Origin of the sequence: Streptomyces sp. NPDC060205, from assembly GCF_042728395.1 — a bacterium.
In the GTDB taxonomy this organism is placed as follows: domain Bacteria; phylum Actinomycetota; class Actinomycetes; order Streptomycetales; family Streptomycetaceae; genus Streptomyces.
Window position 1 is genome coordinate 1 of sequence record NZ_JBHWZP010000020.1, and the last position, 46,381, is coordinate 46,381.

The following is a 46,381-nucleotide window of genomic DNA, read 5'->3' on the forward strand; positions in this document are numbered from 1 at the left end:
CCCCCATCAGGGGCGCGGGGAACTGCGCAATCTTTTCGCTTTGAGCGGCACAGGGCAGCGGCGGCCGGCCCGGTCTTTCAGGGGCGCGGGGAACTGCGCGGCCGGCCCCCACCGGGCCGCAGCCGACGAGCGACGTCAGACGCCCCCCGTCGGCTACCGGGCCAGCCAAGTCCTCCACGTGCGTTCATGGCCCCGTACCCACTTCTTCGCCGCCTCCTCCGGAGAGAGTTTCTGCTCCGCGATCAGGAGGGAGACCTCGTTCTGGTCCTCGGTCGTCCACTTGAACTTCTTCAGGAACGCGGCGGCCCCGCCACCCGACCGCGCGAAGTCCGCGTTGAGGTACTTGCGCAGCGGCGTGTGCGGATACGCGCAGGCGACGGCGTCCGGATCCGCGTCGCAGCCCTCCTTGTACGCGGGCAGCTTCACCTCCGTCATCGGCACCTTCTCGAAGAGCCACTGCGGCGAGTACCAGTACGTGAGAAACGGCTTCCTCTCCTTGGCGAACTGCCGCATCTGCGTGATCTGCGCCGCCTCCGAACCGGCGAACACCACCTGGAAGTCGAGGTCCAGGTTCTTCACCAGCGCCTTGTCGTTCGTGACGTAGGAGGGCGAGCCGTCGAGCAGCTGCCCCTTGCCGCCGCTCTCGGCGGTGCGCAGCTGGTCGGCGTACTTGTTCAGGTTCTTCCAGTCCGTCACGTCGGGGTGCTGCTTCGCGAAGTACGTCGGGACGAACCAGCCGATGTGCCCGGTGACGCCGAGGCCGCCGCCGTCCACGATCGTCTTCTTGTCCTCGACGTAGCGCTGTTCCTGCTCGGGGTGGCCCCAGTCCTCCAGGATCGCGTCGACGCGGCCCTGGCTGAGCGCGTCCCACGCGGGCACCTCGTCGACCTGGACGGTGTCGACGCGATAGCCCAGTTCGTGCTCCAGCAGGTACTGGGCGACGGCCACGTTGGCCTGCGCCCCGACCCAGGACTGTGTGGAGAGGGTCACGGTTTTCGCGCCCTGCGCGTTGGCGAAGGGCGAGGCCTGCTTGGTCATGTCGGCGGCTCCGCAGCCGGTCGCCAGCACCAGCAGGGAGCAGCCGGCCGCGAGCGCGCCTGACCTCCTGCGTGTCGTACGCGTACGCATCTCAGGCTCCCTTCTTCGTACGGCCCCGCGTCGGTTGCGTGACCCGGTCGAGCATCAGGCCGAGGCAGACGATCGCCGCGCCGGCCACCAGACCCGTGGCCAGGTCGCCCTGGGCGAGCCCGAACACGACGTCGTAACCGAGCGCGCCGCCGCCGACCAGGCCGCCGATGATGACGACGGCGAGGACGAGGACGACGCCCTGGTTCACGGCGAGCAGCAGGGCGGGGCGGGCCAGCGGCAGCTGCACCTGGCGCAGTTGCTGCCAGCCGGTCGCGCCCATGGAGCGCGAGGACTCCATGGCCGCCGGGTCCACGCTGCGCAGGCCCTGTGTGGTGATGCGGACGACGGCGGGCAGCGCGTAGACGACCGCGGCGGCGACCGCGGGGGCCCGGCCGACGCCGAAGAGCGCCACGACGGGTATGAGGTAGACGAACTGCGGCATCGTCTGGAAGACGTCCAGGACGGGGCGCAGGAGGCGTTCGCAGCGCTCGCTGCGGGCCGCCGCGACGGCCGTGCCGAAGCCGAGGACCAGCGTGACCGCGACCGCCGCGAGGACCTGCGAGAGCGTATCGAGGGACGGCTGCCACACACCGAGCACCCCGATCGCGGCCATCGCGAGGACGGCGGTCAGGGCGGTGCGCCAGGTGCCGATCAGCCAGGCGAGCGCGGCGACGGTCAGCAGGACCGCCCACCAGGGCAGCCACTGCAGGCCGTCGCGCACCGGGTTCAGGACACCGGTGGTGAAGTGGGCCGCCCAGTCGGCGGTGCCGCCCACATAGGGGACGCCGGAGTAGAGGTGGTCGGTCATCCAGTCGACGGCGCGGTTCACCGGCTCGGCGATGTTCACGATCCAGGCCTCGGGCCAGTCGAGCCGGCCGGCCAGCCGCCCGGCGACCGCGACGGCCACCGCGGCGACTGCGGCCGGCGCCCAGCCGCGCCCACCGGCCCAACCGGTCCAGCGGAAGCCGGCCCCTTCGGACCCCTCCCCCGCCGAAGCCGCCGATCCCTCCGATCCCGCCGATCCCGCCGCTCCCGTCACCCGGTCCAGGACGACCGCGAGCAGCACGATCGGGATGCCGGCGGCGAGCGCGGCGCCCACGTCGACCGAGGCGAGCGCCTGGTAGACGCGGTCGCCGAGGCCGCCCGCGCCGATGACGGACGCGATGACGGCCATCGACAGGGCCATCATGATGGTCTGGTTGAGGCCGAGCAGGAGTTCCTTGCGGGCGAGCGGCAGCCGGGCCGTGAACAGCCGCTGCCGCGCGGTGGTGCCCAGGGACTCGACGGCCTCCATCACCCCGGCGTCCGCGCCGCGCAGCCCGAGCGCGGTCAGGCGGGCCATGGGCGGGGCCGCGTACACGACGGTGGCGAGCACCGCGGCCGGGACGCCGATGCCGAAGACGAGGACGACCGGCAGGAGGTACGCGAAGGCCGGGAGCACCTGCATGGTGTCGAGGACGGGCCGCAGGGCGCGGTACGTGCGGTCGGAGAGTCCGGCGGCGAGGCCCAGCAGCGCGCCCAGGGCGACGGACGCGAGGACCGCGACCACCATGAGCGCGAGGGTCTGCATGGTGGGCACCCACATACCGAGCAGCCCGCAGGTGAGGACCGCGGCGCCCGTGCCGAGCGCGAGCCGTACTCCGGCGACCCGCCAGGCGATCAGTGCCGCCGCGGCCGTGACGCCCGCCCAGCCCGCGGCGAGCAGGACGAGGTAGACGGCGCGCACGGCGAGGACGACCGCGTTCGACACGTGCCCGAAGAAGTAGAGGAACAGCGGGTGGCTGTCGCGGTTGTCGATGATCCAGGTGCTGGCCCTGCCGAGGGGTTCGCTGAGGTCGACGGTGAGGGCCCCCGGCCAACTGCCGCTCGCCCAGCGGGAGTCGGCCAGCGGCACGAGGACGGCCGCGGCGACGGCGAGCAGGACGAGCTTGCCGACGGCCGGGCGCCGCAGGAAGCCGAGGAGGCCGGGCAGGGCCGTACGGGGAGCGGACGCGGTGGCGGTGGCCATCAGGCCACCCCTTCGCGAGCCGACCCGGCCGAGCCGACGGACCCGGCCGACCCCGCGGACCCGGCCGACCCGGCCAACCCCGCGGACCCGGCGGACGCGACGGACCCGGCCGCCCCTGCCGCCCCTGCCGCCCCCGCCGACCCCGCCGACCCCGCCGACTGGGTGGCCGTCCCCGCCACCACCTCCAGCAGCGCGTCCGAGTCCACGACTCCGAGGCAGCGCCCCCGGTCCACCACGCGGGCGGTCTGCCCCGAGCGCGCGACCGCCTCGATGGCCTGCGAGACCGTGGCCTCGGGCGACAGCGCCGGACCCTCGCCGGCCTCCTGCGCGGACGCGGCCCGCATGGCTCTGCGGACCGTCATGACCTGCTCGCGCGGCACGTCCCGGACGAACTCCCGTACGTAGTCGTCGGCGGGCGAGCCCACGATCTCCTCGGGTGTGCCCAGCTGGACGATGCGGCCGTCGCGCATGAGGGCGATCCGGTCGCCCAGGCGCAGCGCCTCGTTCAGGTCGTGCGTGATGAACACCATCGTGCGGCCCTCCTCGCCGTGCAACCGGATCACCTCCTCCTGCATGTCCCGTCGAATCATCGGATCGAGAGCACTGAACGGTTCATCGAAGAGCAGGACTTCGGGATCCACCGCCAGCGCCCGCGCGAGACCCACCCGCTGCTGCTGGCCGCCGGAGAGCTGACCGGGCCTGCGCTGCTCCATGCCTTCGAGGCCGACCTTCGCGACGACCTCCTGCGCCTTCGCCCGCCGCTCGCGCTTCGGCACGCCCTGGACCTCAAGCCCGTACGCGACGTTGTCGAGGACGGAGCGGTGCGGCAGCAGGCCGAAGTGCTGGAAGACCATGGCGGCACGGTGGCGGCGCAGTGCGCGCAGCCGTGCCCTGTCCATCGCGCGCACGTCCTCGCCGTCGATGGCGATCGTGCCGGCGGTCGGTTCGATGAGCCGGGTCAGACAGCGTACGAGGGTCGACTTGCCCGAGCCGGACAGGCCCATGACGACGAAGACCTCGCCCTTGCGCACATCGAAGCTCACGTCCCGGACGGCGGCCGTGCAGCCGGTACGGGTGCGCAGTTCGGCGGCGGAGAGGGCGGCCAGCTCGGGGTCGGCGGGGACCCGGTCGGCCTTGGGGCCGAAGACCTTCCACAGGCCGTCGACGGAGAAGACGGGCTCGGCGCCCTTGGCGTCCTCGGCACCCGCGCGCTCGGCGGCGGCTTCCTGAACAGAGATCGTCGTACTCATCACGCACCGCCTCCCAGCAGGTCCACGCACTTCTCGCCGACCATGAGGACCCCGATCATCGGGTTCACGGCGGGCATGGTCGGAAAGACGGACGCGTCGGCGATCCGGATGCCGTCGAGACCGCGGATGCGCAACTCGGGGTCCACGACGGCGAGCCGGTCGTCGGCCGCGCCCATCCGGCAGGTGCCCGCCGGGTGGTACACGGTGTGGGCGACCTTGCGCGCGTACTCGCTCAGTTCCTCGTCGCCGGTGACGTCGGGGCCGGGGCACACCTCGCGGGTGAGCCAGTGCGCGAGCGGTTCGCTCCGCGCGATCTCGCGGGCGATTTTGATGCCGTCGACGAGGGTGCGGCCGTCGTAGTCGTCCTCGTCCGTGAAGTAGCGGAAGTCGAGGGCGGGCTTCTCGGCCGGGTCGGCGCTGGTCAGGTAGAGCCGGCCGCGGCTGCGCGGCTTGGGGATGTTCGGGGTCATCGAGACGCCGTGCGCGGGGCGTTCGTAGCCGAGGCGCTCCGGATTGTCCGTGAACGGGATCTGGTAGAAGTGGAACATCAGGTCGGGGCCCGCCCGTTCGGGGTCCCGCCGCACGAACAGGCCCGCGTCGGAGTCCATCGCGGAGTTCTCGGGGATCGGCCCGTCCGTCTCCCAGACGATGACCGACTCGGGGTGGTCGAGCAGGTTCTCGCCGACGCCCGGCAGGTCGTGGGCCACGGGTATGCCGAGCTCTTCGAGGTCCGCGCGCGGCCCGATGCCGGAGTGCAGCAGCAGCCGGGGCGAGTCGACGGCGCCGGCGCACAGCAGGACCTCACGGCGGGCCCGTACGAGGAGTTCGCCGCCGTCCTTCGCCGTCACGTGGACCCCGCGGGCCCGGGTGCCGTCCAGCTCCAGCTTGTGGGCCCAGGTCTCCAGGTACAGGTGGAGGTTGGGCCGCTCGTCCATGAAGGGGTGCAGATAGGCGACGGACGCGCTGGAGCGCTTGTTGGTCTCGGGGTGGTACGCGAGGTCGAAGAAGCCGACGCCCTCGGTGAACGGCTTCCTGTTGAAGCCCTCCACGCGCGGCACACCGAGCGTGGACTGCGCCGCGTCCACGAAGTCGCGGGCGATGGCGTTCCGGTCCTTCTCGTCGACCGGCACGATGTTGTTGCGCAGCCGCGGGAAGTACGCCTCCATCGGGACCGATCCCCAGCCCTCGGCGCCCGCCGCCTCCCACTCGTCCCAGTCGGACGGCAGCGGCTTGAACGCGATGAGGGTGTTGTGCGAGGAGCAGCCGCCGAGGACCCTGGCGCGGCTGTGCCGGATGTGCGAGTTGCCGCGCGGCTGCTCGGTCGTCGGGTAGTCGTAGTCCAGTTCGCCGCCGAGCAGGCCCATCCAGCGGCGCAGGGTCAGGACGTCGTCCCGGTCCACGTCGCTGGGGCCGCCCTCGATGACGGCGACGGTGACCTCGGGGTTCTCGGTGAGCCGGGAGGCGATGACGGATCCCGCGGTGCCGCCGCCGATGACGACGTAGTCGTACGTGTGCTCATGGTCGTGCTTGTTTTCGGGCATGGCGTTGCGCTCCAGCGTGCCTTGTGCGGTGGGGAGTTGACGGTGACGGGGTAGCGGGCGTCAGCCCGCGAACCAGCGGACCGGCTTCGGGGCGAGGTTCTGGTAGACGTGCTTCGTCTCGCGGTACTCGGCGAGGCCCGCGGGGCCCAGCTCGCGGCCGACGCCGCTCTTGCCGAAGCCGCCCCACTCCGCCTGCGGAAGGTAGGGGTGGAAGTCGTTGATCCAGACGGTGCCGTGCCGCAGCCGTCCCGCCACGCGCCGGGCGCGCCCCGCGTCGGCGGTCCAGACGCCTCCCGCGAGTCCGTACTCCGTGTCGTTGGCGAGCGCCACGGCCTCGTCCTCCGTACGGAAGGTCTCCACCGTCAGGACGGGCCCGAAGACCTCCTCCCGTACGACGCGCATCTCGCGGTGGCACTGGTCGAGGACCGTCGGCTCGTAGAAGTAGCCGGTCGCGGGGAGCCGGTCGGAGGGGTCGGGGCGGGCGCCGCCGGTCCGCAGCACCGCGCCCTCCGCCAGGGCGGCGGCCACGTACCCCTCGGTCTTCTCGCGCTGTTCGGCGGAGACCAGCGGGCCGCACTCGACGCCCTCCTCGGTGCCGCGGCCGAGCCGGATCAGCTCGGCGCGCCGGACCAGTTCGGTGACGAACCGGTCCCGGACCGACTCCTCGATGATCAGCCGGGAGCCCGCCGAGCAGACCTGGCCGCTGTGGATGAACGCGGCGTTGAGCGCCTGGTCGACGGCGGTGTCGAAGCCCTCCTCGGTGGCGCAGGAGTCGGCGAAGACGACGTTGGGGTTCTTGCCGCCGAGTTCGAGGGCGACCTTCTTCACCGTGAGGGCGGCGGCCTGCGCGACCTTCGTACCGCTGGCGAGGCCGCCGGTGAAGGAGACGAGGTCGACGCCGGGGTGCTCGGCGAGCCGGGCGCCGACGCTGTGCCCGGGGCCCGTGACGAGATTGGCCACTCCGGCCGGCAGCCCGGCCTCCACCAGCAGCTCGATCAGGGCGACGGTGGTCAGCGGGGTGATCTCGCTGGGCTTGAGGACGAAGGTGTTCCCCGCGGCGAGGGCCGGGGCGACCTTCCAGCTGGCCTGCAGCAGCGGGTAGTTCCAGGGCGTGATCATCGCGCAGACGCCGACGGGCTCGTGCACGACGACGCTGTGGATGTCGTCCGAGCCGGCGTCGACGACCCGGCCGCCGCCCTCACCGACGACGAGATCGGCGAAGTACCGGAAGGCGTCGGCGACGCAGTCGATGTCGACCCGCCCCTCCTCCAGCGTCTTGCCCGCGTCCCGGCTCTCCAGGAGCCCGAGCTTCTCGCGGTCACGGACGAGGAGGTCGGCGACCCGGCGCAGCAGGGCGGCCCGCTCGGTGACGGGCGTGCGGGGCCACTGTCCGTGGTCGAAGGCGCGCCGGGCGGCCTCGACGGCGGCGTCCGTGTCAGGCACCCCGCCCTCGGCGACCTGGGCGAACGGCTTCGCGTCCGCCGGGTCGAGGATGTCCCGTACGGCTCCCGAGGCGGCCGCGCGCCACTCGCCGTCCACGTGAATCGTCTGCTGCGCCTGGTGTCCCGACATGATCCGGTGCTGCCTTCCGTTCCTGTTCCGTGCCCGTCCCTCTCGGGGCCGGGTGCACCTGCCCCTCGGCCCGGATGTCATGCGCGCGCCGCCGCCGAAGTGCGCGGGGTCACTGACAAGCCGCCCGAAACATGGACACTCCGGCGACTCTTTGACTAAAGTCAAAGATTATGGAGCCGGTATCAGCGTCCGTCCCCGGCCGCGGGGTGTCCGCCGCGCACGTGACGGCCCTGCGTCGCTTCAACCGCTACTTCACACGCCGGATCGGCGTACTCGACGATCACTACCTCGGACAGGACCGCCCCCTCGGCGAGGCACGGCTGCTGTACGAGATCGGAGCCGGCGCGTCCCTGCGGGAGCTGCGGACCCGGCTCGGCCTCGACGCCGGATATTTGAGCCGGATGGTGCGCGCGCTGGAGAAACAGGGGCTCGTACGGGTCACCGTGCACCCGGCGGACAGCAGACTGCGCCTCGCGGAACCCACCCCGGCCGGCCGGACCGAACTGGCGGAGCAGAACCGCCGCGCGGACGGCCTCGCCGAGGGCCTGCTGCGCGGACTGACCGAGACCCAGCGGGGCCGGCTGACCGAGGCGGTCGCGGTCTCCGAGCGGCTGCTGCGACTGGCCGCGATCACGGTACGGGCCGTCGGGGCGGCCTCACCCGACGCCCGTGCCTGCCTCGCCGCCTACGCCGCCGAACTCGACGGACGGTTCCCCGAGGGGTACGCCGCCACCGACCTGGTACCGCCGGAGCGGATCGCCGCGCTCCTCGTCGCATACGAGGAGGAACGTGCCGTCGGCTGCGGGGCGCTGTGCGCGCTCGACGCGGACACGGCCGAGATCCGGCATCTGTGGGTGCACCCGCAGGCGCGCGGGCTGGGCCTCGGACGCCGGCTGCTGACGGGGCTGGAGCAGGTGGCGGCCGGGCGCGGCCATCGCGTCGTACGCCTGGACACGCACAGGGTGCTCAAGGAGGCGGCGGCGATGTACCGGAGCGGCGGATACACCGAGATCCCGGCGTACGACGACAACCCGCACGCCGGGTACTGGTTCGAGAAACCGCTCACCCCCGCCGGGGCGGGGCCCGGAACGCACTGATCCCCGGGCGGGCGCCCGGGGATCGGTGACAGGACAAGCAGGGCCCGTGGGCTCCGGTGCCTAGATGAGGCCGAGGGCGCGGACCGCCTCGCGCTCCTCCGCGAGCTCCTGCACCGACGCGTCGATACGGGCGCGGGAGAACTCGTTGATGTCGAGACCCTGGACGATCTCGTACGAGCCGTCCTTCGTGGTGACGGGGAAGGAGGAGATGAGGCCCTCCGGGACGCCGTACGAACCGTCGGACGGGATGCCCATGGAGGTCCAGTCGCCGTCCGCCGTGCCGTTGACCCAGGTGTGGACGTGGTCGATGGCGGCGTTCGCGGCCGAGGCCGCGGAGGAGGCGCCACGGGCCTCGATGATGGCCGCACCGCGCTTGGCGACGGTCGGGATGAACTCCTCGGCCAGCCACTTCTCGTCGTTCACGGTCTCGGCGGCGTTCTTGCCGGCGATCGTGGCGTGGAAGATGTCGGGGTACTGCGTGGCGGAGTGGTTGCCCCAGATGGTCAGGCGCTGGATGTCCGCGACCGTGGAGCCCGTCTTCTTCGCGAGCTGCGTGAGCGCGCGGTTGTGGTCCAGGCGGGTCATCGCGGTGAAACGCTCCGCCGGTACGTCCGGGGCGGCGGCCTGGGCGATGAGGGCGTTGGTGTTCGCCGGGTTGCCGACGACGAGGATCTTGACGTCGTCCGCGGCGTTGTCGTTGATGGCCTTGCCCTGGGGCTTGAAGATGCCGCCGTTGGCCTCCAGGAGGTCACCGCGCTCCATGCCCTTGGTACGGGGGCGGGCGCCGACGAGCAGACCGACGTTCGTGCCGTCGAAGGCCACGTTCGGGTCGTCGGTGATGTCGATGCCCTGAAGGAGCGGGAAGGCGGAGTCGTCGAGCTCCATGGCGGTGCCCTCGGCGGCCTTCAGCGCCGGCGTGATCTCCAGCAGACGCAGCTTGACCGGCACGTCCGCGCCGAGCAGCTGGCCGGAGGCGATGCGGAAGAGCAGGGCGTAACCGATCTGGCCGGCCGCGCCGGTGACGGTGACGTTCACGGGAGTGCGGGTCATGGCGTTCTCCGTATGGCAGCTGACGGTGGGGCGTCCCTGCCCCGGGGTGCGGGATCCCGGCCCTGGCGGCGCGATGATCGATCACCGGTGCCGATGATCGATCTCTCGGCGTCAAGAGAGATCCAGCGGTCAGGCTATCGCGCATCCGGGATCCCGGACGGCCGGGGCCGATGTGGGGCGTCCCACAGGGCCGTGCCCTGCGGTCGGCAGAGCCCGCTGGGCTGGGTGCGTTGTCGGGTGCGGGGCGGTGGGGGCTGGTCGCGCAGTTCCCCGCGCCCCTGAAGGGGCTGCGCCCCTCAAGGACGAAAAGACAGCGCCGTTCCCCGCGCCCCTTAGGGGCGACGAGACTGCGGCGTTGCTCGCGGTCCTTTGGGGTGGGGGTGGCGGCCGTTGATCCGGGAGAGTGGGCCAACGGCCGCCAGGTGGGGGTGCCGGTCGGCGGCTCGGGGGCTGCCATCCTGCAACATTGCGCCGGACTCCCGTGGGGGTACGGTCCGCCTGCCCCGTAGGGCGGCGGCCATTCCTCCCGCACGGCAACGGGCGCCCGGCTCAAGGGAGTCGGGCGCCCGTCCGGGTCGCGAACACCTACTTCGTGCAGCCCTCCACGCCCGACGCGAGCGTCGCGCAGGCCTTCGCCCCGGTGGCGCTCTTCACCGCGACCATCGGGGTGTACGCGTCGGTGTCCGTCTCGACCTCGGCGGTCTGCGCGGCAGCCGAGCCGGCCGATATCCGGACCGTGTCCCCCGCTCCGGCCGCGGTGATACGGGCCCACGCGGCACCGCACGTCTCGCTGTACCGGACCTCGACCTGGGCGGTGCCGACAACGGCCTTCTCCACGGTCTGCGCCAGCGTCCCGCCGCAGCCCATGTTCTCCGGGTCCTTGCCCGCGCAGTCCGTGCCGCTGCACTTGACGCCGACCGGCAGTTCCTTGCTCACCGTCGGACTCGGGGTCGGCTTGGCCTCGTCCTTGCCCTCGTCACCGCCGGAGCTCGTGACGTACACGGCCGCTGCCACCAGCACGAGCGCGCCCACGACCCCGGCGAGGAACATGGTGAGCCGCCGCTTGCGCGGCTCCCCTCCGGGCGCACCGCCGGTTCTCGGCCTGGCGTCCTGAGGCGTGCCCCCGGCCGGACCGCCGGGCCCCGCGGAACCGGCCGAACCGGCCGAACCGGCGGGCCCGTACGCTCCCGGCGGGCCGTAACCGGAGGCACCGGACGATCCCGGGGGCGAGGCCACGACTCCCCAACCGCCACCTCGCGCATCCGCACCGGTCCTCGCGCCGGCACCCTCGCCGCCGCTGCCGGCACCGGCGCCGGCTCCGTAGGACGGCCTGCGCTCGTCCCCCTGTGCCGGGCTCTGCGGAGGCACGGTGGGTGACACGCCGGCCGGGCCCGCGATACCCGGCTTGGGCGCGGTCGCGCTTCCCCCGGCACGCGCCTGCTTCCCGCTCTTTCCCCCCTTGGCCGGAGTCGGCCCGAACTCCCCCAGCGCGGCGCGCGCCTGGGAGATCCTTATCGCCTCCATGGTCATGTCGTGGCGCATCTCCGAACGGCTCCAGGCGCGCTCGGCGAGCTCCCACATCGTCGTCAGATGGACGGGATTGGTCCCGGTCACCTCGGCCAACGCCACGATCGCGCCCTTAGGCGCGAGCAGGCGGCCGTTCAGATACCGCTCCCAGGACGTCTTGCTGTATCCCGTGCGGTCGGCCACGGCGGCGATACTCAGCCCACCGCGGTCGACCAGTCGGCGCAACTGGCTGGCGAACTCCCTTACCTGCGGATCGAGTTCATCCGGCAAGGGCCTCCAACGAGGCATTGGTACCCCCCTCTTCCCCCCGTACGTGCTGGTCTTTTCCCGCATGTGAAGCCCTTGCCGAGTCCCCGTTCCGGCTACCCACAGGGATGCGTTCGGTCAGGATCTCAGTTCCCGGGAGGGGGGCGCACGGGAGCATTCGGGCCTGTGGGCATGCACCGTCGCATGCCCCCTGGTCTGCGGTCCAGTGTCCCACCGACTTGCCGCTCGGCTGACGCGTCGGCCGGACCGTCGGACGGGGACATGCGCGTTCTCGAACTCGTCAACACATCGACACGCAGGGAACACATGCACGACCTCGTGCGTCACTCGCGGCTTCAGGGGGATCACACGCACACCAGGGGCAGATCGGATCGTCGACCGTTCGCCGCCGTCACGATGAGGCGACGGCCGCGGTCGGTCCGCCAGGCTATCGACGGAACCGGTGGCGCGTCCGGCGTCCTGGGCGACCGGTGGCGGCGAGGACACGTTTTGCGCGCCCCGCGCGCGGGAGGTGCCGGAACCGTCACCGCCCTGCCACAGGCGACTGACAGGTATTGAACGCCCGTTGGCACGTCCATGACCCTTGTCCCAGGCGGCGCCCCTCCGCGCTTCGGGGGAGCGGACGGGCGCCGCCGCTTCGGCCCACGCGGCCCCGGCCCCTGAGGGGCGCGGGGAACTGCGCGCTCAGCCACGACGGACCGCCAGATCCCCTCGACGCCCGGCCCCGACCCCGACGGCACCGAACCGGACGGCGCCCGGCGGAGCGCTACCGCTACGTCCTGATCGTGAAGTGCAGCGTGTCGTCCAGGAACGGAAGCTCCAGCCAGGGATTCGGCTGCGCCATCATCGCGAGCAGGGCGATGGTCGCCCCCAGGACGCCGTACGTGACGAGGTCCGTGAACCGGGAGCGGACGGCGAGCATGCCCACGTCGGGCAGCACCCAGCGCATGGCGGCGCCCGCGAGCAGCGCGATGCCGATCAGCAGGGTCCCCGCCTTGAACGCGTCGAGCGCGGTCAGCAGCAGTCCGAGTCCGACCAGTGCGGTGACCGCGAGGATCGGCCACTGCCGTGCGGGCGCGGGCGCTCCGCGGGGGGCCGCCCTGCCGCCGCCCTCGGGCCGCGCGGTGTCGCGGGTGAACAACGGGAACCGCCGCGTGACCCGCCGGGGCCTCCCGTCGGGCCCGGGCGCACTGACGGCGTCACTGACGGTCAACTCGTCGTCCTGAGCGGCTCCGGTGCCGGCTTCCGGCGCCGCTTCAGCAGCTGATCCGGCTTCCGTACCGGCTCCGGAAGCCGATTCCGGAGCCGAACCGGATCCCGCGTCCGGCCCGGAGACCGGGTCCGAGACCGGTCCCGCAGCCGGGTCCGGTGCCGGGCCGGACGCCGACGCCGACGCCGACGCCGACGCCGGGGCCGCAGCCGGGCCGGACCCCGGTCGAACGGCGTCCTGCCGAGCCGGGCCTCCGTTGTCGGCCGGGTCCAGGGCCGAGGCCGAAGCCGACGTCCCGGACTTGGCCGACGCCGACGTCGTGGCCGGAGCCGACGCCTCAGTCTTGGCCGACGCCGATGTCGTGGCCGGGGCCGAGTCCGGGGCCGGAGCCGACGCCTCAGTCTTGGCCGACGCCGACGTCGTGGCCGGAGCCGACGTCTCGGCCGGAGCCGACGTCTCGGCCGGGGCCGAGTCCGGGGCCGGAGCCGGCGTCTCGGCCGGGGTCGGGGCGTCGGCCCGGTCCCGGACTTCGTTCTCCGTGGAGGTCACGGCATCCTCCGTAGGGATCGCCCCCTCGCGGTCAGCCGGCACTGCGTTCCGCCGCCTCGACCACGTTGACGAGGAGCTGGGCGCGGGTCATCGGGCCCACTCCGCCCGGGTTCGGCGAGATCCACGCGGCGACCTCGGCCACCCCGGGGTGGACGTCGCCCACGATCTTGCCCTCGGCGTTGCGGGAGACGCCGACGTCGAGGACGGCCGCCCCCGGCTTCACGTCCTCGGGGCGGATCAGGTGCGCGGAACCCGCCGCGGCCACGATGATGTCGGCCTGCCGCAGATGCGCGGCCAGATCACGCGTACCGGTGTGGCACTGCGTGACCGTCGCGTTCTCCGAGCGCCGCGTGAGCAGCAGCGGCATCGACCGGCCGATGGTCACACCGCGGCCGACGACCACGACCTCCGCGCCCTTGATCTCCACTCCGTACTGCCGGAGCAGGGTCAGGACGCCGTTCGGGGTGCAGGGCAGCGGGGCCGGCTCGTTCAGGACGAGGCGGCCGAGGTTCATCGGGTGGAGCCCGTCCGCGTCCTTGTCCGGGTCCATCAGTTCGAGGATGCGGTTCTCGTCGATGCCCTTGGGAAGCGGCAGCTGCACGATGTACCCGGTGCAGGCCGGGTCGTCGTTGAGCTCGCGGACGACCGCCTCGATCTCCTCCTGCGTGGCGGTCGCGGGCAGTTCACGCTGGATGGAGGCGATACCGACCTGCGCGCAGTCGCGGTGCTTGCCCGCGACGTACTTCTGGCTGCCGGGGTCCTCACCGACCAGGACGGTCCCGAGTCCGGGCGTGATGCCCCTCTCCTTCAGGGCCGCCACGCGGACGGTCAGATCGGACTTGATCGCGGCTGCGGTGGCCTTGCCATCGAGAATCTGGGCGGTCATGGGCCCATCCTCGCGGATGACCGGGCCCCGGTTCCAATCCGGCCCCCCGCCCACGGCCCCCGGCCTCCCCGGACGCCCCGTCCCACCCCGTCCCTGTCCCGCTTCGCCCCATGATCGACGAGGTTGCACTTGCACAACGCAGCCGGTATCCGGCTGGACAAATAAGTGACGCGTTAAGGACGATGAATGACACAGTGCCGCGGACAGTACCGGGGGGACGAACCGCATCTGTAGAACTTTCCTCCGAAATGTGCCGCGTCGTCCCCGCACTTGACGCAACGACGGAGGAAAGACGCCATGAGTTTCGGCGATCCGAACAACCCCTACGGTCCGCCTCCCCAGGGCCAGCAGCCCGGCTATCCGCCGCAGCAGCCGCAGGGCCAGCCCGGCTATCCGCCGCAGGGCCAGCCCGGTTACGGCTACCCGCAGGGCGCCCCGCCCCAGCAGCCCGGCTACGGCTACGGCTACCCGCAGCAGCCGGCGTATCCCGGTTACCCGGGCGGCAACCACATCCCGATGGAGATGCCGGGTCTGATGAAGACCGCGCGCGTCCTGCTGTTCATCCTGGCGGGCCTGCAGATCCTGTTCGGGATCATCGCCGGCATAGCCATCGGCGCCGCACAGGACGCGTCGAACGGCTTCGGCAGCGGCGACGACACCGACACCCTCGCGGGCCTGGGCTTCGTGCTCGCGGCGTTCCTGGTCGGCGTCGGCGCCCTGTCGATCTTCCTGGGCGTGAAGTTCAAGACCGGCGGCACGGGCATCCGCGTCACGACGATCGTGTACGCGTCGCTGATGATCCTCGGCGGTCTCAGCAACCTCGTGCAGGGCGGCGGCGGTTCCGTCACCTTCGGCGGGATCATCTCCCTGGCCATCGCCGGCATCATCCTCGCCTCGATGGTGAACGGCGCCGCCTCGGCCTGGTTCAAGCGCCCGCGGTACTGATCCGGAAAAACGGCTCGTCCGCGCCGTACACGCGCCGTTCACACGCCAAGGGCCGTGCTCCGCCTCGCGAGGGGGAACACGGCCCTGGCGCGTACCGGGGTCCTGCCGGAGTCCTAGTGGAAGAAGTGGCGCGTCCCCGTGAAGTACATGGTGACGCCCGCCTTCTTGGCCGCCTCGACGACCAGGTCGTCGCGGACCGAACCGCCGGGCTGGACCACTGCCCTGACGCCGGCCGCGGTCAGGATCTCCAGGCCGTCGGGGAACGGGAAGAAGGCGTCCGAGGCGGCGAAGGAGCCCCGGGCCCGCTCGGCGCCCGCGCGCTCGACCGCGAGCTTGGCGGAGTCGACGCGGTTGACCTGGCCCATGCCGACGCCGACGGAGGCGCCGTCCTTGGCGAGGAGGATCGCGTTGGACTTGACGGCCCGGCAGGCGCGCCAGGCGAAGGCCAGCTCGTCCAGCTCGCCCGGCGAGAGGGCGTCGCCGGTCGCGAGGGTCCAGGAGGACGGGTCGTCGCCGTCGGCCTGGAGCCGGTCGGTGACCTGCAGGAGCCGGCCGCCGTCGATCTGCTTGACCTCGACCTGCGCGGACGGCGCCTGGTGGGCGCGCAGCACGCGGATGTTCTTCTTCTTGGCGAGGGCCTCCAGCGCGCCGTCCTCGTACTCGGGCGCGACGATGACCTCGGTGAAGATCTCCGCGACCTGCTCCGCCATCTCCTTGGAGACGGGGCGGTTGACGGCGATGACGCCGCCGAACGCGGAGAGCGGGTCGCAGGCGTGCGCCTTGCGGTGCGCCTCGGCGACGTTCGCGCCGATCGCGATGCCGCACGGGTTGGCGTGCTTGATGATCGCGACGCACGGGTCGTCGTGGTCGTACGCGGCACGGCGCGCGGCGTCCGTGTCCGTGTAGTTGTTGAAGGACATCTCCTTGCCGTGCAGCTGCTCGGCGTCGGCCAGGCCGCCCGTCCCGTCGACGTACAGCGCGGCACCCTGGTGCGGGTTCTCGCCGTAGCGCAGGGTGTTGCGCTTCTCGAAGGTCGAGCCGATGAACTCGGGGAAGCCCGAGTCGTCGGCGGGCGCGTACTCGCTCGCGAACCAGGAGGCGACGGTGACGTCGTACGCGGCGGTGTGCTGGAAGGCCTCGGCGGCGAGCCGCTTGCGGGCGTGCAGGTCGAAGCCGCCGTCGCGGACCGCGGACAGCACGTCGGCGTACCGCTCGGGGCTGGTGACCACGGAGACGGACGGGTGGTTCTTGGCAGCGGCGCGGACCATCGAGGGTCCGCCGATGTCGATCTGCTCGACGCACTCGTCGGGGGTGGCACCCGAGGCGACGGTCTCCCGGAAGGGGTAGAGGTTCACGACGACCAGCTGGAACGGCTCGACGCCCAGCTCGCCGAGCTGCTCCCGGTGGGACTCAAGGCGCAGGTCGGCGAGGATGCCCGCGTGCACGCGCGGGTGCAGCGTCTTGACCCGGCCGTCCAGGCACTCGGGAAAGCCGGTGAGCTCCTCGACCTTGGTGACGGGGACCCCGGCGGCGGCGATCCTCGCGGCGGTGGAACCGGTGGAGACCAGCTCCACGCCGGCCGCGTGCAGGCCCTGGGCGAGCTCTTCGAGTCCGGTCTTGTCGTAGACGCTGACGAGCGCGCGCCGGATGACGCGCTTGCTGCCCTCGGCCGTGTCTGTGCTGCCGGCGCTGCCTGCGCTGCCTGTGCTCTCGGCGGTCACTGGATAACTACCTTTCGTCCCTCGATGCGATAGCCGTTGCGGGCGAGCCGCCCCACGACATCGACGAGCAGCCTTCGCTCGACTTCCTTGATGCGCTCATGGAGAGCGGATCCATCGTCTTCGTAGTCCTCGTTGCGGACCTCGACCACGCCCTGGGCGATGATCGGGCCGGTGTCGACGCCGTCGTCGACGAAGTGGACGGTGCACCCGGTGACCTTCGCGCCGTAGGCGAGGGCGTCGCGGACGCCGTGCGCCCCCGGGAAGCTGGGCAGCAGCGCGGGGTGGGTGTTCACGCACCGGCCGCCGAAGCGGGCCAGGAACTCCTTGCCCACGATCTTCATGAACCCGGCGGACACGACGAGATCCGGTGCGTACGACTCGGTGGCCTCGGCCAGGGCCGCGTCCCACTCGGCACGGGTCCCGTAGTCCTTCACCCGGTGGACGAAGGTCGGCAGCCCGGCGCGCTCGGCGCGCTCAAGCCCCGCGATGTTCCCGCGGTCCGCGCCGACCGCGACGATCTCGGCTCCGTAGCCGGCCACTCCCTGGGACGCGATGGCGTCGAGGAGGGCCTGCAGATTCGTACCTGATCCGGAGACCAGCACGACGAGGCGCTTGGCCTTGGCCACGGCGGGGCCCTTTCTCGGGGAGTGCCTTTGTATGGTCGTACGAATGCTTCGCGCCCCCGGATACGGGGAAGTCTACGAAGCGGCCGACCGCCAGCAACGATACCGGCACACCGGACGGCCCCCACGGGACGGGGGCGTGGCCGGAAGGTAGCGTCAGGGGAGGAACCACCCCGGGAAGACGGTCCGCGCAGGGGAACGCCTTGTGCACACGGGACGTTGACCAGGGACAGGTACAGGCACGAATGTCCGGGAAGTGAGCCCCGGAGGCGTGGCCGACCCTGTGCACAGCTGCCCGCCGGTCACCGGCGCCGATCACCACCGCCCGACACCACCAAGGGGAAGACGCACACCTGATGCCGGACCGAAGTCTCCGACGCCCTCCGCTCCTGCTGCGCGAGCGGCGCTCCTCCCCCACCCCACCGCGGGAGAGCGACGACGTGCCCGAGAGCGGGCAGGGCTCCGGCGCGCCGGGAAACCCCTCGGACGACAATCCCTTCGCCCCGCCGCCGGAGGGCACCCCCGACCGGCCGTGGCAGCCGCGGCGGCCCGTGGGCGGCCAGGGTCAGGACGGCAGGGGCGGCCAGGACGACGGCAGCTCCCCCTGGGGCAGCCAGTGGAGCGACCGGCAGCCGGGGCCCGCGCAGGGCGGCCGTTTCGGTGACAGGCCGGGCTCCGGGAACTCGGGCGGCGGCCAGGGCGGCCCCGAGGGCTCCGGCGGCCCTGGTACGGGGATGCGCTGGGACCCGACCGACCCCGCGCAGCGACGCGCACGGTACGCGCTGCTGTCCGGCATGTGGGCGTTCTTCTTCGCCCTCTTCAGCTGGCCGTACGTGGCGCTGCTGCTCGGCGCGCTCGCCCTGTACTGGTCGATCAGCGCCCTGCGCGCCAAGCCCCGCCCGGCGGACCCGGACACTCCGGCGCCGCCCGGCCGGGACTCGAAGCCGCAGACCACCGCGGCGATCAGCGGTCTCGTCACGGCGTCCCTGGCGCTCGTCCTGGTCGCGACGACGTTCACGGCCCAGCTCGTGTACCGCGACTACTACACCTGCGTGAACGACTCCCTCACCAACACGGCGAAGAAGTCCTGCGACACGCTGCTGCCGGACGAGCTGCAGCGGTTCCTCGGCACCAGCGACTGACCCGGGCGCGGGTGCCGTGGGCCGGCCCTCAGTCCGGGGGGTCGACCCGGTCGACGGGGGCGGACGCGTTCTTCAGCGCCGCCCAGCGGGTCTCGCGTGAGACGTCGTCGTGCCAGAGGGAACCGTAGGACTCGGAGGGCGGCAGGAAGTCGTACGGCTCGAAGTCGGGATCGACGGCCGCACGACTGCCGTCGGCCTCAGGGGACTCGCTCCCGGTCCGCCCCCCGCGCCGGAACCGCGAGAACCACCGGGTCCGCGAGGACGGCTCCGGTCCGGCGGAGCGCGGAGAGCCGGGCCGAGACCCGGTCACCGGTTCGGCGGAACCGGAGGGGCTTCGGCGCGAGGGCTTGGACGTGGGTTCGGGCTCCTGCTCGGGCGAGGGCCAGGGTGCGGGCCCTGCCGGGGGCACGGGTGAGACCGACGGGCTCTGAGCCGCCTGGGCGGGCGGCGCTTGGGCGGACGGCGCCTGGGCAGGCGGCGCCTCGACGGATGGCGCTTGGGCGGCCGGCGTCCGGGCCGACGGCTCGCGCACCGGGACCGGGGAGGCAGCGGAGGCAGCGGAGGCCACGGACGCGCTCGCCGAGGACGCGGGGGGCACAGACCCGCTCGCCCGTGACGCAGGGGTCGCAGACCCGCCCTCCGGAGACGTCGACCTCGGGGAAGCGTCCGTCGGGGACACGGGCCCCGCGGATCCGTCCGTCGGGTACATCGGGCGCGTAGCCCCCGGCAGCGGAGCCACCGGGCCCGCGGGCGCGTCCGGCGGCGACGCCGGGCCGGGAGACCCGTTCGGAGCAAGCGAACTGGGAGACCCCTTGACCCGGGACACCGGACTCGAAGCCCCGTTCACCGGAGCCGCCGGGGTCGGAGACCCGCTGCCCGGGACCACCGGACTCGAAGTCCCGTTCACCGGAGCCGCCGGTCCCGGGGACCCGCCCGCCGGGGACACCGGGCGCGAAGCCTTCGCCGGAGTCGGAGCCGGAGCCGGAGGTTCGTGGGCCAGGAACTCGTAGATCGAGTGCTCCCCGGTCGCCCGTTCCCCGGTCGCCCGCTTTCCGGTCGGCTGCCCCTCGGGTGCCTGTCCGTCGGGGGATCGTTCGAGGTGCCGTGCGCGCCGAGCCCGGAGGTCCCGTACGCGGAAGGCCCGTACCCGGCGCGCCCAGCCCCGTACGCCGCCTGAGTCCGCCGAGCGAACGCGAGGGGTCCGGGGTGCGCGCAGGCGCCAGGAGCGCAGGGCCAGGCCCGTCGGGAGACCCACCGCCGCGATCCAGAGCGCCGCGGCCGGACCCGTCTGCCACCAGACAGGGCCGAAGTCGGCGAGCGCGGCCACCCCGAGGGGCCCGCCCGCCAGGGCCGCGAGGACCGCGAGGGCCAGGCCGCACAGGGCCGCCGAGAGCGCCAGGGTCCCGGCGGTGCGTCCGGTCGACCAGGCCGCCGCGCGCCGGGCGGCCACCGAGGCCGCGTCCTCTCCCCCGGCCGCCCGCGTGCGCCCCGGCACCCCCGCCCCGACCGTGAACCACGCCACCACCACGCCGGCCACCAGGGGCACGGCTCCCGCCGCCCAGTTCGGCGCTGTTCCCGGACCGGCGTCCGGAAGGGCCGCCAGCAGGGGGAAGGGGGGCAGCCGCGAGCCGGGATCCGACAGCAGAGGACCCGCCGTGTGCGCGGCCCCCAGCGCGAAACCGGGGCCGAGCGCGTACGCGGCCCCCCACACCGCCGCGTTCGGGACGAGCGCAAGCGCCAGCAGCAGCACCGCGAACCGCCCCGACCAGCTGTCCGTGAGCTGCAGGAACGACAGCCGCGCCGGACCTCCGTGCCACACGAGCGAGACCCCGACGAGGACGGCCCCGCCGCCCACGAGCACCGCGGCCCCGGCAGCGGCGGCGCGAGTGGCGGCCAGGAGCCGCGCCCGGGCGTCCGAGGACATGACGGACCCGAGTTGAAGGGTGTCGAGAGCCTGGCGCAGAGCCCGTGGCAGCGGCCCGGGCAGCCGCCCGTACGCCGTCCGGACGCCCGCTCCCGCCGCGGTCGCCACGAGCAGCGGCGGCACCACGACGACAGACGCCCACGACGGGCTCGGTTCGCCGCCCGAGGCGTACACCGCGGCGGCTGCGCCGACCGTCAGATAGCCCGCGACGGTTCCGGCCCACGCCCCGCGGACGGCGGACGACGACGCCAGGGACGTGTCGCCGTCGGTCTCCTTGCCGTCCGCCGCGTCACGTGCCGCGCGGTGCAGCAGCCACACCGGCAGGGCGACGAGGAGCAGCGGAGTCACACCGATGGGTGCGGGTACGCCGGACAGCGTGTCCGTGCGGACGAGTTCGGCGCCGTGCGCCAGCAGCCACAGCGCGGCGGCGACGTGCAGGGCCCCGTCGGGGCCGCTGTCCGGGTAGGGCGAACTGATCCACAGGACCGTCACGAGGACGGCGAGCGCCGCGAGCCCGAGGCCCGCCGCGAGCGCGCCGCCGGCCAGGCCCGCGGCCAGTCCGGGCGACCGTTCACGCAGCCGGGCGAGCGGCGGCGGCAACGACGGGCTGCGGTCCGGGCTGCGATCGGGGCTGCGATCGGTCATCTGGGTCACGCCCGCCATGCTCCCAACGACACGCGCTTTCCCGTCGTAACAGGCGAACCTCGGATGTGTCGCTCAATATACGTTTTATGTACTTTTACGTACGGAAGGGTGCCCGGTGACGCAGACCGCTGCCCCCGCCGACGCCGGTACCGAGGCGGAGGCCGAGACCGAAGCCGTTACGGACGACGCCCTGACACCCGCTCAGGCCTTCGACGCCCTGTACGCGTACGCCGCCCCCGCCCTCGTACGGCAGGCGTATCTGCTCACCGGGCGGCGGGAGCTGGCGCGGGAGTCCGTGGAGCGGGCCTTCCAGCTGGCGTGGCAGCGCTGGCCCGAGGTGGCGGTCGACCGGGATCCGGCGGGCTGGGTGCGGGCGGCGGCGTACGAGTACGCGATGTCGCCCTGGCACCGGCTGCGGCTGCGCCACCGCGCCCCGGAGCCGCCGCCGGCCGCCCTGGACGACCGCCGGCTGCTGTCCACCCTGCTGAACCTGCCGCCCGTGTACCGGCGGACCCTGCTCCTGTACGACGGGGTCGGGATCGGGCTGGCGGAGACCGCGGCCGAGACGGAGGCGAGCACTCCGGCGGCCGCGAACCGGCTGCTGTACGCGCGCGCGGCCGTCGCCCGGCGCCTGCCGGAACTGGCGGAGAAGGAGGAGCTGCGGCGGCGGCTCATGGAGCTGGGCGGCACGGAACGGCTGCGGACCGCCCCGAAGCCCGTCGTGGTGCGCTCGGGCAGCGAGCGCCGGGCCCGCCGCTGGACCCGCGCGGCCATCGCCTTCACGGTCCTGATCATCGGCTCCACCGCGTTCACGCTGCACACGGCGCCCGATCACTACGAGGCCCCGCAGGCCCCGGCCACGAAGGTGCCGGGCGTTCCGCCGCGGTCCGGCCCGGGCCCGCTGTCCGAGGAGGACCTGGAGCTGCGGGCCACCCTGCGGGGCATGTTCGGCAAGGGGCCGCACAGGCTCGTACCGCAGCTGCGCTGAGAGCCGCCGCCCGGCAACGCGGACGGGCCCGCACCCCCGGTGAGGGTGCGGGCCCGTCGGCGTACCGGCGAACGGTGAACCGGCTGGTCAGCCGGCCAGGATGGCGCGGGCCAGCTTCGCCGTCTCGGTCGGCGTCTTGCCGACCTTGACACCGGCGGCCTCAAGGGCCTCCTTCTTGGCGGCGGCCGTGCCGGAGGAGCCGGAGACGATGGCGCCGGCGTGGCCCATGGTCTTGCCCTCGGGCGCGGTGAAGCCCGCGACGTAGCCGACGACCGGCTTCGTCACGTTCTTCGCGATGTAGTCCGCCGCACGCTCCTCGGCGTCGCCGCCGATCTCACCGATCATGACGATCAGGTCGGTGTCGGGGTCGGCCTCGAACGCGGCGAGCGCGTCGATGTGCGTCGTACCGATGACCGGGTCGCCACCGATGCCGACGGCCGACGAGAAGCCGATGTCACGCAGCTCGTACATCATCTGGTACGTCAGCGTGCCGGACTTGGAGACCAGGCCGATACGGCCCGGCTTCGTGATGTCGCCCGGGATGATGCCGGCGTTGGACTGGCCCGGGGTGATGAGACCGGGGCAGTTCGGGCCGATGATGCGGGTCTTGTTGCCCTTCGACTTCGCGTACGCCCAGAAGGCGGCGGAGTCGTGGACGGCGATGCCCTCGGTGATGACGACCGCGAGGGGGATCTCGGCGTCGATGGCCTCGACGACGGCGGCCTTGGAGAAGGCCGGCGGCACGAAGAGGACGGACACGTTGGCGCCCGTCTTCTCGATGGCCTCGGCGACCGTGCCGAAGACGGGGATGTCGGTGCCGTCGAAGTCGACCGACGTGCCGGCCTTGCGCGGGTTCACGCCGCCGACGATGTTCGTGCCGTCGGCGAGCATGAGCTTGGTGTGCTTCATGCCCGTGGCACCGGTCATGCCCTGGACGATGACCTTGCTGTCCTTGTTGAGGAAGATAGCCATGGCTGTTCTGTCCCTCGTCCCTTACTTCGCGGCCGCGAGCTCGGCGGCCTTGTCGGCCGCGCCGTCCATGGTGTCCACGCGCTGCACCAGCGGGTGGTTGGCGTCGGAGAGGATCTTGCGACCCAGCTCGGCGTTGTTGCCGTCGAGACGCACGACCAGCGGCTTGCTGACCTCCTCGCCCTTGTCGGCGAGCAGCTGCAGCGCCTGGACGATGCCGTTGGCGACCTCGTCACAGGCGGTGATGCCACCGAAGACGTTGACGAACACGGACTTGACGTCCGGGTCGCCGAGGATGATCTCCAGGCCGTTCGCCATGACCGCGGCGGAGGCGCCGCCGCCGATGTCGAGGAAGTTGGCCGGCTTCACGCCGCCGTGGTTCTCACCGGCGTACGCGACGACGTCGAGGGTGCTCATGACGAGACCCGCGCCGTTGCCGATGATGCCGACCTCGCCGTCGAGCTTGACGTAGTTGAGGTTCTTCGCCTTGGCGGCGGCCTCCAGCGGGTTGGCCGACTCCTTGTCCTCAAGAGCGGCGTGGTCCGCCTGGCGGAACTCGGCGTTCTCGTCCAGGGAGACCTTCCCGTCCAGCGCCAGCACGGCGCCGGAGGCGACCTTGGCGAGGGGGTTGACCTCCAGGAGGAGCGCGTCCTCCTTGACGAAGGTCTCCCACAGGGTCACGAGGATCTCGGCGACCTTCTCGGCCACCTCGGCCGGGAACTTCGCGAGGGCCACGATCTCGCGGGCCTTCTCGATCGAAACGCCCTCGACGGCGTCGACCGGAACCTTCGCGAGGGCCTCGGGGGTCTTCTCCGCGACCTCCTCGATGTCCATGCCGCCCTGTACGGACGCCATGGCAAGGAAGGTGCGGTTCGTGCGGTCGAGGAGGTACGAGACGTAGTACTCCTCAAGGATCTCCGGGGCCGTCTCGGCGATCATCACCTTGTGGACCGTGTGGCCCTTGATGTCCATGCCGAGCATGTCCGTCGCGCGAGCGACGGCCTCGTCCGGGGTGGCGGCCAGCTTCACGCCGCCGGCCTTGCCGCGGCCACCGACCTTGACCTGCGCCTTGACGACGGACTTGCCGCCAAGTCGCTCGGTCGCCGCGCGCGCCCCTTCAGGCGTGTCGATGACTTCACCGGCCAGCACCGGTACACCGTGCTTGGCGAAGAGGTCCCTCGCCTGGTACTCGAACAGGTCCACGCGCGTCCGTCCCTATCAGGTAATTCGCGGTTCGTTGTCTGCGTGGGCGTGCCGCGAGGGCAACGTGACTGCGCGGTCACAAGGAGGGCGTGAGCACGGTGGCCGGCACGCGGCATGTCCGCCTCGCAGGTTATCCCCGCCGATGGTGGGGTCGTAAATCGCAGATCACACCTGGGCGGTGATTACGGTCACAGATTGCCAGAGTAAAGGGCCTCACCAGGCTGGGGTTTGCCTGGTGAGGCCCCGTGAACAGCCCCTGTTCGTGGCGCCAGGGGCGTGGTCCGGCGGTCCTCACCCCAATGAGGACCATCGGACCGGACCGCGGGGTCGTGCCCGTACGGACCGAACGGATTCCGGCCGTACGGGCCTGCGCCCCGCGGAGTAGGAGAAGGCACGCAGGCCTTCGGGAGGGGGGTCGTACGGCCGGCCGCCGGGCTCGGCCGTACGACAGGGGTGGTCAGACGCCGTACGCGGAACCGCCCCGCACCGGCGGCAGACAGCTCGGCGTGACGGACCGGGCCACGTCCTGGACGCCACCGGCCGCGTTCACGGCCAGGGGGACGGCGGCGGACCCGACGGCTCCGGTCAGTTCGCCCGCGAAGGGGACCGCCTGTCCGGCCGCCCCGGTCACGACCGGGGCCACCTCGCCGGCCACGCCGTACGCGAACGGCCGGATGTCGCCCGTCACGCCGTACGCGAGTGTCGTGGCGCTGTCGCCGGCTCCGTCCACGACCGGCTGGACGTACCGGACGACCGTGTCCACCACCGGGCGCACCGCGCCGCCGACACCGTCGGCGAACGGGGGCACCTGCTCCGCCACGCCCCGCGCGAACGGACCGACCCGGCCGCTCACCCCGTACGCGGCCGGCGGCACCTCGCCCACGACGCCGCCCGCCAGGGGGCCCACACCGCCTACGCCGCCCACGACACCGTCGGCGAGGACGGTCGCGTCACCGGCCGCCCGTCCCGCGACGGGGAGCACACCGCTCACCGCCGTACCGGCGACGGGCGGGAGGACGGAGGCGACCGTCTCGTCACCGACCTGGGCGACCAGACCGGTGCCGTACGGGGGAACGTCCGCGACCACACCGACGGCGTACGGGGCGACCTCCCCGACCACTCCGGTGGCGTACGGCCGGACGCTCCCGGCCACACCCGTCGCGTACGGGGTCACGTGGGCCACGGCTTCCCGGGCGAGGCCGGTGGTGTCGCCCACGGCACCGGTGGCGGCCCGGTCGGCACCGGCCACGGTCCGGCCGGCAACGGGCTCGACACCGCTCACCGCGTGTCCGGCGAGGGGCCCGGCCCCCTGCACGGCGGTGGCGGCGACCGGCGGCAGCACGGCGTCGGCCGTCCCACCGACGACGGCGGACCCGTCGACGGAAGCGCGGGCTCGCTCGGCCTCAAGGTCCGGGGCGAACGCCGAGAGGGGGCCGAAGAGGTAGTCGACCTCCTGCTGGGGGCGGGGGTCGGCCGCGGCGGCCGTATCGGTTGCGTCGGTTGCGTCGGCCACGTTCTTCGCCTGTGCGACCTGGCGCGTGGGCGGCTCGGTCTCGACGTGCTCACGTGCCTGGTCGGTGACCGCGTCGACCACCTCGGCCGCGGAGGCGGGCACATCCGGTACGGACACATCGGGTACGGACGCATCGGGTACGGACGCGGAGGCGGCGGGCAGTTCGTCGGCGCTCGCGACGGCGGAGCCGAGTGCCCATGCGCCGGAGACTCCGGCGGCTATGACGAGGGAACGGCGGATGTTCTTGTGCATGCGTACGTCAGATCCTTCGGATACCGAGAGTTCGGGATGACTGCGGGACGTCCGCACGAGGCCTGCGTGAGATCTGCGTGAGGTGTGCGTGACGTCCGGTGGGAGGGGCCGGATCTCCGGAAGGGTCGCCGCGCCGGTGGCGGGAGAGCTGATGAGGGGAGTCGAGCGACGACACCCACGCCCGGGACGGGCGCGCTCTCCGGGCAGGCGGACAGACCTGTTCGGCGGAGGGAGAGGCCGTCCCTAGCCGGGGAACGCCGGAACGTCCCGGTGCCGGTCCCGGGGCCCGGCCGCGGTGGCATCCGCGGCGGCGCCGGGCACCAGCGTCAGCCGGGCCCTCTCGTTGAACGTGACGGCCTGCGCGTCACCGTGCCTCGGCGATCCGGTGTCGACCGCGGAATGACGCGCCAACGCACCCGCGGGGTCACCGTCGGGTATCTGGTGCACGGGCGCCTGCACGGCACCCGTCACGTGGTCGTTCCAGCCGCTTCGGGCACGCCCCTGGTGGTGCACGCCGTCACCGGCCGGCGCGAGGTCACCGGCGAACCGCGGCCCGTACTCCGCCGGACCGCTGCCGGCGGCCGACTGCTTCCCGGCCGCTCGCTGCGGGCCCGACGCCTCGCCGGGCCGCTGCGGCTCCGCCGTCGAACCGGCCGGGAGGGTCTGACCGGGAATCGCGGGCAAGGGCAGGGGCAACGGCAGCACCGACGACTCGGGCAGCTCGGGAACACCGGGCAGCGTGGGCAGTTGGGGCACCGACGGCCACCACTGCGGTGGATCAGGCTGCTCGACGGCTCCCTCGCCCAGCCCGTCGGCTATTCCGCCGACCACGCCGTCGGTGATCTGATCCACCAGATCACCGATGGGCTGGACGCCGTGCCCCGCGGCCGGCGGCACGATCAGCTCGGTGACCGGCTGCACGACATCGTCGATGACCGGGCGAACGACGTCCTCGGTCACCGGCCGTACGACACGGTGGACTTCGTCGGCCAACGGCACCGGTCGCGCGTGCGAGCCCGGCGACTGCTCGCCCGGCCGCTGCTCGCCCGGCCGCTGCTCGCCGGACCGCTTGTGCGGGGTGCCCGAGGTCAGCCGCTCGGCCGAACCGGTCACCGAACGGACCAGCTCCGTAGGCTTCTTGGCCGGCACGACACCGTCCGCCGCGTGCGCCCGCTCCCCGCAGAGGAACCCCAGCACGAACAACCCGCCCACCAGCAGCACCACTTGCAGCACACGCCGCCCGGCCACTCCACGCGTCACACGCGGAGCGGTACCAGGCAGTACGGCCGACAGGACCAAGGCGGGCAGAACCTCCCGTGCGGAGGGACAGGACGGAGCGGGGTGCGCCGACGTCGTGGGGGTGGATCGGGGTGGACCAGGGTGGATCGAGGTGGGGTGGAGCTGGGTGGGGTGGAGCGGGGTGGGGCGCGGCCGCAAGGCTGCACGCCCCCGAAGGCCCGCCGATCCTCGCACGGGACTCCCGAGGTAGCGCAAGCCCCCTGTTACCGATGGATACTCATGTCCGCTTTTTCCCTCGCGCCCCTTCTCCCCTGCCCTCGCTCTGGCCCTCTCTTTTCCCCCGCAGTCCCTACCGCGCCGGGCTGCCGGTGTCCGGTATCGGCAGCGGGCGCTTCTCGATCGCCGCCGCCATCACCTCCGGGAAGAGGTCGGGCGTACAGGCGAACGCCGGTGCGCCCAGCCCCGCCAAGGCCGCCGCGTGTTCCCGGTCGTACGCCGGGGCGCCCTCGTCGGACAGCGCGAGCAGCGTCACGAACTGCACCCCGGACGCCTTCATCGCGGCGACCCGCTTCAGCATCTCGATCCGGATGCCCCCTTCGTAGAGGTCGCTGATCAGCACGACCACGGTGTCGGCGGGACGTGTGATCTGCGACTGGCAGTACGCGAGGGCCCTGTTGATGTCCGTGCCGCCGCCGAGCTGCGTGCCGAAGAGGACGTCGACCGGGTCGTCGAGCTGGTCGGTGAGGTCGACGACCGCCGTGTCGAAGACGACGAGCCGGGTGTTGATGGACCGCATCGAGGCGAGGACCGCGCCGAACACCGACGCGTACACGACCGACGCCGCCATCGAGCCCGACTGGTCGATGCAGAGGACGACCTCCTTCTTCACCGACTGCGAGGCACGTCCGTAACCGATGAGCCGCTCGGGCACGACCGTGCGGTACTCGGGCAGGTAGTGCTTGAGGTTGGCCGCGATCGTGCGGTTCCAGTCGATGTCCTGATGGCGCGGCCTGCTGATACGCGCACTGCGGTCGAGGGCCCCCGTGAGGGTCGCCCGGGTGCGGGTCGCGAGCCGCTTCTCCAGGTCCTCCACCACCTTGCGCACGACCGCCCGTGCCGTTTCCTTGGTCGTCTCGGGCATCGCCTTGTTCAGTGAGAGCAGGGTGCCGACCAGGTGGACGTCGGCCTCCACGGCCTCCAGCATCTCCGGCTCCAGGAGCAGCGTGGACAGGCCGAGGCGGTCGATGGCGTCCCGCTGCATGACCTGGACGACGGAGGACGGGAAGTACGTCCGGATGTCGCCCAGCCACCGGGCGACGGCCGGCGCGGACGCCCCGAGCCCCGCCGAACGCTCCTGCCCGGCCCGTGCCCTGCCGCCCTTCCCGTTCCCGTACAGCGCGCCGAGTGCGCCGTCCATCGCGGCGTCCTGGCCGGCGAGCGCGCAGCCCGTACCGTCCGCGTCGTCCCCGCCCAGCACGAGCCGCCAGCGCCGCAGCCGCTCGTCGGCGGCACCGGCCTGACCGGTCGCCCCCGTCCGGTCGGACCGGTCGGTCGCCCTCGTCCGGTCGGGCTGGTCGGTCGTTCCCGTGTCCACCGCTCCCCCGTTCATCGGCCCGCCCCCACAAGGTCGTTGTCTCCCGGACCGCTGCGATCGCCGAGATCTCCGGCACCGCCGTCGGCCTCGTCCAGCCCCAGCAGCAGGCGCAGCACCGGCAGTACGGCGCCGGCCCGGTCCTCGTCCAGGTCGGGCCCGAAGCCGGGTGTCCCGGAGACGGTGTCCGCGACGCTCCCGCGCGGGCCCGGCCCGCGCCGGACCAGTTCACCGAGGGTGCGGCGCACCCCGGGCTCGTACTCCGAGAAGGTGCGCCGCAGCAGCGGGAGTACGTCGGTGAACGCGTCCTGCGGCACACCGGTCAGCCAGGAGTCGACCAGGCCGAGCAGCCGTTCGTCGTGCACGAGCAGCATGCCGCCGCCCGATCCCCCGCCGACGAAGCCCTCGATCCACGCCGCCGCGTCGCCGGGTGCGGTGCCAGGTGACAGGACCAGCCCCATGAGCCGGGCCGTCTCGTCCTGCCCCAGTTTCCCGTCGTCCAGCAGCAGCCGGACGGCCCGCCCCCGGACGACGCCCGGAACGGTGTCCCGCGCGGACAGCGTGCCCAGCACGGAGTGCCACCGGCCGCGTATGCCGGCCCGGGGGTCCCCCGCGTCTCCCTCAGCCCCCTCAGCCCCCTCGGTGCCCTCGGCCAGCAGTCCGACCGCGCCGTGCACCGCGTCGACGTGGCCGCGCATCTCCTCGGCCGCATCGGCGTCGAGGGCGGCGCAGGCCGGGGGCAGCCCGACGAAGACCCGCTCCGCGAGCCCGGCGGCGACCTCGGCCAGGGCCTGGGTGCCCGTGCCCCGTACGTCGCCGTAGCGCAGGGAGCGGACGAGGGCGGGCAGCGCCTGGGCGAGATGGCCGACGTCGGCGTCCAGGGCGGCCCGGTCGGCGAGGATCCGCATGACCACGGGGAGGGCGTCCGGGAGGTCGGCGAGGAGGCAGCGCTCGGCGAGGCCAGTGACATCGGCCAGGGACCGGGCGCCGACCGCGTCCGTCTCGGCCTTGGCGGTCGCGGCGGCGATCACCGTCGTACCCCACACCCCCGCCTCGGCGACGCGCACCGCGAGCTCCGGCTCCCAGCGCAGCCGCCAGGTCTCCCGGAACGTGCCCGTGCTGCCCCGTGACGCGACCGGCTCTCCCCACCCGATACCGAGGAGGCGCAGCCGGTGCAGCAGTCTGCTGCGTCCGCCGTCGGTCTCCTTGCGCAGGTCGAGTTCCAGCTCCCGCTCCTGTGCCTCCGGCTTGAGCCGCAGCCGGCGCTGGAGCCGGGCGAGGTCGCGCTGGAGCGGGACGGCGGGTGCCGCCGCGGGCACCTCGCCCAGCTCGTCGCCGACAACGAGCCGGTCGTGCACGAGGGCCAACGGAACGTCCGAGCCCTCGCACATCACGGCCCGTACGGCGTCGGTGGTCTCGGTGAGACCCGGCAGGGGGCGGCCCCGCATGACCGCGAGCGTGTCGGCGAGCCGCACCGCCTCGATGACGTGCGCGGAGGAGACGGGCCGGTCCTCGTCCCGCAGCAGCCGGGCTACCTTCGTCATCCAGCGCTCTATGGGGCGGTCGGCGGAGGCGAACAGATGCCCGTACCAACCGGGCGAGTCGATGCCCGCTCCGTAACCACTCCTGCGGGAGAGCCGTCGGTGGGTCCAGGGCACCCAGGTCATGTCGGCCTTCACCTTGGGCAGTCCCTTGAGCAGGGCCCGGTCGGCGGCGACGGTGGTGCGCTGCCGCAGCGCGGGCACGTGCCAGGCGCCGCACACCACGGCCACGTCGTCCCCGAACTCCCGTTGCGCTGCCCGCACCTGGAGCCGCATGTACGCCTCGCGCACGAGATCCCGGTCGTGTCCCCCCGTCCCGTACACCTCCCGCAGCGCCTCCATGGCCTCGCCGAGCACTTCGAACGGTGCGAACGCGTCCTCCCCGCGCGCCCCCGGGTACTCGGTTCCCCGTGTCCCCCGGTGCTCGATCACGTCCTCCCACCACCGCTCGGGGTCGTCGTATCCGGCGGTCTCGGCGAGCACGGCGAGCGGGTCGATCCGCACGGCCCGGGCGGTCTCGGAAGGGGCCCCCTCCGGCTCCTCCTCGTCCTCCTCAGCCTCTTCCTTCTCGTCGTCCGTCTCGTCCGTCTCGTCCCGGGCGAGCGTGTGCGTGGCCGGGAGGTCGATGAAACGGGCCGGCACCTCGTGGTCCAGGGCCCAGCGGATGGCCACCCATTCCGGTGAGAACTCGGCGAGCGGCCAGAACGCCGACCGCCCCGGCTCGTCCACGACATGCGCGAGGAGCGCGACGGGCGGCCGCATGTCCTCCTCGGCGGCGAGCGCGATCAACGCGTCGGCCTCCGGCGGCCCTTCGAGGAGCACCACGCGCGGGCCCGCCGCGTCGAGTGCCGCCCGTACGGCCCGCGCCGAGCCGGGCCCGTGGTGGCGCACCCCCAGCAGCAGAGGCCCGGGCGGCCGGCGGACTCCGGCCTCACTCCTCCCGGCGTGCTCGCTCACGCGCTCACCTCCCGGCACGCCCGGTAGAAGTCCTTCCAGCCGTCGCGCTCGCGGACGACCGCCTCCAGATACTCCTGCCAGATGACACGGTCGGCCGCCGGGTCACGGACGACGGCGCCGAGGATGCCCGCGGCCACGTCCGAGGCGCGCAGGACGCCGTCGCCGAAGTGGGCGGCCAGGGCGAGGCCGCTGGTGACGACGGAGATCGCCTCGGCGGTGGACAGCGTCCCGCTGGGCGACTTGAGCTTCGTACGCCCGTCGGCCGTGACGCCGTCGCGCAGCTCGCGGAAGACGGTGACGACGCGGCGGATCTCGTCGATGCCGTCGGGCACCGCGGGCAGGTCCAGGGAGCGGCCGATCTGGTCGACCCGGCGCGAGACGATGTCGACCTCGGCGTCGGCGCTCTCCGGCAGCGGCAGGACCACCGTGTTGAAGCGTCGCCGCAGGGCGCTCGACAGGTCGTTCACCCCGCGGTCGCGGTCGTTGGCCGTCGCGATGAGGTTGAAGCCACGGACGGCCTGCACCTCCGAGCCCAGCTCCGGGATGGGCAGGTTCTTCTCCGACAGGATCGTGATGAGCGTGTCCTGCACGTCGGCGGGGATGCGGGTCAGCTCCTCGACCCGGGCCGTCATCCCCTCGGCCATGGCCCGCATGACCGGGCTGGGCACAAGCGCGTCCCGGCTCGGTCCGTGCGCGAGCAGCTGCGCGTAGTTCCAGCCGTACCGGATCGCCTCCTCCGGTGTGCCGGCCGTGCCCTGCACGAGGAGGGTGGAGTCGCCGCTGACCGCCGCCGCCAGATGCTCGGACACCCAGGTCTTCGCCGTGCCGGGCACGCCGAGCAGGAGCAGCGCCCGGTCGGTGGCGAGCGTGGTCACGGCCACTTCGACGATGCGGCGCGGTCCCACGTACTTCGGCGTGATCACCGTGCCGTCCGGCAGCGTGCCGCCCAGCAGGTAGGTCGCGACGGCCCACGGTGACATCCGCCAGCGGGCGGGCCGCGGGCGGTCGTCCTGCGCGGCCAGCGCGGCGAGTTCGGAGGCGAACGCGTCCTCGGCGTGCGGCCGCAACTCCTCGCCCCTGTCCGGCGCGGACACGGCCGCGGGCACGCCTTCGGACTGGTGGTGGTTCGGGTCGACGGACGTCGGGTCGACGGACACGGACATGGAGCGGTCCCCCTTGCGGCTCGGCCGGTTCGGATCTGGTACCACCGTGCACCACGCCACTGACAATCGGCTCTGACCTGCGCGAACAGGCCCGTCACAGGCGATTGTCAGTGGCGGGATCTACCTTCGGACCCATGACTCAGCAGGGGGTGCGCTGGACTGCGGATCAGGTGCTTGCACTGGCGCCTGACACCGCGTCACGCAAGGCGGGCAGCAAGCTCGGCGCGGCCGGGCCGTGGTCGGAGGCGGGCAGTTCCGAGGAGGGGGCGGTATGGGGCCTGTGCAAGGGAAGCGGCAGCAAGCCGTACCGGACTGTGATCGACATCGCGGACTCCACCGGGCCCGCGTACAAGTGCAGTTGCCCGAGCCGCAAGTTCCCGTGCAAGCACGCGCTGGGGCTGCTGCTGCTCTGGGCCGGCGAGGACGGCGCGGTGCCGCGGGGGAAGGCGCCGGACTGGGCGGACGAGTGGATGGAGGGGCGGCGGAAGCGCGCGGACGGCAAGCGGGCGCAGGACGCGGCCGGTTCGGCGTCCTCGGGTGACCCGGAGGCGGCGCGCCGCAGGGCGGAGCGGCGGGCCGAGTCGATCACCGCGGGGGCGTCGGAGCTGGAGCAGCGGCTGACCGATCTGCTGCGGGGCGGCCTGGCCTCGGCGGAACAGCGGGGGTACGGGCTGTGGGAGGAGACGGCGGCCCGCATGGTCGACGCGCAGGCGCCGGGACTCGCCGCGCGGGTGCGGGAGTTGGGGGCGATACCGTCGTCGGGGCCCGGCTGGCCCGTGCGGCTGCTGGAGGAGTGCGCGCTGCTCCACCTCCTCGACCAGGGCTGGCTGCGCCGTGCCGCGCTGCCCGACGCACTGGCCGCGACGGTCCGTTCCCGGATCGGGCTGCCCGGCTCGGCGGACGGTCCGCCGGTGCGCGACCAATGGCTGGTCCTGGCCCAGTACGACACCGCGGACAGCCGCCTCACCACCCGCCGCATCTGGCTGCACGGAGCCGAGTCGGGGCGCACGGCCCTGCTCCTCTCCTACGGGGCCGCCGGGCGCGCGCCGGAGTTGACGCTGCCCGTCGGGCTGACGATGGAGGCGGAGCTGTCGGCGTATCCCGGCGCGGGGCAGCTGCGGGCGGCGCTGGGCGAGCGGTTCGCCGCTCCGGCGCGCACGGAGTTCCGGCCGCCCGGGGTGGATGTGGCGCGGGCCGTCGCCCAGTACGGCGAGGCGCTCCGGGACGATCCGTGGCTCGACTCGCGGCCCGTGACACTGGCTCGCGTCATACCGACTCCGGACGGCGACGACTGGCAGCTGGCGGACGCCGACGGGGAGTTCGCCCTGCCGCTCACCCCGGCCGCCCGGTCCCGCTCCGGTCTGTGGCGTCTGGTCGCCCTGTCCGGCGGCGCTCCGGTGACGGTCTTCGGAGAGTGCGGCCACCGCGGCTTCTCCCCGCTCACGGCCTGGCCGGAGGGCCCGGGCGAGGCGGTGACCCTGTGCTGACGGCACCGCGCTCCGGCCTTCCCGACTCCCGTACGACTCGCGTCCCGCACCGCCTGCTCCGACGCCCCCTACGAGAGGAACGCCCATGACCAGCGCCCCTGTCCCTGCCTCCGCTCCCACCCCCGCCTCCACTCCTGCTGCCGCGGAAACGTCCGCCGGTAGCCACTGGGAGGAGCTGGTGACCGTCGCACTGCTGGGGACCACGCGGCGTACGCCGTCGGGGCTCACGTCCCGGCGCGACGCACCGACGGCGTTGCTGGACGCGGCGGCCGTGGAGACCGTGCGGAGACGGGCCGGGATGCGGCCGGGCCGGGCGGCGGCCCGGATCGAGCCCGCGGCAAAGGACCCCCGTCCCGCACTGCCACCGGCGGCGGCGCGCCGGCTGACGATGCTGCTCGCCGACCGGCCGGGGGCGGGGAGCAGTGGCCGCCGGGGGACGGCCCCCGACCTCATGGAGCTGCTGCCGCAGTGGCTCGCCACGGCGAACCGGCAGGGTTTCGCGGCTCCTCCCCAGGCGCTGCCCGCTCTGCTGGACGCGGCCCGGGGGCGTACGGACATCCGGCCGGCGGTGCTGACGTTCGCGGGGCCGCGCGCGCTGTGGCTGGCCCGGCTGAACGCGGACTGGCGGTTCGCGCTGCGGGCGGCCCCCGGCGGCGGCGCCCTACTGCCCGGGCCCGACGAGCCGGAGCGGATGAGCGCGCTGTGGGAGGAGGGGCTGTTCGCGGAGCGGGTCGCGCTGCTGGCGGCGGTCCGGGCCCGGGACGCGGGGGCCGCGCGGAATCTGCTCGCCGGGACGTGGGCGTCGGAGCGGGCCGAGGACCGGTTGATGTTCCTCGACTCGTTGCGCACGGGGCTGTGCGCGGCGGACGAGCCCTTCCTGGAGCGGGCGTTGGCCGACCGGAGCCGCAATGTGCGGGCCACCGCGGCGGAGCTGCTGTCCGCGCTGCCCGGCTCGGCGCTCGCCGGGCGGATGGCGGAGCGGGCCGGCTCGTGCGTCGCGGTCGACCGTACGCACGCCGCGCCGACGATAGCGGTGGAGGCGCCGCACGAGTGCGATCCCGGCATGGAGCGCGACGGCGTGGTGGCCAAGGCGCCGGCCGGCCGGGGTGAACGGTCGTGGTGGCTCGGCCAGTTGGTGGAGGCCGCCCCGCTGGACACCTGGTCGAGGCGGCTCGGGGGACGCACTCCGGAGGAGATCGTGGCGCTGCCCGTCGCCGACGACTGGCAGGACGAGCTGCATGCCGCCTGGTGCCGGGCGGCGGTACGGCAGCAGGACCCCTCCTGGTCCAGAGCGCTGCTGGGGACACCGGCGGCGCCGGAGGCGGGCGGGCCGGGAGCGGTTTCCCTGGCCGAGCGGGCGAAGCTGCTCGGCACGCTGGACGCCGAGGAGCGGGCCGGGTGGGTGGCGGGCTTCATAGCCGCGCACGGACTGTCGGAGGCGTTTCAGCTGCTCGGGGTGTGCGCGGTGCCCTGGGCCGGCCCGTTGGGGCGGGCGGTGGTGGACGCGCTCAACATCGCGCGGGACGCGGGGAGTTATCCATGGAGTTTCAGCGGGGTCATGGGGCTGGCCGAGCGCTGTCTGGATCCGGCGGAGGCCGTCCGCCTCGAAGCGCTCACAGCCGTCCCCGACGAATCGGAGAACGCGGCTCCGGGCGCCGGAGGCTACTGGGCGGAATCCTTCCAACGCCTGGTCACGACGCTCCGCCTGAGAGCTGCAATCCAAACGGAACTCACACAGAGCTGACCGCGCCCCCACAGGGGCGCGAGGAACGGCGCACACCCAGGGGCGCGGGGAACTGCGCAACCAACCACAACGAACCCGCACGAAACCCCACACCACCACCCCCACCCACCCAGGGGCGCGGGGAACTGCGCAACCAGCCACACCGGACCCGCACCCACCCACACACACCAGGCCCACCCACCCAGGGGCGCGGGGAACTGCGCAACCAGCCACAACGGACCCGCACCAAACCCCGCACACCAGGCCCTCGGCCAATGAGCCGGGCGCAGAACTACACAGGCTGGCGCACGTTCGCCCGGACCCAGTCCACGATGGCCGTGGTCGTGGCCCCGGGCGTGAAGATCTCCGCGACACCCTTCTCCTTGAGCGGCGCGATGTCCGCCTCAGGGATGATCCCGCCGCCGAACACCTTGATGTCCGCGGCGTCGCGCTCCTTCAGGAGCTCGATGACCGCGGCGAACAGCGTGTTGTGCGCGCCGGACAGGATGGACAGCCCGATCGCGTCGGCGTCCTCCTGGATCGCCGTGCCCACGATTTGCTCGGGCGTCTGGTGGAGGCCGGTGTAGATGACCTCCATACCCGCGTCCCGCAGCGCCCGCGCGATCACCTTCGCCCCGCGATCGTGTCCGTCGAGCCCCGGTTTGGCCACTACCACGCGGATCGGACCGGTTGCCACACCCATCACTGCCTCCATGAACCGACTACACCGATCTGCAGAGATCTGTTTCGACCAGCGACGACGATCGCCACACCGCGCCGGCGACCCGCCGCCGCGTCCGTTCCAAGCATGCATCTCGGACATGCCCGGCACAGCCACCCCGCACCGCACGGTCCGGGGAAGTGAACGAACGTTATCTGCACCATCCCGCAACCGGCAGTTTCGCGGTGGAGACCGAGGGGGAAATCACACGGTGGGACAAGTTCGCAGCGCATCGATCCCGCACACCGCGACACACGGTTCGCACCCGGGACGGGCGCAAGGGAAACCGCTACGAGGTCTCCGCACCTCCGCGCCGTCAGCCGCGCGACGGGGTGGTGCGGCGTATCGGCGATCGCACGACGACGGCCGGCCCGTCGCTCCACCGGCGTCACCCACGCCGCACGTGCACCGTCGCCGTCCTCACCCATCGGCTTCCCACGAGGGCACACGGGGGACAGAGGGTTCCTGCCGTGCGCCGACGGGAGGTCGGCCATGAAGGTCACCAGGGCACTGCTGCCCTTTCTTCCACTGTGCCAGCGCCTGCTGCCCACGAGACTGGCCGGGCTCTCACTGACCTTGCTGAAGGCGACGGCTCTGGAGATCGCGATCCTCGCCGGTCATCTCGTCCTCTATCCGTCCGGCATCACCCCGGAGCGTCGCCGGTCCCCGATCCCGGCCCGGTCCCTGGCCGACCTGCCCGACCCGGATCTCGACGCGGACGGCACGGCCGACGCCGCCCGGCTGCCCACCGCGGACAAACCCCCGGTCGTCCTGCTGCACGGCTTCATAGACAACCGCTCGGTCTTCGTGCTGCTGCGCCGTTCCCTGGCCCAGCACGGCAGGCAGCAGGTCGAGTCGCTCAACTACTCCCCGCTGACCTGCGACATACGGACCGCAGCCGAGTTGCTCGGCCGGCACATCGAGGAGATCTGCGAGCGCACCGGCCGCCAGGAGGTGGACATCGTCGGGCACAGTCTCGGCGGGCTGATCGCGCGCTATTACGTGCAGCGCCTGGGCGGTGACGTCCGCGTCCGGACCCTGGTCACCCTGGGCACACCGCATGCGGGCACCCGCGTCGTACCGCTGATGAACGCGCATCCGATCGTCCGGCAGATGCGCCCGGGCTCCGGCGTACTCGAAGAGTTGCGCAAGCCCGCCCCGCACTGCCGTACGCGGTTCGTGAGTTTCTGGAGCGACCTGGACCAGCTGATGGTCCCGCTGGAGACGGCGTGCATCGAGCATCCGGATCTGCTCGCCCAGAACGTGCGCGTGAGCGGAATCGGACATCTCGCCCTGCCGGTGCACCCGGCGGTCGCGGCCGGCATACGCCAGGCCCTGGACTCCGAGGAGGAAACCGCCCGCGCCGCCGCTCACACCGGCGGCCTGACAGTGGCGTGACCGAGAGGGCCCGTCCGGGGACATCCCGTCCGTGGAAACCCGGTGCCATCCGCGAAGGCTCAACCGGAAGCGGACGTCCGGAGTCGATCCGCCCCGAACCGGGGCAACGGGGAGCGGCGGAAAGCTCCTAAGCGGAAGCCGAGTTCGCCTTCGAAGGCGTCTTTTCTTCGAACATTCATCGAACGCAAGGCCAAAGCTCTGCCCATCCTCCGCCGAAAGGCATCCGAATGCCCCTTTCCTGAGAGGAGGAAACCTGTTGAAGATTGTCGCGCCCGCATACCGCCGGGTACAGTCGCCGCACTGCTCTGCCAGCCCCTGTTGTCGAGGCGAAAGAGAAGTTGGTGAACGACCGTCACCCGTCGGGGACCGTAACTCCCCCGGCTCCGGCTCCCGATGCCGCCTCGGCGCACTACGCGTCCCACGGCGGGCAGGGGGTCCAGTACGGCGACTTCACCACCTACGACGGATACCCCGCCACCGGTTTTGACCCGGCCGCCACCGGTTCGTACAGCACGACAGGTGGTTACGACATGACGGGCGCCTACGCCACGGCCACGTTCGACACCGATCCCCTCTTCGGCGATCTGCCCGGCAACGGAAGCGGAACCGACGGGAGCGGCGGCGGGACGGGTTCGTACGGCACCACGACCGGGGCGGCCCACAGCGGTAACTGGACTGATTCCACCGGCAGTCACCAGACCCTGAACTACGACCCGTACGCGGCCCAGCACCACGCGGCCTACGAGACCGGCAGCTATGACACGAGCGGTGTCTGGCCGGACGCCGGTTATCAGCAGCTCGGCGAGATCCCGACGCAGGGCGGCAGCCCCGACGGCACCGGGCAGTGGGACGCGAACGCCTGGCACCAGGCCGAGCAGGCCGACCCCACCCAGCAGTGGACGGCGCCGACCTTCGAGACGGGCACGTACGACGCGACGGCGTGGAACTCGGACGGCGGCGAGCAGCCCCAGTCCCACCCGCAGCACCAGTCCCACCCGCAGCACGAGTCGTACGACCAGCAGGACGCGTACGACCAGCGCGAATCGTTCCACCAGCAGGCCACCGCCACGTTCGAGCAGCTGCCGTACGAGGAACGGGTGGCCGCGCAGGGCGAGTTCGAACACTCAGGACCCGGCGATGCCGACGCGGACTCCGACCCGCACGCTCGTACCCACGAGCACGACGACGCCGACGACGAGCCCGACCTGCTCGACGGCGTCGAGGAGATCACTCCCGTCGCCGCAGGTCGCGCCGGGTCCCGAGCGGCGAACCGTTCCGCTTCCCGCTCGCGCCGCCGCACACCGCCCAAGCGCTCCGCGCTGCTGACGATCGCCGTCCCGTCGGCCTGTGTGATGGGTGTCGCCGGTATCGCCGCCGCGTCCGTCACCGGTGGCGACGGCGGAGACGATGTCCAGACGACGGCCGCCGCACCCGATGCCGGCACCGTGAAACCGTCGGTCGCGAACAACAAGCTGGACGCCCAGCTCGAAAGCCTCTCCGCGGACGCGGACGACTTCGCGGACCGGGCGAGCCGCACGCAGGAACGTATCGACTTGAAGGCCGAGCAGGCCGCCGAGAAGCAGAAGGCGGCGGCCGAGGCGGCCCGCAAGGAGCGGCTGCGTCCGAAGTTCGCGCTGCCGGTCGCACGGCACGGGCTCAGCGCCTACTACGGCCAGGCCGGTATCAACTGGATGTCCGTGCACACCGGTATCGACTTCCCGGTCTCGTACGGCACGACGGTGATGGCCGCGACGGACGGAACGGTCCGTACGCAGTGGAACAGCGCCTACGGGAACATGGTCATCGTGACGGCCAAGGACGGCACGGAGACCTGGTACTGCCACCTGTCCACGTACAAGGTCGCCTCGGGCGCGGTCGTGAAGGCCGGCGACCCGATCGCGTACTCCGGCAACTCCGGCAACTCCACCGGCCCGCACCTCCACTTCGAGGTGCGCCCGGGCGGCGGTTCGGCGATCGACCCGCTTCCGTGGCTGCGCAGCCACGGCATCGACCCCTCCTAGGATCTGCGAGCGCCGGCTCGGAGGGCCCCCGGACCGGCGAAGCCGCCCGGTCGGCGGCCCCGCCCGCAAGGCCCGTCCCGCTGCCTACAGCTTCTCCACCGGCGCGTACCGCAGCAGCAGGCGCTTCGGCTTCTCGCCGCCGAAGTCGACCGTCGCCTCCGCGTTCGCCCCCATGCCCTTCACGCCGACCACCGTGCCGAGGCCGAACTGGTCGTGGGTGACACGGTCTCCGACCGCCAGCGACACCACCGGCTTCTCCGAGGAGCCGCGGCGCGTCGCGAAGCCGGACGCGCCCGAGGCCGCCGAGCGCGAGCGGGAGGAGGACAGGGAGGCCGCCACACCGCCGACCGGACCGGAAGCCACCGCTCCCATGGAACCCGTGCGCTTCCAGTCCAGATGCGCCTCCGGGATCTCCTCCAGGAAACGGGACGGAGGGTTGTACGAGGGCTGCCCCCACGCGCTGCGCATCGACGCCCGCGTCAGATAGAGCCGCTCGCGCGCGCGGGTGATGCCGACGTACGCGAGGCGCCGCTCCTCCTCCAGCTCCTTGGTCTGGCCGAGGGCGCGCATGTGCGGGAAGACGCCGTCCTCCATGCCGGTCAGGAAGACGACCGGGAATTCGAGGCCCTTGGCGGTGTGCAGGGTCATGAGGGTGATGACCCCGGAGCCGTCCTCGTCCTCGTCGGGGATCTGGTCGGAGTCGGCAACCAGGGCCACCCGCTCCAGGAAGGCGGCGAGCCCGGTCGGCGTACCGGCCTCGGCCGCGCCCTCGCCCTCGTTCGCCGCCGCCGTGCCCGCGGTCTCGCCGCCGGCCGTCTCCTGCTCGAACTCCAGCGCCACGGAGGCGAGTTCCTGGAGGTTCTCGATGCGGGTCTCGTCCTGGGGGTCGGTGGAGGCCTGCAACTCGGCGAGGTAGCCGGTGCGTTCGAGGATCGCCTCCACGACGGTCGCCGGGCCCGCGCCGGACTCGACGATCGTCCGGAGGTCCTCCATCAGCGTGTTGAACCGCTTGACCGCGTTCGTCGAGCGGGCCGCCATGCCGTACGCCTCGTCGACGCGGCGCAGCGCCTGCGGGAAGCTGATCTTCTCGCGCTGGGAGAGCGCGTCGATCATCGCCTCGGCGCGGTCGCCGATACCGCGCTTGGGCACGTTCAGGATGCGGCGCAGCGGTACGGAGTCCTCGGGGTTCGCGAGCACCCGCAGGTACGCGAGGACGTCCCGGACCTCCTTGCGCTCGTAGAAGCGGACACCGCCGACGACCTTGTAGGGCAGGCCAACCCTGATGAAGATCTCTTCGAAGACACGGGACTGGGCGTTCGTACGGTAGAAGACGGCGACGTCGCCGGCCTTCGCGTCGCCCGCGTCGGTGAGACGGTCTATCTCCTCGGCGACGAACTGCGCCTCGTCGTGCTCGGTGTCGGCGACGTAGCCCGTGATGCGCGCGCCCGCGCCGGCGTTCGTCCACAGGTTCTTCGGGCGGCGTGATTCGTTGCGCTCGATGACCGCGTTGGCGGCGGTCAGGATCGTCTGCGTGGAGCGGTAGTTCTGCTCCAGCAGGATCGTCGTCGCGTTCGGGTAGTCCTCCTCGAACTGGAGGATGTTGCGGATCGTCGCGCCGCGGAAGGCGTAGATCGACTGGTCGGCGTCACCGACGACGCACAGTTCGGCCGGCGGGAGGTCGCCCTCCGACGGCGGTACGTCCTCGGGGTGCGCCACGGTGTCCGTGGCGCTGCCGACGAGCTCCCGGACGAGGGAGTACTGCGCGTGGTTCGTGTCCTGGTACTCGTCCACGAGGACGTGGCGGAAGCGGCGGCGGTAGTGCTCGGCGACGTCCGGGAAGGCGCGCAGGAGGTTGACCGTCGTCATGATCAGGTCGTCGAAGTCCAGCGCGTTCGCCTCGCGCAGCCGCGACTGGTACATCGCGTAGGCCTGGGCGGCGGTCTTCTCGAAGCCGTCGGAGGCCTGGGCGGCGAAGTCCTCCTCGTCGATCAGCTCGTTCTTCAGGTTCGAGATCTTGGCGCTGAAGGACTTCGGCGGGAAGCGCTTGGGATCGAGATCCAGGTCACGGCAGACCAGGGCCATGAGCCGCTTGCTGTCGGCTGCGTCGTAGATCGAGAACGACGACGTGAAGCCGAGCTTCTTGCTCTCGCGGCGCAGGATCCGCACACAGGCGCTGTGGAAGGTCATCACCCACATCGCGTTCGCCCGGGGGCCCACGAGCTGCTCGACGCGCTCCTTCATCTCGCCCGCGGCCTTGTTCGTGAAGGTGATCGCGAGGATCTGGCCGGGATGCACCTTGCGCTCGCCCAGCAGGTGGGCGATGCGGTGGGTGAGCACACGGGTCTTGCCGGAGCCGGCACCGGCCACGATGAGCAGGGGGGAGCCGTGGTGGACCACCGCCGCGCGCTGGTTCTCGTTCAGCCCGTCCAGGAGCGCGGCCGGGTCCACGAACGGCCGGGGCGCGCCGTCGCGGTAGTGGCCGTCCCTGCTCGGAGGCACGTCGAAGCGCCCGCCGAACAGGTCGTCCGGACCGTGGTCCGGCGCTTCGTCCTCGGGCGGCGGCGGGGGCTCTTCCCCGTGGGCCCCGGAGGGCTTGAGGTCCGCCAGGAAGCTGTCATCAAAGAGGCTGCTCATCGCTCTCCGAGTCTAGGCGTCCCCACTGACACCCGGCCGCCACCCCGGAAACTCGGCGGATTCCTGGCCGGGTGAGCCAAGGGCAGAGCTTCACCGGTGATGAGCACGCCATTACACACGGTGGCCGCCACGGCAGCGACACCGGGTGCGGCGATACCAGCGGTACAGCGGTACGCACCTCTGCCCCGCCGACCCGCCGCCTCGCTGCTCAGTCGCCCGGCCGCCCGGCCGCCCGGCCGGAACTTCGCCGGCACCTGAACCGCGTACGGATGGCCTCCGTATATCCGTGTGAAGACAGGGCGCGCCCTGTTCCCCTCCGGGACAACTCGGATCACATCGCGACCAATTGACGTCGGCGGGTGACTCCCGTGGCTCAGGTCACGAAAATGTATCGGGCATATCGCACATCAAACTTCACAGGTGCCACACGTATTGGCTAACTTTCGCGTAGGCCGCTCGACCCGCACCGGCGAACAACGCCGGGCCGAGCGGGCTCCGCCGAATCCGGCATGCCCTCGTGGCCTCCGGAACCGGGGACCCAACCGATCCTGGGGTGAATCGGTCCGAACTCCCTCGTGGGACACGGACCGTAGGGCAAACCTTCCGAAGCACTCGCCCGAACCCGACAGCTAACTCGGTAGGCGGATGACGGAAGGAGACGCCCTCGTGGCGCCACACCGCAAGTCGCGGCCCCCCAGTTCCCTGGGCATCCGGACACCTGCCCTCGCCACCGCGGCCCTGACCTCGGTCGCCCTGCTCTCCCAGACGGCGGACGCCTCGCCCGCCGCGGAGCCCAGGCCGAGCACGGAGGAAGTCCAGAAGAAGATCGACGACCTCTACCAGCAGGCGGGTACGGCCACCGAGAAGTACAACGCGGCCAAGGAGAAGACCACCAAGCAGCGCAAGCGCGTCGCCACGCTGCTCGACGACGTGGCGCAGCGTACGGAGAAACTCAATTCCGCGCGCGAGGCGCTCGGGACCTTCGCCGCCGCGCAGTACCGCACGGGTGCCTCCGCCCCCGACACGGCCTCCCTCCTCCTCGCGGACAACCCGCAGGACTACTTCGACCAGACCCAGCTGATGAGCCGGCTGACCGCCCGCCAGAAGCAGGCCGTCGACGAGTACGTCACCCAGCGGGCCACCACGTCGAAGAAGCGGCAGGAGGCCTCCGAGGGCCTGGAGACGCTCACCACGACGCAGAGCACGCTGAAGACGTCCAAGGCGGACGTCCAGCGCAAGCTCGCCGAGGCGCGCGAGCTCCTGTCGAAGCTGACCGCCGAGGAGAAGGCCCGCCTGGCCGCGATCGAGCGGCAGAAGCAGGAGGAGGCCCGGCGCAAGGCGGACGAGCTGGCGCGGCAGCAGGCGGCCGACGTGGAGCGCCGCCGCCAGGAGGCGGCGACGCAGGGCACGGGAGCCGGTACCGGTACGGGCACCGGCAGCACGGCGGGCTCGGACTCCGCCTCCTCCACCAAGGCGGCCAAGGCACTCGCCTTCGCCCGCGCCCAGATCGGCAAGCCGTACGTCTGGGGCGCGAGCGGTCCCGGCTCGTACGACTGCTCCGGTCTGACGCAGGCCGCCTGGAAGGCCGCCGGTGTGACGCTCCCGCGCACCACGTGGGACCAGGTGAACACCGGCACGACGGTCTCCGTGGACAACGCCCAGCCCGGCGACCTGGTCTTCTTCTACGACGACATCAGCCACGTCGGCATCTACATCGGCGACGGCATGATGATCCACGCCCCGAAGCCGGGTGCGTACGTCCGCGAGGAGTCGATCTACTACATGCCGATCCACAGCGTGGTGCGGCCCGGCTAGCGGCTCACACGGACACCGGAAGGGGTACGGCACCTGGGTGCCGTACCCCTTCCGTGTTCCGGGCGGTCGCCCGGGCCGCTCAGGTCCAGAGCACCGCGATGAAGACGTTCACCGTGGTCAGCCCGCCCACCAGGGCGAACAGGCCCTTCTCCACCTTCTCGTCGTCGCGCTTGACGTAGACGAGGCCGAGGATCACGACCAGGAGCGCCAGCTTCACGCCGATCTTGACGTTGTTGACGGTCTGGTCGTCGGCCTGGTTGAGGCCGACGAGGACCGCGCCGGTGACCAGCATGGTCAGCGCGCCGTGGAGCATGGCGGGGGTGAAGCGGGCCGTGCCGTCGCCCATGGCCTTCAGCTGGGTGAGGAAGCCGCCCAGCAGGGAGGCGATGCCGATGATGTGCAGGGCGACGAAGACATGAATGAGTACGTCCATGAGCCCGGACCCTAACCGGACGCCCGCATGCCGCTCCGCACCGGCCCGCGGCCCGGGCCTCTCGCGGGCCCAGGGCGGAGCCCATAGCACCGTCGGGTGTACCGCTCCCCCACAACGCGCCCATCGGTCACCCCCTCACGCCAAGTCGCCGGCACCGGGCCCGGATCACGGTCGCACCCGGTCAGCTCGTGGCCGAGTGCCACCAGTTCCGTACATGCCGTTACCGCCGGCGTGTCGTGAGGTTTAGCGTCCTTCCCCAGGTGACCGGCTCCCCACCACAACCGCCCGGGCCAGGGCGGCAGTCGGCACCACCGCCAAGAGGTCCGGCGGCGGTCCGCTCCCCCTGTGCGGGCTGCCGCCGGACGTGCAACCAGCCCCTGAGGGCCACCGCCGTGGACGCACCAGTGCCTCGGCGGCTACGGAAGGAACGTGGATCGCACGTGGCAGCGCACCGCAAGCCCAGACAGCGCTCACTCGGCGGCGGTACGGCCCGCACCGCCTTCACCATCGCCCTCGCGGGTGCGGCGAGCGCGACGGCGTTCGACGGGACGGGGGTCGCCGCACCCGAGCTCACGCCGGCCCAGGTGAAGGCGAAAGTCGACAAGCTGTACCAGGAGGCGGAGGTCGCCACCGACAAGTACAACGGCGCCAAGGAGAAGTCCACGAAGGCGGCCGACCGGCTCGGCACGCTGCAGGACGAGGCCGCGCGCAAGACGGAACGGCTCAACTCCGAACGTGACGCGCTCGGTTCGCTCGCGACCGCCCAGTACCGGGACGGCGGCATCGACCCCGCGCTGGGGCTGATGCTCTCCTCGGACCCCGATCAGTATCTGGAGGGGGCCGCGTTCGCCGAGCGGGCCGGCAGCAGGCAGGCCTCGGCGGTCTCCCGTGTACGCACACAGCTGCGCGACATCGAGCAGCTGCGCGGTGCCGCGCACATCGAACTCACCTCGCTCAAGGCGCGACAGGCGGACCTGAAGCGCCACAAGAAGACGGTCACCGGCAAGCTCGGCGAGGCCCGCCAACTGCTGTCTCAGCTGCCGGACGCGGACCGCGCCCGCATCGGCGCGGACGACCCGGACACGGCACGCGCCTCTCGTTCCGGCCAGGCCTCCCGCACCCTCGGCCAGGGCTCCCCTTCCACGACCGCGCCCAACTCCCGGGCGGCGGCAGCGGTCTCGTACGCCTACGGGAAGCTCGGCAGCCCCTACGTGTGGGGGGCCACCGGTCCCGACGCCTTCGACTGCTCGGGGCTGATGCAGGCCGCGTACCGCTCCGCGGGCATCTCGCTGCCCCGGACGACATACGCGCAGATCAACGCGGGCCAACGCGTCTCCCGCTCCGAACTCCAACCCGGTGACCTGGTGTTCTTCTACTCGGGCATCAGTCATGTGGGGATGTACGTGGGCAACGGGCAGATGGTCCACGCGCCCAACCCGTCGGCGCCGGTACGGGTCGCGCCCATCGACGAGATGCCGTTCGCGGGGGCGACGCGGGTGGCGTGAGGCAGACCTCCCACTGCCCCGCCGCCCGGCGTCGGCTGGGCGGTCGGCGGTCGGCGGTCGGCGGTCGGCGGTCGGCGGTCGGCGGTCGGCGGTCGGCGGTCGGCGGTCGGCGGTCGGCGGTCGGCGGTCGGCGGTCGGCGGTC

The 46,381-nt window shown here is 72.5% G+C and carries 32 protein-coding genes and 1 riboswitch; of the genes, 10 read left to right on the top strand and 22 right to left on the bottom strand.

The window, feature by feature from the left end:
- Positions 1 to 153: 153 nt before the first annotated feature.
- From ACFWGJ_RS05665 to ACFWGJ_RS05685, 5 genes are read right to left on the bottom strand one after another with little or no spacing between them, the layout of a single operon-like run.
- Positions 154 to 1,128, bottom strand: coding sequence for an ABC transporter substrate-binding protein (locus tag ACFWGJ_RS05665; RefSeq protein ID WP_387321298.1), 975 nt, complete (start codon positions 1,126 to 1,128; stop codon positions 154 to 156).
- Between the two features lies 1 nt (position 1,129).
- Positions 1,130 to 3,136, bottom strand: a complete 2,007-nt coding sequence (locus ACFWGJ_RS05670; RefSeq protein ID WP_387321299.1) for an ABC transporter permease — start codon at positions 3,134 to 3,136, stop codon at positions 1,130 to 1,132.
- A complete protein-coding gene (locus tag ACFWGJ_RS05675) occupies positions 3,136 to 4,386 on the bottom strand; it encodes a glycine betaine/L-proline ABC transporter ATP-binding protein (protein ID WP_387321300.1) in 1,251 nt (416 codons plus the stop codon). The genes ACFWGJ_RS05670 and ACFWGJ_RS05675 overlap by 1 nt, the downstream gene beginning before the upstream one ends.
- Positions 4,386 to 5,927, bottom strand: coding sequence for a GMC family oxidoreductase (locus tag ACFWGJ_RS05680; protein ID WP_381832764.1), 1,542 nt, complete (start codon positions 5,925 to 5,927; stop codon positions 4,386 to 4,388). The genes ACFWGJ_RS05675 and ACFWGJ_RS05680 overlap by 1 nt, the downstream gene beginning before the upstream one ends.
- Positions 5,928 to 5,987: 60 nt before the next feature.
- Complete coding sequence (locus ACFWGJ_RS05685) at positions 5,988 to 7,499, bottom strand: aldehyde dehydrogenase family protein (RefSeq protein ID WP_387321301.1); 1,512 nt, start codon at positions 7,497 to 7,499, stop codon at positions 5,988 to 5,990.
- A 170-nt stretch (positions 7,500 to 7,669) separates the two neighbouring features.
- Between ACFWGJ_RS05685 and ACFWGJ_RS05690 the strand changes: the two genes are divergently transcribed.
- Positions 7,670 to 8,596 carry a GNAT family N-acetyltransferase gene (locus ACFWGJ_RS05690; RefSeq protein ID WP_387321302.1) on the top strand — a complete coding sequence of 309 codons (927 nt, stop codon included), beginning with the start codon at positions 7,670 to 7,672 and terminating at the stop codon, positions 8,594 to 8,596.
- 60 nt (positions 8,597 to 8,656) lie between these two features.
- Here the strand turns inward: ACFWGJ_RS05690 and ACFWGJ_RS05695 are convergent, their stop codons facing one another.
- From ACFWGJ_RS05695 to ACFWGJ_RS05710, 4 genes are all read right to left on the bottom strand, one after another.
- Entirely contained in the window at positions 8,657 to 9,646 is a 990-nt protein-coding gene (locus ACFWGJ_RS05695; protein WP_210880743.1) for a malate dehydrogenase, read from the bottom strand.
- A 585-nt stretch (positions 9,647 to 10,231) separates the two neighbouring features.
- Positions 10,232 to 11,461, bottom strand: a complete 1,230-nt coding sequence (locus ACFWGJ_RS05700) for a DUF2690 domain-containing protein (RefSeq protein ID WP_387321303.1) — start codon at positions 11,459 to 11,461, stop codon at positions 10,232 to 10,234.
- 751 nt (positions 11,462 to 12,212) lie between these two features.
- Entirely contained in the window at positions 12,213 to 12,923 is a 711-nt protein-coding gene (locus ACFWGJ_RS05705) for a DUF3017 domain-containing protein (RefSeq protein ID WP_387321331.1), read from the bottom strand.
- A 307-nt stretch (positions 12,924 to 13,230) separates the two neighbouring features.
- On the bottom strand, positions 13,231 to 14,085 hold the full coding sequence (locus tag ACFWGJ_RS05710; RefSeq protein ID WP_387321304.1) for a bifunctional methylenetetrahydrofolate dehydrogenase/methenyltetrahydrofolate cyclohydrolase: 855 nt from the start codon (positions 14,083 to 14,085) through the stop codon (positions 13,231 to 13,233).
- A gap of 297 nt (positions 14,086 to 14,382) precedes the next feature.
- Between ACFWGJ_RS05710 and ACFWGJ_RS05715 the strand changes: the two genes are divergently transcribed.
- On the top strand, positions 14,383 to 15,030 hold the full coding sequence (locus ACFWGJ_RS05715) for a hypothetical protein (RefSeq protein WP_387321305.1): 648 nt from the start codon (positions 14,383 to 14,385) through the stop codon (positions 15,028 to 15,030).
- A 113-nt stretch (positions 15,031 to 15,143) separates the two neighbouring features.
- Here the strand turns inward: ACFWGJ_RS05715 and purH are convergent, their stop codons facing one another.
- Positions 15,144 to 16,751, bottom strand: a complete 1,608-nt coding sequence (gene purH / locus ACFWGJ_RS05720) for a bifunctional phosphoribosylaminoimidazolecarboxamide formyltransferase/IMP cyclohydrolase (protein ID WP_387321306.1) — start codon at positions 16,749 to 16,751, stop codon at positions 15,144 to 15,146.
- The gene (purN, locus tag ACFWGJ_RS05725; RefSeq protein ID WP_387321307.1) at positions 16,748 to 17,377 is read right to left on the bottom strand and encodes a phosphoribosylglycinamide formyltransferase; all 630 of its coding nucleotides are present in this window, start codon (positions 17,375 to 17,377) and stop codon (positions 16,748 to 16,750) included. The genes purH and purN overlap by 4 nt, the downstream gene beginning before the upstream one ends.
- Positions 17,378 to 17,730: 353 nt before the next feature.
- Here purN and ACFWGJ_RS05730 point away from each other — a divergent pair, with 353 nt between their 5' ends.
- On the top strand, positions 17,731 to 18,516 hold the full coding sequence (locus tag ACFWGJ_RS05730) for a hypothetical protein (protein WP_387321308.1): 786 nt from the start codon (positions 17,731 to 17,733) through the stop codon (positions 18,514 to 18,516).
- Between the two features lie 28 nt (positions 18,517 to 18,544).
- Here ACFWGJ_RS05730 and ACFWGJ_RS05735 read toward each other — a convergent pair whose 3' ends face one another.
- The gene (locus ACFWGJ_RS05735) at positions 18,545 to 21,085 is read right to left on the bottom strand and encodes a DUF6350 family protein (RefSeq protein WP_387321332.1); all 2,541 of its coding nucleotides are present in this window, start codon (positions 21,083 to 21,085) and stop codon (positions 18,545 to 18,547) included.
- A gap of 115 nt (positions 21,086 to 21,200) precedes the next feature.
- Here ACFWGJ_RS05735 and ACFWGJ_RS05740 point away from each other — a divergent pair, with 115 nt between their 5' ends.
- Complete coding sequence (locus ACFWGJ_RS05740; RefSeq protein WP_387321309.1) at positions 21,201 to 22,073, top strand: RNA polymerase subunit sigma-70; 873 nt, start codon at positions 21,201 to 21,203, stop codon at positions 22,071 to 22,073.
- An 87-nt stretch (positions 22,074 to 22,160) separates the two neighbouring features.
- On the opposite strand, the gene sucD is transcribed toward ACFWGJ_RS05740, so the two are convergent.
- The 7 genes from sucD to ACFWGJ_RS05775 form a co-directional block, all read right to left on the bottom strand.
- Entirely contained in the window at positions 22,161 to 23,045 is an 885-nt protein-coding gene (sucD, locus tag ACFWGJ_RS05745; protein ID WP_107015729.1) for a succinate--CoA ligase subunit alpha, read from the bottom strand.
- 21 nt (positions 23,046 to 23,066) lie between these two features.
- Positions 23,067 to 24,245, bottom strand: a complete 1,179-nt coding sequence (sucC, locus tag ACFWGJ_RS05750; RefSeq protein WP_387321310.1) for an ADP-forming succinate--CoA ligase subunit beta — start codon at positions 24,243 to 24,245, stop codon at positions 23,067 to 23,069.
- A 457-nt stretch (positions 24,246 to 24,702) separates the two neighbouring features.
- A complete protein-coding gene (locus tag ACFWGJ_RS05755) occupies positions 24,703 to 26,010 on the bottom strand; it encodes a hypothetical protein (protein ID WP_387321311.1) in 1,308 nt (435 codons plus the stop codon).
- A gap of 243 nt (positions 26,011 to 26,253) precedes the next feature.
- A complete protein-coding gene (locus ACFWGJ_RS05760) occupies positions 26,254 to 27,270 on the bottom strand; it encodes a hypothetical protein (RefSeq protein WP_387321312.1) in 1,017 nt (338 codons plus the stop codon).
- Positions 27,271 to 27,598: 328 nt separating this feature from the next.
- Positions 27,599 to 28,858, bottom strand: coding sequence for a VWA domain-containing protein (locus ACFWGJ_RS05765; RefSeq protein ID WP_387321313.1), 1,260 nt, complete (start codon positions 28,856 to 28,858; stop codon positions 27,599 to 27,601).
- Positions 28,855 to 31,338 (bottom strand): DUF5682 family protein, encoded by a 2,484-nt coding sequence (locus ACFWGJ_RS05770; protein WP_387321314.1) that lies wholly within the window; start codon positions 31,336 to 31,338, stop codon positions 28,855 to 28,857. The genes ACFWGJ_RS05765 and ACFWGJ_RS05770 overlap by 4 nt, the downstream gene beginning before the upstream one ends.
- Positions 31,335 to 32,501 (bottom strand): AAA family ATPase, encoded by a 1,167-nt coding sequence (locus ACFWGJ_RS05775; protein ID WP_381832875.1) that lies wholly within the window; start codon positions 32,499 to 32,501, stop codon positions 31,335 to 31,337. Before ACFWGJ_RS05775 ends, ACFWGJ_RS05770 begins: the two co-directional genes overlap by 4 nt.
- A gap of 134 nt (positions 32,502 to 32,635) precedes the next feature.
- On the opposite strand from ACFWGJ_RS05775, the gene ACFWGJ_RS05780 reads away from it, so the two are divergent.
- A complete protein-coding gene (locus tag ACFWGJ_RS05780) occupies positions 32,636 to 33,988 on the top strand; it encodes an SWIM zinc finger family protein (RefSeq protein ID WP_387321315.1) in 1,353 nt (450 codons plus the stop codon).
- An 85-nt stretch (positions 33,989 to 34,073) separates the two neighbouring features.
- Complete coding sequence (locus ACFWGJ_RS05785) at positions 34,074 to 35,732, top strand: DUF5691 domain-containing protein (RefSeq protein ID WP_387321316.1); 1,659 nt, start codon at positions 34,074 to 34,076, stop codon at positions 35,730 to 35,732.
- Positions 35,733 to 36,003: 271 nt separating this feature from the next.
- Here ACFWGJ_RS05785 and ACFWGJ_RS05790 read toward each other — a convergent pair whose 3' ends face one another.
- A complete protein-coding gene (locus ACFWGJ_RS05790) occupies positions 36,004 to 36,414 on the bottom strand; it encodes a cobalamin B12-binding domain-containing protein (RefSeq protein ID WP_189769631.1) in 411 nt (136 codons plus the stop codon).
- A 510-nt stretch (positions 36,415 to 36,924) separates the two neighbouring features.
- On the opposite strand from ACFWGJ_RS05790, the gene ACFWGJ_RS05795 reads away from it, so the two are divergent.
- A complete protein-coding gene (locus ACFWGJ_RS05795) occupies positions 36,925 to 37,830 on the top strand; it encodes a lipase family alpha/beta hydrolase (protein ID WP_387321317.1) in 906 nt (301 codons plus the stop codon).
- A gap of 341 nt (positions 37,831 to 38,171) precedes the next feature.
- Positions 38,172 to 39,851 carry a M23 family metallopeptidase gene (locus ACFWGJ_RS05800; RefSeq protein ID WP_387321318.1) on the top strand — a complete coding sequence of 560 codons (1,680 nt, stop codon included), beginning with the start codon at positions 38,172 to 38,174 and terminating at the stop codon, positions 39,849 to 39,851.
- 84 nt (positions 39,852 to 39,935) lie between these two features.
- Here ACFWGJ_RS05800 and pcrA read toward each other — a convergent pair whose 3' ends face one another.
- Positions 39,936 to 42,485 carry a DNA helicase PcrA gene (pcrA, locus tag ACFWGJ_RS05805; RefSeq protein ID WP_387321319.1) on the bottom strand — a complete coding sequence of 850 codons (2,550 nt, stop codon included), beginning with the start codon at positions 42,483 to 42,485 and terminating at the stop codon, positions 39,936 to 39,938.
- Between the two features lie 486 nt (positions 42,486 to 42,971).
- A riboswitch (cyclic di-AMP (ydaO/yuaA leader) is annotated at positions 42,972 to 43,145 on the top strand.
- Positions 43,146 to 43,151: 6 nt separating this feature from the next.
- Here pcrA and ACFWGJ_RS05810 point away from each other — a divergent pair.
- The gene (locus tag ACFWGJ_RS05810) at positions 43,152 to 44,300 is read left to right on the top strand and encodes an NlpC/P60 family protein (protein WP_387321320.1); all 1,149 of its coding nucleotides are present in this window, start codon (positions 43,152 to 43,154) and stop codon (positions 44,298 to 44,300) included.
- 79 nt (positions 44,301 to 44,379) lie between these two features.
- Here the strand turns inward: ACFWGJ_RS05810 and ACFWGJ_RS05815 are convergent, their stop codons facing one another.
- Positions 44,380 to 44,733 (bottom strand): hypothetical protein, encoded by a 354-nt coding sequence (locus ACFWGJ_RS05815; RefSeq protein WP_387321321.1) that lies wholly within the window; start codon positions 44,731 to 44,733, stop codon positions 44,380 to 44,382.
- Between the two features lie 440 nt (positions 44,734 to 45,173).
- Here ACFWGJ_RS05815 and ACFWGJ_RS05820 point away from each other — a divergent pair, with 440 nt between their 5' ends.
- Positions 45,174 to 46,238, top strand: coding sequence for an NlpC/P60 family protein (locus ACFWGJ_RS05820; protein WP_387321322.1), 1,065 nt, complete (start codon positions 45,174 to 45,176; stop codon positions 46,236 to 46,238).
- Positions 46,239 to 46,381 lie beyond the last annotated feature (143 nt).

Bases quoted from the DNA above. Each gene is read 5' to 3' on its own strand.
- ACFWGJ_RS05730 (WP_387321308.1), top strand. From the start codon at position 17,731: ATGCCGGACCGAAGTCTCCGACGCCCTCCGCTCCTGCTGCGCGAGCGG.
- ACFWGJ_RS05695 (WP_210880743.1), bottom strand. From the start codon at position 9,646: ATGACCCGCACTCCCGTGAACGTCACCGTCACCGGCGCGGCCGGCCAG.
- ACFWGJ_RS05700 (WP_387321303.1), bottom strand. From the start codon at position 11,461: ATGCCTCGTTGGAGGCCCTTGCCGGATGAACTCGATCCGCAGGTAAGG.
- ACFWGJ_RS05815 (WP_387321321.1), bottom strand. From the start codon at position 44,733: ATGGACGTACTCATTCATGTCTTCGTCGCCCTGCACATCATCGGCATC.
- pcrA (WP_387321319.1), bottom strand. From the start codon at position 42,485: ATGAGCAGCCTCTTTGATGACAGCTTCCTGGCGGACCTCAAGCCCTCC.
- ACFWGJ_RS05775 (WP_381832875.1), bottom strand. From the start codon at position 32,501: ATGTCCGTGTCCGTCGACCCGACGTCCGTCGACCCGAACCACCACCAG.
- ACFWGJ_RS05780 (WP_387321315.1), top strand. From the start codon at position 32,636: ATGACTCAGCAGGGGGTGCGCTGGACTGCGGATCAGGTGCTTGCACTG.
- ACFWGJ_RS05675 (WP_387321300.1), bottom strand. From the start codon at position 4,386: ATGAGTACGACGATCTCTGTTCAGGAAGCCGCCGCCGAGCGCGCGGGT.
- ACFWGJ_RS05755 (WP_387321311.1), bottom strand. From the start codon at position 26,010: ATGCACAAGAACATCCGCCGTTCCCTCGTCATAGCCGCCGGAGTCTCC.
- ACFWGJ_RS05735 (WP_387321332.1), bottom strand. From the start codon at position 21,085: ATGACCGATCGCAGCCCCGATCGCAGCCCGGACCGCAGCCCGTCGTTG.
- ACFWGJ_RS05795 (WP_387321317.1), top strand. From the start codon at position 36,925: ATGAAGGTCACCAGGGCACTGCTGCCCTTTCTTCCACTGTGCCAGCGC.
- ACFWGJ_RS05680 (WP_381832764.1), bottom strand. From the start codon at position 5,927: ATGCCCGAAAACAAGCACGACCATGAGCACACGTACGACTACGTCGTC.
- ACFWGJ_RS05715 (WP_387321305.1), top strand. From the start codon at position 14,383: ATGAGTTTCGGCGATCCGAACAACCCCTACGGTCCGCCTCCCCAGGGC.
- ACFWGJ_RS05665 (WP_387321298.1), bottom strand. From the start codon at position 1,128: ATGCGTACGCGTACGACACGCAGGAGGTCAGGCGCGCTCGCGGCCGGC.
- ACFWGJ_RS05670 (WP_387321299.1), bottom strand. From the start codon at position 3,136: ATGGCCACCGCCACCGCGTCCGCTCCCCGTACGGCCCTGCCCGGCCTC.
- ACFWGJ_RS05685 (WP_387321301.1), bottom strand. From the start codon at position 7,499: ATGTCGGGACACCAGGCGCAGCAGACGATTCACGTGGACGGCGAGTGG.
- sucD (WP_107015729.1), bottom strand. From the start codon at position 23,045: ATGGCTATCTTCCTCAACAAGGACAGCAAGGTCATCGTCCAGGGCATG.
- ACFWGJ_RS05710 (WP_387321304.1), bottom strand. From the start codon at position 14,085: ATGACCGCCCAGATTCTCGATGGCAAGGCCACCGCAGCCGCGATCAAG.
- ACFWGJ_RS05765 (WP_387321313.1), bottom strand. From the start codon at position 28,858: ATGAACGGGGGAGCGGTGGACACGGGAACGACCGACCAGCCCGACCGG.
- ACFWGJ_RS05785 (WP_387321316.1), top strand. From the start codon at position 34,074: ATGACCAGCGCCCCTGTCCCTGCCTCCGCTCCCACCCCCGCCTCCACT.
- ACFWGJ_RS05690 (WP_387321302.1), top strand. From the start codon at position 7,670: ATGGAGCCGGTATCAGCGTCCGTCCCCGGCCGCGGGGTGTCCGCCGCG.
- ACFWGJ_RS05790 (WP_189769631.1), bottom strand. From the start codon at position 36,414: ATGGGTGTGGCAACCGGTCCGATCCGCGTGGTAGTGGCCAAACCGGGG.